The organism is Paenibacillus sp. FSL R5-0908, from assembly GCF_038006245.1.
Classification (GTDB): Bacteria; Bacillota; Bacilli; order Paenibacillales; family Paenibacillaceae; genus Paenibacillus_AQ; species Paenibacillus_AQ odorifer.
In genome coordinates this window covers 6,227,333-6,285,003 of the sequence record NZ_JBBOUV010000001.1, presented here as the reverse complement: position 1 = coordinate 6,285,003, position 57,671 = coordinate 6,227,333, and the positions used below count along the sequence as shown (strand labels likewise).

The window sequence follows — 57,671 nt, the reverse complement described above, 5'->3', positions numbered from 1 at the left end:
ACACCAACACCAACACCAACCACTGACCCTTGGACACTGGTGTGGGGGGATGAGTTTGATGATGGAGAGATTGATGCTACAAAGTGGACCTATGACCTTGGAGATGGTTCGCAATACAACAATCCAGGTTGGGGAAACAATGAGAAGCAGTGGTATACCAACGATGAGAAGAATGTAAAGGAACAGGACGGTAACCTGATCATAACTGCACACAAAGAAGAAAAAGCTGGCAAGCAATATACTTCTACGCGGATTAAGACTAAAGGGTTGTTTAGTAAGAAATATGGAAAATTTGAAATTCGGGCCAAAGCACCTACTGGAAAAGGGTACTGGCCAGCGATCTGGATGCTGCCGGAGAACGATGTGTACGGGACTTGGGCTGCTTCCGGTGAGCTTGATATTATGGAAGGCTGGGGCAGTCGTCCAAACACGGTAGCGGGGACGATTCATTACGGCGGTATGGCGCCGAACAATATATACTCCGGCAAAGAGTATGTATTTCCGGACAACGCTACGATTGAACAGTTCCATACGTACTCTATTGAGTGGGAGCCGGGCGAAATTCGCTGGTATGTGGATGGTGAATTATATTCGACCAAAAATGACTGGTATAGCATCAGCAATGGGCAGCCTGCCAATAATGTATATCCAGCGCCGTTTAATCAGAAGTTCCACTTGCTGATGAATCTGGCCGTAGGCGGTAACTTTGATGGTGATCCGACTAGCGAAACCGTATTTCCAAAATCGATGGAGATCGATTACGTTAGAGTCTATGAGCTGACAGGTCGTGAGTACCGCGAGCCTATTCCAGTTACACTGGAGAAGGAAGCCTATCCGGAAGGCTCCAAGCTTGCACTGGCAGACGGCAACATGGTCTATAACAACAATTATTCGGAGCAGGTGCCGGGGGATGACGGGATGGGAATCCCGAATACCGCACATTGGGTACTTTATAAAGAAGCAGGGGCTGAAGCTACGGTTTCTACCGTTCCTATTGGGGAGCGCAATTATGTGAAGGTAGATATCAGCAGTGGCGGCGGGAATTTTTATTCGATTCAACCCCAAGCTATCGTATCTGTAGCTAAAGGCAGGTTCTATAAACTCAGCTTCGATGCCAAAACCGATATGTTCCGCAGTATGAGCGTCCGGTTAACAGGTGGAGAATCTCGTGGATTTGCAGCGTATTCTCCATCGCTTAAGGTAGATCTAACTTCAGCGATGACCCATTACGAGACGATGTTTCAGATGAAGGAAAACTCAGATATTGCTGCACGCGTCGAGTTCAACGTGGGTACCAATACTTCACCGGTATGGTTTGGTAATGTCAGATTAGAAGAGATTGAGAATATTCAATTCCCGCATGATAGTGTGAAGGAACCGCTGGCCAACGGTAATCATCTGTACAATGGTACTTTCGATATTGGGGAACCCAATCGGATGAGTTATTGGCATACGGAAGCAACTGGTGGTGCCATGGTAGAATCAAGCGTTAATGACAATGGCCAGTTAAAGCTGCAGATTGGCGGCAGTGAAAATGGTGAGGTTCGGTTACTTCAGAAGGGAATTCAGCTCATTCAAGGGCAGGACTATGAGGTTACGTTCAATGCTTCAGTCTCCTCTGCACGCACAGGAACGGTTCAACTACTAGGGAAAGACGGCAGTGTACAGGCAGAACAACCGGTTAACTTAAGCGAAGGTGAGCAAAAAATTAAAGCTACCTTTATCAATCTTGCAGGTGCAACCGATCATGAAGGACAATTCGTATTACTGTTAAACGGTGCTGCGGATACAGTCATTCTGGATAATTTCCAGATGCTGCGTACTAGCTTCTATTTTGATCCATCGCTAATATACTACCCGCTCTTGAATGGTGAATTTAACTTTGGGTTTAGCGCCTGGGACCGCCTGTTGACAGAGCAGGGTGGTCAGAGCAGCGCTACGGTTGCAGATGGAGCAGCGAAATTTAGCATTACGAATACCGGCAGTCAGGCGTATTCTGTAATGTTGTTTCAGAACAACTTGAAAGCTGCTGCTGGAATGGATTATGTGGTTGAATTTGACGCCAGTTCAACCGTAATCCGCAAAATCGGGGTGAACGTAGAAAATGGTACGTATCAGGCCTCGTTCAGCAATATTGTGGAGGTAACGCCGGAGACGAATCATTACAGATTCGAATTCCGGCAAGGCAGCAAGGATACATTGTCTCTTAAATTCCTGCTTGGGAAGGTTGAGGGGATTAGTATTCCTCAAAACCATGATATTATCATTGACAATGTGAAATTTGAGATCAAAAATGCACCGGCCAAACCGCAGGAGCTGCTAAGCGACAGCAGCAATAACAGAGTTTCACAGCCGATTGAGCTTACTTTTATCGACAATGCAAATTGGCGGAATCAAATCATGGCGGTAAAGGTTAACGGTACAACACTTAATGCAGAGCAGTACACTATTGAACCGGGGAAAATCACAATTGAAGCAGCAGTATTTCCGGCAGAAGGAAGTTATACCATTACTGTTGAGGCTGAACATTATGTTACTGCAACTGTCGCGCAGACTATTCTAGCTAATGATAACAATCTAGTCATCAATGGTTCGTTTGGCAGCGATAAGACGGGCTGGACTACATGGTCCGGAGAAGGTGGCGTCTCCGCGTTTAATGTGAAGGATGGCGCAGCTGAAATCCTGATTACGTCGGCCGGATGGGAAGTGTGGCATACACAATTTTTCCAAGAGGGTATTCCACTGGAGGGCGGAAAAACGTATGAGGTGAGCTTCAAAGCGAAATCAACGGTTCCGCGCCAAATTGTGTTAGAATACTCCAATACTTCAGCTGCTTCTGTGCAAGCTAAGTTTGATATTCATGCGGATTGGGCTACCTATACAGCACAATTTACGGTGTCGAACAGCAACCCGCTGAAGCTTAATTATCTGATCGGCAAAACGCTGGGCGCTGATCCTGCGGCTAACAGTACGCCACATACGATTTCTTTTGACGATATTGTGGTCAGGGAGGTACAAGGGGGTCCACCAGTAATACCGCCAAGCGGTACGCTGGATAATGGAACCTTCGATGTAGATGCAACGGGCTGGAGCCAGTATTTTGACGGAATCGGATCTGCTTCTGTTCAAGAGGGGGAATTTGCTATCAACTTAACAGGTACCGGGCAAGCCCCTTATAGCGCACAGGTGGATTACGAAAATCTCAAGCTCGTTCAGGGAAAAACGTACACCTTGAAGTTTAAAGCTCGTTCTACAGTAAACCGCAATATTCAGGTAGCTGTGGAGCATAAGGGCGGGGATTACACCAAATATATGGAAGCTGAGCTTGTTGCCTTGACCCAGAATGTGGACGAATACAGCTACACTTTTACCATGAATGGGGCAACAGACGCTGGTGTTCATCTGGTGTTTTTGCTAGGACTTGTAGATGGGAATAGTACGGAGACGAATAGTGAAATTAGCGCGGGCAGTACAATTTATTTGGATGATGTAAGCTTGATCGAAGGGTAAACGAAAAAAACGGCAGTGTTTTCCTTTTACAGGAGCACTGTCGTTTTTTTTGTGTTTTTTGTGGGTTGGATTTAAGTTTCTTTCGGGATAAATTCAAAAATTTTGCCACTCTCAAAAGATTCTATTAGTTTCAGCAACCAGCGGTAGTAGTTAATGGATTCAGTTATTTTTTCTTCATCTGTATTTAAGAGCTGCATAAGTTTACTATCGTCACTATACTCTTTTTTCATATCGTTAATTTCTGCAAGTGATTTCGCTAGTGAGATCATATTACCTTCGACGGCTTTTCTCCATTTAATAGAGAAGTAATCACTGAAGTTCTGATGCCAGTCAGGCACAGTGGTGAATAAGTCTTTGCGCGTCCCTCTCCCCCATACTTTGTCGATCATTTTCAGATCTAGAAGGGTACGGACTCCCGTACTCATGGACGTTTTACTCATTCCCATTGTTTTGCTGAGTTCATCCAGTGTCACTGGACCTTGATTGAAGTACATATAACCGTATAAATGTCCAATAGACAAGGTAATGCCATACAGATCCATGTTTTTGCCGATAGAATCGATCACACGTTCACGGGCTTTACTAATCTTCTCTATTTGTTCGGGCGTAAGCCCTTCTAAATCGTTCATGATGTCCCTCCTGAGGAATAGGTCGATAGACTGCAACCTTATACAATGTATTGTAATCAAATCCCCCTCCATAAGTAAAGAATTCATGAAGAAAGGAATTTGGCGTAAAACAGAGTATTCCATACATAAAGTTCGTAAAGTTAAAACTGTACACTAAATTTTATCCGTATATGGTGTTTGCATGAATTTTCAATAGTCCGGTAAACTACTATAAGTGAACTAAACCCGGATAACATTTCGGGAGAAGGAGGACGGCATGGCTATTATAGAGGTGAAACAACTAACCAAAGTATTCGGTCATGATGCGGGACGCGCGATTCCTTTATTAGAGCAAGGGATGTCGAAGGAAAAAATTGCTCAGGAATTGAAGTTGACAGTCGGAGTCAACAAAGCCGAATTCAGCATTGAAGAAGGAGAAATATTCGTCATTATGGGTTTGTCCGGCAGCGGTAAGTCGACGCTGGTTCGTTTGTTGAACCGCTTGATTGAGCCTACAGGGGGGCAAGTTCTTTTTAAAGGGAAAGATGTTGTGAAAATGAATCCGGAGCAGCTGCGCCAATTCAGACGCAAGAACATCGGCATGGTGTTTCAGAAGTTCGCATTATTTCCACATCGAAGCGTACTGGAGAATGCAGCATACGGGCTTGAAGTTCAGGGCGTAGATAAAAAGAAAAGAACTGAACTGGCAACGGAAGCCTTGCATCTGGTAGGTCTGAAAGGTTGGGAGAATCATCGTCCTGATCAACTCAGTGGAGGGATGCAGCAGCGTGTTGGACTGGCACGGGGCCTTGCCAACGACCCGGATATCCTGCTTATGGATGAGGCATTTAGTGCACTGGATCCGCTTATTCGTAAAGACATGCAGCAAGAGCTGCTGGAATTACAGGCCAGAGTGAAGAAGACCATCGTGTTTATCACTCATGATCTAGACGAAGCTTTGCGGATTGGAGATCGGATCGCACTGATGAAGGACGGAGTCATTGTGCAAATTGGTACACCGGAAGAAATCCTCATCCAACCTGCCAATAAATATGTAGAGCGATTCGTGGAGGATGTGGACTTGTCCAAGGTGTTGACTGCAGCTCATGTAATGCGTCAGCCGGAAACAGTCAGACCTGAACGCGGGCCGCGGGTAGCGCTTCAATTAATGCGTGACAGTGGTATATTCAGTCTGTATGTAGTGGACAAGGAAAATAAGCTTCTGGGTGTTATTACAGCTGAGGATGCCCTTAAGGCACTGAATGATAATAAATCTATTCTGGAAGTAACGCGGAGAGAAATCCCACGTGTACAACCTGAAACGCTACTCAATGATTTCTTTGAATTAATATCTGAGACACATTTGCCTGTAGCCGTCGTAGATGAAGCGGATAAATTGAAGGGTATTGTGATTAAAGGAGCCGTTCTTTCCGCACTCGCCGGCAACGCGGTACCGGAAGGAGGATTATAATGGACATTCCTAAACTGCCTTTGGGAAAGGCACTCGAGTGGTTGGAAAATTGGCTGACGACTTATTGTGGGCCCCTGTTTGACTTCATCCATTCGATTATCGGTGGTATGGTGGCTGGCATTGAAAATGCACTTACCTTCCTGCCAGCATTAGTACTTATCGTGCTTATTGCAGCTTTGTCTTATTGGATCGGTAAATGGCGCATGGCACTATTTGCGGTCATTGGGCTGCTTCTGATTGATAATCTTGGATTATGGGGACCTTCTATGCAGTCCTTGGCCCTTGTTCTAACCGCTTCGATATTGGCTGTAGTAATTGGTGTGCCGATTGGTATTTTATGTGCGCAGAGAAATACCGTTAGAAATATAGTTACGCCTATTTTGGACTTTATGCAGACGATGCCGGCTTTTGTATATTTATTGCCAGCGGTATCCTTTTTCTCACTGGGCGTAGTTCCAGGGGTTATTGCTTCGATTATTTTTGCAATTCCGCCAACGATTCGCTTGACCAATCTCGGAATTCGTCAGGTTTCGGAGGAACTGGTGGAGGCAGCAGATGCTTTCGGATCGACACCTACTCAGAAATTAGTTAAATTGCAGCTTCCAATCGCTTTACCAACAATTATGGCAGGTGTGAACCAGACAATTATGTTGTCACTGTCAATGGTTGTTATCTCATCGATGATTGGTGCACAGGGCGTGGGTGCCTATGTATACCGTGCGGTATCACAGGCTAAGACAGGAGACGGATTCGAAGCAGGGATTGCGATCGTTATTATTGCCATTCTGCTGGACCGTTTGACACAGAACGCACTAAAACCAAAACAAAGATAGGAGTTTTAAATAAATGAAGAAGAAAAATATAGGGGTATTCCTGTTAGTTATTATGATGATTGCTGTTATTGCTGGATGTTCTTCATCAAGTAAAGAGAAGGTAAAATTAGCATATGTAGCATGGGATTCGGAAATTGCGAGTACTTATGTAGTAAAGGAAGTACTTGAAACTAAGCTTGGAGCTACCGTTGAAATGCTGCAGGTAGATGCTGGTCCAATGTGGGCTGGGGTTGCAGACGGTAGTGCGGATGGAATGGTTGCGGCTTGGCTGCCAAGCACCCATGCGGCTTATTTAGAGAAGTACGGTGCAAAAATTGAAGATTTGGGTGCAAATCTAAACGGAACTAAGGTTGGCTTGGCTGTTCCGGCCTATATGGATATTAACTCTATTGAAGACTTGAAGAACAGTGATATGGCAGCAAAGCTGAACAATCGCATTATCGGCATTGAGCCAGGTGCCGGCATTATGACAACCACAGAAAAGGCTATCGCTGAATATGATCTTAGCGATTACACACTTCTTGAAAGCTCATCCGCAGCGATGGCTCAGGAACTGCAAAAGGCTTATGACAATAACGAGCCAATCGTTGTTACAGGTTGGACACCACACTGGATGTTCGCCAATATGGATCTGAAATATCTGGAAGATCCAAAAGGGGTTTACGGTGCGGATGAACAGATCCACACGATGGTTCGCCAAGGTCTGAAAGATGACATGCCGAATGTCTACAAATTCCTGGATCAATTCGAATGGACAGCAGAAGATATGGCCAAAGTAATGATCGAGGTTCAGGGTGGGAAGTCACCAGAAGAAGCCGCTAAAACTTGGGTGGAGAGCAATCCGGATAAAGTGAATGCTTGGGTTGCAGGTATAGAATTGTAAGTAGATTAAAAACTGTGTTATGATGTGAAGAATAAATGGAAACAAAAATGTAACTTGTACGCTAACTACTGTTCTTTACACATTACACTTCATAAGCAAGCTCATTCAATAAAACACCCCGTAAGGGGTGTTTTTCTTGGGAATATAAGCAAAGTATTACAAGCTCTTCGTGTACCCTGCTTATATTTCAATAAGAATGGATACCTAGTTTACACACTTAGACTTATGCTTTGTCAAAGTAAATCAGGAGGCAGCTGCTGCAAGGAGTCAAGAGAGGAGACTGCTTCATGACAGAGACCATAAATACCTGGATTGATTGGCTGCTGCAAACGCTGGGCCTTAGCGGGCCATCTATTTTATTCGTGACCATCCCGCTCGCACTTTTGCAGAGTATATTAGGATTTTTTCCATTCGTAATTTTGATCGTGCTGCATGTCTCTGTTTTTAACGTAATTGGAGGCATGCTGATCAGTTGGCTGGCCTGCAATCTGGGCGGAATACTGATGTATTTTCTCATTCGGCGATATCTGTATAACTGGTTTGACCGAAAATGGAGAAGCAAACTGAAGCGCTATGATAAATGGCAACGTTACTTGGATCGATATGGGATTTGGACACTGGTGCTATTGCGTACGATCCCGATTATTCCGAATAATGTAATCAATTTCATGTCTGCTGTTTCACCGATTAAAGCCTCATCTTTTATATGGGGAACCGTACTTGGTAATTTGTCTTATATATGGTTATTCGGTACGATCGGATCCACCTTAATTGTTCCGCGTGAAGAATGGAATGGTTATCTTACCTGGTATGCGGTGTTTATAGCTATTCTCATTGGCATCTTTATTCGGCGTCATTGGGACCATTTGCAGGAGGATAAGCGGAGCAGAATGCACTAATATCATCTTCCCAGTTCATGATCTAAAGGATGAAGAACGTTACTTCAGGCGCAGTTTGCCGGAGGGAACGTTCTTCTTTTTTGTCCTCTTAGCGAATACCTTAAATTAAGTGGAGGTGGCTTGACCTCTGCGTAAGGCGGGAGGGACTATTGCAATGGGCAGATTGAAAAAATGGGGGAACCGAAGGCTGAGAATACCTGATCTAGGCCATTTTCGGCTGCCAAAAATAAATGGGGACACGAATCGGAGATTCTCAGCGAGAAGCTCCGCATTCAAGTCAAAACCCAGCCGGGCAGCGGTTAGGCCGCAGCGTACGCGTTTTGAAGCCAAACGTAGCAAAGGCCGCTTTAGGTTATCCAGCCGGCCAGAGAGTAAGGTTACGGTTGCAGGCGGAAGAACACATAAACCAAGAAGCCGACGCAAATTTTGGCTGATAGCATCCTTAGTAATACTTGTGCTGGTGCTGCAATCCTTGCGCTATGTGGAGCTGCATATGAAGCCGCCCATCCTGCATTTAGCACAAATACGTGTGAAGCAAATCGCTACGGAATCGATTAATAAGGCGATTACCTCTCAGGTTGCGAACGGAGGGAATGCGGAAGAGCTAATTGATTGGAAGACGGATAAGAACGGGAAAATATCAGGGTTCATGCTCAACTACGCGGAGCATATGCGTATTACTTCGCAAGCGGCACAGGTCATTCAGTCTACGCTGCAGGAATTGCATAATCGAACAGAATATATTCCGCTGGGGCAAGCGCTGGGCAGTCCCCTTATTGCTTCTTATGGACCCGATATTCCGATCAAGATTGAACCACAAGGTGCAGTTAAGGTTGAACTAAGCACCCGCCAGCAAAACGCTGGGATCAATATGATTCTGGTCGAGGTATACATTCATATTGTGACAGAGGTTGCAGTCGTCATTCCTTTTGATATGGAGCCGCAGGTAGTGGATACAGAAATTCCTGTGTCTTATCTGATGGTTGTTGGAGACGTACCTATGTATTATTACGATAATCAAGGTCAACCTGTGGGGGCGAACGGCAGCAGTGCTCCGGGAATTGCCATTCCTGCTCCAGCTGTAGGCGGGGATAAGAGTGGAGTAGTGGATCAGAGCAAGGATAGCTCCAGTAACAGTCAGAAAGATAACAGCTCGTCTCCAGCGGCAACCGATCCCGCGAGTACGGGTGCAGATCATACAGAAGAAGACAAAGGCGCGGGCGGAGGAAATTAAGGGGATATCACGCTTCAGCGCTCATAGACTATAGGTAGAACAGCTTTAATAAATGGAGCGTGAATCCTAATGTCGCAAGAATCTCTGAATGTGGAACGCTTGGCGGGAAGGTATGGGTTCTTGGAGCGCACGGGACTACTTCCACTGCCAAGTAAAGATGGGCTTACCCTTGTAGTTGAGCTAAGCCGCCTGGAATGTGCCGCAGCTTGCTTACCCTTGCTGCTGCTCCATTCTGGAGAGTCTGTGCGCATTATTGCTGTGGCGATGACTCCTGATTTTCCTATGGAAACTTTAGCGGGACAGTTCTCACACGAGCAGTCGATTCTATTTTTTCCGTATGAAAAGGAGGAATACATGCCTAACCAGGCTTTGGCACAGATCGAAACTAGTTTCGCGGTTTTGCTTGAAGATTCGATCATGGTATCGCCTGGCTGGCTAAATGAGCTATTGTGGGTTCCTTTTGATGACGCTGCAGTTAAGGTGGTGGCCCCTCGTTCTTCAACTGAAAGAGGGGAAGGGAAGAAACGTCTTCACTTCGGCACCTATGATGAGTTTGCTGCTCATGTAAGCTACAGTCTTGGCCGGCATCAAGGAGAATGGAGAGAGATGGATGTGCTAACGGGTTCTTGCCTCCTGTTCTCTAAAGAGCTGCTTCAGCGTATTGGAGGGTTGGACACCTCCCTTCAAGCGCGGCCTTTTATGATTGCCGATTGGTGTCTTCGAGCGCGGCAGTCTGGAGCTAAGCTGGCGCTAAGTGATGCTGTGTATGTTCATGCTATACATTCACTTGATAGAGGCCAGAGAAGGTTGAACGGACCAACACTGGCGGATGGCTGGCGGGCGTACAGTACAAAATGGGCACTGGAAGATGTCTTAGAAGCCGAAGAACATCTTGTACCGCAGAAGGGATTCTTACAATTAACACAACCTGTTATTCCACTCGGTAAGGCAACCTTGGCAACGCCATTAGTGACGGCGATTGTTTATTGTGAAGAGGATGGGAATGGGGACCCTCTTCCGCAGGAATGGGCAGCTACACAGGAGCAGCAGAGCTACAAGAATATTCGCTGGATCTGGATCAAGGACAGCTGGATGAACACAGCTTCCGGCTTGCCAGTAAATGAACAGGATGTAGTGATTACAGTTCGTGGTCAAGAAGCTTGGCTGCGGGCTTTGAAGAATGCATCTGCATTATTTGAAAGTGAGATAACTGTGTATTTATCAGACTCTATCAGATATGAGAAATATTACGTTGAACGGGTAGTGAAGGCGATCACCCAAGGTTCCGCGGATCTGATCGTTAGTTTATCTACGGATATGGACGAAGAGGTGGGGCGGTTGCTTAAGGGGGACCCTTCGGGAATTGTTTTTCCATTAGAGCGAGTCGCTCATAAAGGCGGGAATGTGCCTGGAGTGATTACCTGTAAGGCGTCTACTTCGTACCAATTGCAGCTTTACCCTGAAGCTTCACTAACTATAGGTTATGTGGGGGATTTGTCCGAACCGCAGGGGAAGAAAGCAGATAGCAGCAGGGGCAAGGAGGCGCAGTCATGAAATATTTAATTCTGAGCAGAGGCTCCTGGGAGGAATACGAATATAAAAGACTGTTGGATCTTTTGCCTGAGCGGGAAGAGGTCTGTTTTGCCGGAAGAATGACTCTTGAGCAGCAGACTAACAGCCAGATCAAGCCGGTAATGATCGCGGATATTCATACTCTCAAGGCAAGGGAGTACACACTTCTGGTCTCCTCTCCTTATTGGCTGCCCGAGGTTCTTTCTTTGCAAGCGGGATATATAGTGGCTTTGTTAGAGCGCTGTCCGGAAGAAGAAAATAAGGTCTTATGGGATAAATACAGCGGCTTGCTTGGAGCAAAGGCTGATCTAGTAGGGACCCGGTCAGAACGGATCTATCTGGAGCAGAGCTTGTGCAGGGAGAATGTTATTTATCTCGACGGGGATCAGCAGGAATCCTATGGAGTTGTATGTCCGCGTGAGCGGATTTATTTTCTGACAGATTATGAGGTGTTGTGGAGTAAGGCGATTGAGAACTTATGGCAAGAGGAGCCCCTCCTAGCTACGGACTGGTTTAGGATTCAACTCCAGCTTAGGGCGGATTATTATACCTCAATGTGCGCCAAGCTGCCCAACCAGCCTGTTGTACATTATTTGGCAGCATCTTATTTGTATTTGCTTGGGGACTCCAGAGCGAATCGATATCTGGCGCAATCCTTTGAGTTAATGGTGCTGTATGAATATTTGGATTGTCTTATTTCACACTTCCGTTTTTTTTCTGCAATAGAAGCCAAGACAGGGAATCTGGAAACGGCAGTCCGCCAATTTGCGATTACAGCATTTACCGCAGAGGAGAAGCAAGCATTAGAAAGGATGGAGAGCTGGCTCCATTCCGGTCAGGATGAATTGGTTCGCGCGGAGTTGTTCCACCGGAATGAGGATGAGGCAGCGGCGGTGAGAATTTTAAGCCCGCTAACTTCTTCCGAGGCAAAAGCGTTGCTGCTGCAAAATTATGTGCGGACTTTTCAATGGGAAAAGGCAATAGAGCTGCAACATGAGCAAGAAAATGTGGATGAAGCCATGGAAGGCACCATACACTTGCTGTATGGCAGGCGGCACGAGGCCATCCGCAGTTTTTTAAATGCAGGAGGGCAAGACAATCAGGCATGGCCACTTTTGTCAGAGATGGCAGATCTCGAAGAGGCTGTAAGACGATTGAGAAGGAGAGTGGAGGATGAGTAGTCATAGAGGGCCACTCCGCAAAACATCAGGCAACCGTCTGACCGCTATAATGCAGGTTAGGAACGAAGCCGGAAGGTATTTAGAGCAGGTGCTGGAGGAATTAAGTGAGTTCGTGGATGATATTGTGATCGTAGATGATGGTAGTACAGATAATACGGCTCAATTATGTCTCTCTTTTGCCAAAGTTAAGAAGCTTGTAACCCTGCAAAGCTCTTTGTTTAACCGTGAATGGGAGCTCCGGCAAACATTGTGGGAGCTGGCAGTATCTACGAATCCGGATTGGCTGCTGTCTGTGGACGCCGATGAGTTCTATGAAGAGTCTGCTAAACGGGAGATGAGGCGACTCATCGATCAGGATGTGTATGACTGGGTATCCTTCCGATTATTTGATTTTTGGGGTGGTACCACACATTACCGCGAAGATGAGCATTGGAATATCCACACGAAGCATACCCGTACACTAGTCCGCTATTTGCCGAACTTTCATTATTTTTTTCCGAAAATGGATCATCATGTGCCAAGACTTCCGCTCTCTTATTCGGTATTGCCGGGTTTTCTTACCGAGCTGCGTGTGAAACATTATGGTTGGGCGATATCCCCCGAAGAGCTTCGGCGAAAATACTCACGTTACCTGGAGCTTGATCCAGAGGGGCGCTGGGGTAGTCTGGAACAGTACGAATCTATCCTTGATGAGCAGCCCCATCTGGTAGAATGGCAAGAAGAGCATTGAAATCTGCATTTGCCCTGCCAACCGGCTAAGTCCGGCTGGCAGATCTCAGAAGCAGCGCATGAGGAATATGAGCTGATGGTATCCCTTGCGGATATACTTCTGCTGCGAGCTGCAGCTTGTAATAAGCGAGGCTCACGGCTGCGGTAGCCCCCCCGACTCTACGCAAAGCGGCTTCATCCTCCACAGGAAGGATGGGCATCTCTCCGCAGGAGTAGGCTATCGCAGCGTATAATTGCCACTCGGTACAGTCTGCAGGTGTATGATATTGAGGGGGCTTGCTGACATAAATAGAGCACCATTGTTTTTTTATGGAGGTGGGGGCTTCGAGTAAACCGTAAAGTAAAGGCTGCGGCAGACTGGACCATTGGAAGGAGGAACCTTGCGAATGCCGATAAAGTGCTAATAAACTATTCCAAGCACCAGTCTGAAGCAGCAATTGTGCTGCATAGTTGAGATCCGAAAGATCAGCTTTAAGGCTATAATTCCCCGCTAAAATATGATGGATCGATAAAATCCCCGGTCTGTAAGGCAATAGACAGACAAGCCAGCGCATGGCAGACTCAGTATCTCCAATACGGCAAGAGAAAGCCCACAGGTAGCCAAGTACAAAGGATCGGTTGGAAAGATGGGAAGGGTCATGAAGCAGCTGTTCAAGCGGTGCGAGTGTCTGAAGATGTTCCGGTTGATTGTTTATCTCCAGAATCGCCAGCAATGCAGCCTGAACGGATGAGGGTAACTGGCTGGCTGTAGAAAGCTCAGCTTGCCATTCCGGATCGCGGGCATTGAGCGCTGCGGGCAGAAGATAACTCAAAGTATCAGGAGATAGAGAGTGCAGATGATTGTGGGTCAATGCTCGTAGCTGTGCCTTCTCTCCAGATAGAAGGCTTAGTGGGACGAGTTCTTTCCACGCCTCGCTATAATCAGGCTTATGTTGTACGGCAGCCTCGTAATGTCTCCACGCATCCGGATATTGGTATAACTTCTCACAGACTCTCCCGGCTAGTAGTTCTGTCCGATACGTTCCACTGCCTGAGGAAGAAGGGTATTTATGTGCTGTATTTCCGCTCTGAAGTGCCTTCTCCAAGAAGTGCTTGGCTGAGCTGAGCTTCTCTTGTTCCAGTAACAGGAGGGCATAGCTTTCTAATAAATCCGTGAAATCGGGAAAAAGATCGCTCCCCGTACGAAAAACTTCCTCGGCTTCCTGCTTTCGGCCACATAGTTGTAAGGCGTACGCCGTCTTAAGGTAAATATCTGAGACATAACCGGAAGGGGCTGGAGCATCGGTGAGCAGCGGAAGGAGGATCTCTGCCGCTTCTTTATATTGTCCCTGCTGATAATACTCTGCCCCTAACGCGTAACGAAGAAAAAGATGGTTCGGTTGAAGCCGCAGACCCCTGTTGATGAGTGCTAAATTGCGGTTATATTTATTTTTACGCATCAGTTCATCTTCTAAATATCCGTAGTGGAAAATACGCAAATCTGCATAAGCGATCTCCCCCGCTGGAAGCTCCCAAATGCTGCTGGCAATCTCCTCATGAATACTTCCACGAAAAATAATTCTTGTATCATTTTTGAATAATCGACAGACATGATCTGTAACAAAATCCGCTTCAGGTATTTCACCGACATAGTGGATAATGGGCAGCCAATACCCATGAATATACTCGGCACCAAGCAAAGGCTGGAGCAGATTCTCACTCCAATGATCCACAGCCTCATCGGCATCCAGTACCAGAACCCAAGCGGAAGTTGCATACTCTAGGCTTATATTACGAGCTTTGGCAAAATCATTTTCCCAAGGAATGTCGATAATCTTTGCACCGAACCTCTGAGCGATTTCTTTACTGTTATCCTCTGATCCTGTATCCGCAATGATAATCTCAGACACTAGCCCGCACACAGAGGATAAGCATTTCTCCAGATGGTTTGCCTCGTTCTTAATGATCATGCAAAGTGTAATATCCGGTGTGGTCATAGGAATACGTCCTTCCTAATCTGAAACTCTGGGCAGTGGAAGTGCGAGCCGCACTCTTTTAGCCGCTGGAGAATAGGGGGGTGAAGAAGAAAGGGAGGCAAGCAGACGATCCGCCAACAAAAGCTCCGAACACCCTGGGTGATAGGCTGGGTTGAATAACGAGTCATTAGATGAAGGCTGCCCTGTAGTCTTCATCAGCTGTTTTGCTGCCTCATCACATCCCTCAATCCGCAATAAATCTAAGAGAAGTCCGCTTTTAGCAGCTGTGTATTCGGGTAGATGAGCGTGAAGCCAGCCCGAAATTTCATTTTCGCGCTCAGCACATTTTAAGGCTCGGATCAGTCGGGTTATGATGGGCGTTGGCTCGGGATGAAGCTGAGCAGCTTTGGTATAACAGGCACAGGCTTCGGTCTCATCGCCTATTTCTTCGCATAACTGTCCCAGCAAATAAAATGTCAAATAAGATCCGAATCCAGCCTCGGTATGGTAACCGGAAGGAGCTTCTCCAATGACTAAGGCTTGCAGCAACGCTGTTTTGGCCTCAGCTAGGGCCCCCATTTGAAACAACAGCACACCTTTGAGATGAGCCAAGTCAGGATAATCCGGATGTAAGGTTATCCCTAAGTCGCAAGCTTCCAGCGCCGCGTTGAAATCTTTTAATTCTGCCAGGCAGCGGATTTGATATTTGTGCAGCAGATGAACGTAACTTGTGTCGGGCGGAGCTTCGTTAAGTGATCTTTTAATATGTTCTAGAGCCGGTTGATATTCACTAAGCCGCATATATTCAACAGCCATATTGAAATGGTGGAAGGGGTCATTGGGATTTAACTTTAGCTGTTCCTTGAGCAGCTCTACATTTCGTTTGATCTTATCTTTTTTTGCTACTACGCCGTCTGCATAACCATAATGATGGATGACTACGGTGCTTAAATGCATAGCTGCTTTGGGTGTAGCTTTTACGATCGTTTCTGCAATCTGTTCGTGGATGATGCCGCTGAAACGGTACTGCGGGCGGTTACGGAATAGCCGGATAATCGGATTAACAGTAATGGTCTGTGAAGCTGCGGTTAAACCTTTATGATTATGAATGCGCAGAAAAAAAGCTTCATACTCCAAATGCTCCGCACACAGCAACAGCTCCCCCTTACTTTTCGCATCCAGTTCCTCGTCTCCATCCAGAATGAGAATCCATTGTCCGTGGGCTTGCTGAAGACCCGCGTTGCGGGCAGCGGCAAAATCGCCATTCCAAGGATGGTGAACAACTTTAGCTCCAAAGCTTAGAGCAATTTGTAGCGTCGAGTCAGTAGAGCCAGTATCGACTACAATGATCTCATCGGCGACACCACGTACGCTTTTTAAACATTGGCTTAAGCTATCTGCTTCGTTCTTAACGATCATGCATAGAGAAATCAGAGGTTGTTGGCTTGGCATGTTCATTTGGCTGTCCTCCCCTCGCGCTGGCGGAAGCTCCATTGTGTGTGCCACGGTGTACGATTTAGTAAAAAGATGGATTTATGGATGGCACCAATATCCGTTTGCAGTGGACCATGGACGTTAGCCGCATCCAAGCTGTTCAGTGCCTCCTCCATGCTATGCTTCGCTTGCTGAAGGTAACAGAGTGCTAAACCTACTCGGGCAGCCTCATGCTCAGGCATTTGCTCCAGCGCTTGTTGAAACCATTCACTGGCTTCCGTGTAATGCCCCTTGTCAAAGACCATCTCACCTATATAAAAAAGAACCTTCGCATCAGCCGCTTGATCGCTAACTAACCTTATAAAATGCTCGCCTGCCTCATTCCTATTCCCTTCTTTATATAATGCTGCGGCTAATTCAGACCGAAAGGTAGGGAACAGCTTTACCAAAGCGTCGCTTAACGCGGGCTGGTGTAGTTTTACTGATTGTTCGATCAAATCTGAAATGAATGAGGAATGTAATGTTAATGAATCTACCTCTGCTTCAACGGGATCTACCTTTTGTTGCTGGTGGCACTTCTGAATGTATTTCAGTCCGAAACGAAGTTCGTCTGGTACATAGGTTAGCAGGTCATTGTGGAATTCTCCAAAAAGCGACCAAGAGCAAATAGCCCAGAGGGTCGCCCACTTTTTCAGATATTCTAAATCATGGTTATCTTGCGAAGCTAAGGAGGTCGTTTGTCTTATGGCTGTATAGGCGTCCTCCAGCTTGCCGGTGATGAGAAGTGAAGAGATCATCCAATTTGCCGTCTCTAATTCCAAGGGAAAAGTGTCTCGGGATAAGTTAGTGATGGTCTCATTAGCATTTATCTCAAATAAGCTGTCAATGATCGCAGCTCGATGGGCAGCATTAGTTGGGGGGACGAGTTGTATCAGCAAGCTGGCAATCTCCTCATCGGGTACAGCTAAGCGTTGAAAAGCGGAAGCTATTCCCTGCAAGGCAGGCCTATATAAAGAGTGGTGTTGAAGCGCACGGTGGTAGAATCTCGCAGCGTCCTCCTGATGCTCAAGCCGCTCTGAGATTAAGCCTAGGCGATAAAGTGGGCGGAAGGTGTTCATCCCTTGCTCAGATACATATTTTTGACTAACCTGATCTCCAGAAATGGATGCTGCACGCTGATAAGCTTGAAAAGCACGTTCTAACAAACCTTGACTCTCCAAAGATTGGCCTAATAAAAAATGCAGGTCAGGGTAATCCTCATAACGCTCCAATTCAGGCAACAGCAAGGGATCTATGATATTGGTTTTTCCTTGAGTCAGATAAATTTTACAGAGATCTCTAATCATCGTAGGACGGTAGGAAGCTTCAAGTGGCACATGGTGAAGGGTCTGGCGAAGTAATGTCTCTGCTTCCTGAAGACGGCCGTCCTGACAGCAGGTGACTGCTAAATTATAGGAGTGAAAAGGATCTTCCGGTTGTTCGGCTAAAGCGAGTCGCAGGAGCTGCTCATTGCGTTTGATTTTATTTTTTCGGGCCATGATTTCCGGCAAATATCCGAAATGTTCAATCTCAATATCACTATGCTCAATCGCCGAGATGTTATGTGATTTAAGGATTGCAGCGTCAATTCCTTCATGAATTCTTCCGCTATATCGGTAACCCAGTCCATTTCGGAATAAACGAACCGCACTGTGCTTTACCTTATCTTCAGGCCGAACGCCAAGCCAATTATCAATGTGTACTGTAAAAGCCTGAGCTTGCGTGTTTTGCAGGAGGCTGCGGAGTTCCGGAAGTGGAGTTTGCAGGCGTTCATCGGCATCAAGGACTAGAATCCAATCGGTATCCGCCTGATCGAGACCTTCGTTACGTGCTGCTGCAAAGTTTTCTGTCCATTCCCGTTGGAATACTCTAGCCCCGTGCGCTTGGGAAATAGCTATGGATTCGTCAGTAGAGCCTGTATCTATGACCACAATCTCGTCAACACCTGCTACGCTTGTGAGACAGTGGGGCAGAAGATCAGCTTCATTGTTAACGATGAGGTGGACGCCAAGCGTAATATTGTTCACGTTGTTTCCTCCTTGTTACATATGTAGAAGTAGAAATCAGCTTTTGCTATCAAAAGAAAAAGCACATGGATATCCATGCACTCTTTCGTTACAACATATGATGGGCATCTGCATTACGTTCCCTGTGCGTTGAAACTTACATTGATTGTTGAGGCGGCTCCTGCATTCGTTGATTGATAGGATAAGCGTGTATATTTCAGGAATCTGGCCGGAACTATGACATCGATAGAACCTGCTGCTAAAGGATTATCTCCTGTGGTATCGACGAAATAGTTTGTTCCGTCAGCACTGATTTCTACTCGTGTGTTGACTGGGTTAGCTCCAGTATTATTGATGAAAAAGGAATAGGTCCCCAATACGCTCGTAGTTACTGCTGGCAGTGGAGTATAGGCATTAGCAGTTGCAATACCCGTCGTCGTCTGTTCGATAAAGCTGCGTTGTGAAATAGAGGTCACACTACTGAGCGTACCAGCGGTAATGGTGGCTCCGAGCACGCTGGTAATGGTCCCGTTTAAGAGATTGGTGACCGTACCTGCTGAGGACAGAGTACCCGCAGTGATTGTGGCTCCAAGCACGCTGGTAATGGTCCCGTTTAAGAGATTGGTTACTGTACCTGCGGAGGACAGAGTACCGGCTGTGATCGTGGCTCCGAGCACGCTGGTAATGGTCCCGTTTAAGAGATTGGTTACTGTACCTGCGGAGGACAAAGTACCAGCGGTGATTGTGGCTCCAAGCACGCTGGTAATGGTCCCGTTAAGGATATTGGTGACCGTTCCTGCTGAGGACAAAGTACCCGCGGTAATAGTTGCGCCTAGTACACTAGTAATGGTACCAGCCGTAATCGTAGCTCCGAGCACGCTAGTAATCGTGCCTTCGAGAATGTTAGAAATGGTACCTGCGGAAGACAAAGTACCAGCTGTGATGGTAGCTCCAAGTACGCTAGTAATAGTCCCGTTAAGAATGTTGGTAACCGTACCTGCTGAGGACAAAGTACCCGCAGTGATGGTAGCCCCGAGCACGTTAGTAATGGTACCTTCGAGAATGTTAGAAATGGTACCTGCGGAAGACAAGGTACCAGCTGTGATGGTAGCTCCAAGTACGCTAGTAATGGTCCCGTTAAGAATGTTGGTAACCGTACCTGCGGAGGACAAAGTACCCGCAGTGATCGTGGCTCCAAGTACGCTAGTAATGGTCCCGTTAAGAATGTTGGTAACCGTACCTGCGGAGGACAAAGTACCCGCAGTGATGGTAGCTCCAAGTACGCTAGTAATGGTCCCGTTAAGAATGTTGGTAACCGTACCTGCGGAGGACAAAGTACCCGCAGTGATGGTAGCTCCGAGTATATTGGAAATCGTACCATCTAGGATAATTGTCGTTAGATTTCCGCCTGGATCTGTAGTGAGCGGATGATCAATCAGCGAGGCATCCCGGCCAAAAATAAGTGTTCGTAGATTATCGGGATTAGCTTGAAAAGAGCTGTAGTTAGGCAAAGTTCCTCGTCCCTCTCTTATAAAATTGTTAATTCATACCTATAGACTGGGCTTGGACGTATACATCAATTTTGCCTAAACCCGTTGACTGTTGTGTGGAGGCGGATATCCGAGTCCACTTTAAAAATCTGCTTGGCACTAGCACCTTCATTTCTTTTGCAGCCACGATCTCTTCTGAATCTATAAAAGAATCAAGACTGTTCGGACTAATCTCTAAGCGGACGCTAACAGGGTGGTCTCCTTGGTTCATAACTGCGTAAGAGATCATCGTTTTAGTTCCGCTTTTTTGCCAAGGCAGAGGTGAAATGGAGCTGGACACGGGGAATCCGATAAATTGATGCTCGGAAAATAAAGGACTGATCGTGACCTTACGGCGGTTTCTTCGACCATTTGGAGGTGGAAATGGTTGCGGATTTCTAGAGCGATTCCCCTGTTTTTTTGAGTGTTTTATTTTGCTGCGCTTTTTTAGTTCCAGACCGTTATGGATTTCATTCACCTCCTACGGGTTTTCTGGAACCCTATCCATAAAAGGACCCTAACCGTCGTTTGAGCCCTGAGCATCAATAAACCGCAGTCCAATAAGCCGCGAACCGTTAGGGACAATCCTTAGCCATTCGAATGGTGATAATAATATATGGTGAAAAATAAGAGGTGATTGGGCGGTAAAAGCAAAAATACGCACATTCCCAAACAACCTGCTACTTAGAGCGGCATAAAATAAGATAAGCTCAAGTACGGGGAGGATAGCGCATGCCAAACGATTCAGTATTTAATCAGAGTAGCCAGCCACTCTTTACAGAACAAGTCAACACGTATGTTGCACCTGGTATAGATTCAGCTCCGGAGGGAGGAGCGGCTAAGGCGGGGCTATTGTTTGGAATCCCTTTTACTTCTACGGTAACGACTGCTGCACCGTTAGTTGTTCAGATTAGTAATCCGGCAGGCAGCGGACGTACATTGTATGTATCCCGTGTTGCAGCCAGCTCGGCAACAGCTGCGGTTACTTTATCTCTACTTCGGAATGCTACGGTCACCGGGACCACCGTTACACCGATAAATTTTAATTTTGGAAGTGCGTTAACCAGTGTGATGACGGCCAGAACCTCTACTACTGCTCCTACAGGCAGTCCTGCCACTCTAGTATCTTTATTACTGGCAGCGGGCCCTGTCATTGTTGATTTTACTGGACAAATCGTTGTTCCTCCTGGAAATTCCATAACCACGTCCATCACGATTGCATCGGGAACTTCAGCGGCGACAGCTTCTATTAGCTGGTGGGAATATTAGAATGGGAGGGGATAACTATGCCTAATCAATATGTGTTTAACGACAATGATCAACCTCTTTATGTGGATATGGTCAACACCTTCCAATCTCCGGATATCAGTGCGCCACCTGAAATAAGTGCTTCACAGGCTGCAGTTTTGTATTCTACCAACACATCCGCGTCTAGTTTGGTCGTACTTAGTCTTATTTCAGCAATTACTTCTATTCGGATTAGTAATGCTGCTGGTAGCGGGAAAACCGTATATATATCTCGTATTAGCGGTAGTATCGGCGGATCTTCTCTGCTATCGGCTATGTCTGGAAGCTTTACAATTGTAAAAGGAGGGACGTTAACCTCTCCTGCAACCTTGACACCAACCAATAATAATCTCGGAAGCGCGGCTACAAGTGCGATGACTGTTCAGTCTTCAACAGCGGCAATTAGCGGGGGGACGACGCTTTACAATTATCAATTAGCCCCAGGCGCTTTCTCACAGAACTTTACGGGCAGCATCATCGTTCCGCCGGGGACTGCTATTTGTGCTAACGTAACTTCATCTAGCTCGGCGGTAGGTTTAACGATTACCTCAGCACTCGGTCTTCTTTGGTGGGAACAATAGAGTTTATATTTTTTTGAACCTATAACGGTGGTAGACCTTGACATCATTTGGTTAAGGTTTTACATAGAAGGTTGGAATGAATAGAAAATAAAGGGGATTGGCATTATACAATAAAGTTGGAATTCAGTTTGGAATGTGAAAAGAGGGACAATTATGGAAAGTTGTTTATTTATTCATGGCTTTACCGGAGGTGAGCATGAAATCTCTCCCTTGTCCCAGTTTATGGAGCAGCATAATTATCGCTCCAGAACATTTACCCTGAAGGGGCACGGGGGCAGCAGGAATGATTTACTGCATTCGGATCGACATGATTGGCAGCAAAGTGCTGAGGATGAATTAACAGAGCTGTTAAAGACAAATGACGGCGTTCATCTGATCGGTTTTTCAACCGGTGCTCTTATTGCATCACATCTTTCAGTGCGCTATAAACCTTGGATTAAATCTCTCACTTTGTTGTCTACCCCTGTGTTTCCGCTGAATCCTGTAGAAATTATTAAGACCCTTGCGAGCTTTTCCATGCTAAAAACTTATATTAGTAAATTCAGTTCAACGCCTCCAAAAGCAACTCGTGAGTTCCAGCGATTGGTTCGTGAAAGCTTTTCTGTCTATCCGCATATTGAGACTCCAACTCTGATCGTGCAAGGGAAAAGAGATCATCTAGTGAAGACTAGAAGCGCTGATTACCTACGGCATCATATGATCAAGGCGACCCAAAAACAGGTGCTGATGGTCGACAACAGTGGCCATATGGTGTGCCATTGTGCCGAGAAGGACCGAATTATGAATGAAGTCCTGCAGTTTATTCAGACGGCGGGACGCTGAACTCAAACCGTAAATAATCAACCCCAGGAGCTTCCTAAATAGGAGCTCTTTTTTTGTTGTTGCCTTACAATTTTAAGGCTTGACAACGCATTCAGTATCATGGTAATTTTTAGTAGGGAAACCGGTTTCCCTAAAATTCGTTTGTTTCTATGCCAAAAACATCGCTGGAAAGGTCGTTGTTAATCCAAGAGGTAGGTTTTAGTGTGTTATGAATACGCTTTAATAAGAGAGGGAGATGCACGCGATGAAACGTAAGTTATGGTACGTGCCCGTTTTGATTACATCTATTCTTCTTTCTACTGTGATTAATTTATTCGTCTTAGCGCCACAGGCAGATGCGGCCAGCATCGGTACGATTAACGAGAATGATACCATTTATCAGATTATGGTTGACCGGTTTAATGACGGGGACTCTTCCAACAATGCTACGGGAGCGGCAATTCGCTATGGCGAGAACTCTGAAGAAGATTTCCGTTATATGAAAGGCGGAGATTGGCAAGGGGTGATCGACAAGCTGTCTTATATTAAAAATATGGGCTACACCGCGATCTGGATTTCCCCAGTGGCGGAGCCGCAAATGACGAATCGGGAGAACAACGGCAGTGGTAAAAACACGGCGTATCACGGGTACAACGTTAAGGACCCTAACGCAGCCAATCCCTACTTTGGTACAAAGGAGAAGCTGAAGGAGTTAGTGGATTCCGCACATGCGGTTGGCATCAAGGTGGTTATCGACGTTGTGCCAAACCATATCGGGGATTATATGCTGGGTACCCAAGCCTACTATGATATTCCTAGTCTGCAGCCAGCAGCTCCTTTCAATAACCCGGCTTGGTATCACCATAATGGAGATATCAACTGGTCTTTGGCAGACGGAAGATACGATCAATGGGCACAGGATTACTTAGAAAATCATGATCTAGGCGGACTGGATGACATAGACTTCGATGTCCCTGCTGCTAAAAAAGCCGTATTTGATTCGATTAAAGGCTGGTTTGACTATACAGGAGCAGATGGTGCACGTGTAGACGCGGCCAAGCTGATGAAGCCGACTGATATTGGTGAATTGCAAAATTATCTGGGGGTTAATACCTTCGGCGAGAATTTTGACGGCAATGCTGAATTTGTCTCGCGCTGGGTCGGCAACAACAAGGAGTGGGGCATGCTTGATTTCCCAATGTTCTTCTCCGTTCTAAATAGCTTCGCATATGGGCAGTCTTTTGATTCGAATATTAAAAGCACCTTGGCACAGGATTCCTACTACAACGGAAATGCCAATCACATGGTTACCTTTATCGACAATCATGACCGCAATCGTTTTCTCACAGAAGCTGGAGGAAGCGTAGATAAGCTGCAGAACGCTTTGAGTTTTATTTTTACAGTGCGTGGAACACCCGTTGTCTTCCAAGGTACGGAACAGAACAAAGGCAATGGTAATGGGCAGATTATGACGGGAGGCATCGCCGATACCTGGAACCGCTGGTCCATGGTGAAACGGGATGCAAACGGCAATGTAATAGAGAATTATTTTAATGAGAATGCCAGCACCTACAAGCACGTAGCCAAACTTAATGAGATTCGGAAAAATAATCCGGCACTCCGTACAGGCACGCAACGTGAAATGTGGTCTGCACAGAACTTATATGCTTTTTCACGTCGTATCGACACTGGAACTAATCTGGGGCAGGAAGTTATCTCCGTATTCAGTAATAAATCCAGCGGCTCGCAGACCGTTACCATTCCACTGCGTGCAGAGAGCAGCTTGGCAGTAGGGACGGTTCTTTATAACCAGTTGAACACTTCGGATACGGTAACCGTACAATCGGGTGGAGCAACTGGCAAGCAAATCACTGTAACCGTGGGTGCGAATGCAGCCAAAATCTATGCAAAACAACAGCTTCCTACAGATACAGTTGCTCCAACTGTACCAACTAACGTGACCGCAACCGTTCAAAATGCCTCCAGTGCTTTAGTAAGCTGGACCGCTTCCACCGATAATGTAGGTGTGACCGGATATGAAATTTATCGCAACGGTGTCAAAGTGGGTACATCCGCAACTACTTCATATACGGATAACGGATTATCTGCCAGTACTACGTATGACTATACGGTAAAAGCAATGGATGCAGCAGGCAATCTATCCCTCCTTAGCGCGATTGCTTCAGTGACAACACCAGCGGGGAACAGTGTCACTATTTACTATAAGCAGGGCTATACCTCGCCTTATATTCATTATCGTCCTGCAGGAGGAACTTGGACGACATCACCGGGTGTGGCGATACCTGTCTCTGATGTAGCAGGCTACAATAAAATAACGATTAATATTGGCTCAGCCAGCCAGCTTGAAGCTTGCTTTAACAATGGCAGCGGCACTTGGGACAGTAACGGGGGCAGCAACTATTTATTTAGTGCCGGCACTTGGACTTATACACCAACTGGCAATATTCAATCGGGTGGACCAGTGACGCCGACACCAACGGTAACGCCGACCCCAACACCAACCGTAACGCCAACACCAACACCGACGGTAACGCCAACACCAACACCGACGGTAACGCCAACACCGACAGTAACACCGACGCCAACGGTAACGCCAACACCAACACCGACGGTAACGCCGACACCGACCGTAACGCCAACACCAACGGCAACGCCTGTCGGCAGCACGGCAACGATCTATTATAAGAATGCGGCTTATAGCAACTCGTATATCCATTATAAGCTCGATGGTTCAACGGTCTGGACGACGTCTCCAGGCGAGCAGCTTCAAGCTTCCGCTTTTACAGGATATAAGGCGGTTACGATTCAGTTGGACACGGCAGCTGGGCTGACCGCAGCCTTTAATAATGGCAGTGGCACATGGGATAACAATGGAGGCAATAACTATCATTTTGCTGCGGGCACCTGGAGTATGGTGAATGGCAACATCACCGCAGGAGAACCACAAGCAGATAGTGTTACATTCCGAGTAACTGTTCCTGCGTCTACTCCTGTGAGTGGTCCCGTTTATCTCTCTGGTTCCTTCAATAGCTGGAATGCGGCAGATCCGAACTACCAACTGACGAAGGGCAGTGATGGTATTTACTCCATCACACTAAGTCTACCGGCGGGAACAGCAATTCAATACAAAGTTACACGAGGCGCTTGGACTAATGTGGAGGTGAATTCGAATGGATCGGATCTTTCCAATCGAACCCTTACGCCATCAGGCGGTGCACAAACCGTAAATCTGACGGTTCAGCGCTGGAAGGATCTATAAGCTTCATAATATCTATTGCTTAAACACACCAAGGAGCGGCTCCCGTATGGGGCCGCTCCTTGGTAAGCAGTATGAAGCTTTTTAATTGCAGAAAGTACAATTAGACTTTCTGTTTGAAGCTGGAAGAAAGGTTTAACTGTATTTTGTGCAGTAGAATTCAGGAAAAAGACTGTTTTTTGCCGATTTCACGAGTTTTGACTGCACAAAGTGCAATTAAATCGAATGTTCCCCATCTTATAAGGATTTCTATTGCACAAAATGCAATTAAATCCGATGTAGCCATTTTAGCTACTCAAATTCGATCAAGCTAAAGCAGTTACTCCAGACAATCAAGCCGAATGGAATGCAGCGCAACCAAGCTGCCCACCTCTTCACTAAGTTCCCGCCGGGAACTGGGATCTCATAGTTGACTCACGAGGAATGAGTTCTGGCTCGAGAAGCAAATGCCTAGAGGGGATGTTGTTATTACGAATGCGTTGCATCAGCAGCTCGCCTGAAGATACCCCTAGCTGGAACGTGTCGATATTCAGCGAGGTTAGAGGAGGCGTAGTATAACGGGACAGAGGATATTCATCAAAAGCGGCGATGCCGAGCTGTGATGGAACATGAATATCCAGTGATTTTGCAGCTTGAAGCACCCCGAAGGCAACATAGCTGTTCATGCATACTACGGAGTCTGGTCGATCTTCGCTCTGTAGAAGCTCAAGTGCAGCATGATAGCTCTCATGTTCATCAGCCTTACAATTGATAATCCATTGCTGCTGATCTGCAAGATCTGCTTGCTGCAATGCTTGCAAATATCCACTCAGGCGATGAGTATAAATCTTTTCCTGCTGCTGCCCGCCTATGAAGGCTATTTTGGAATACCCCTGCTTTATTAAATGTGAGGTCAGCATGCTGCCGCCTGCTTCATTATCGAAATCGACCCAGCTTCCGGGAGTCATAATTTCGCCGATGGAGATGTAGGGAAACTCTAAGCGGTTCAGTTCTTCGCAAAGCTCTTCCGTAAGTACGGAGTTATTCGCTATGATTCCGTCGACACGTTTGCTGAATACAAGTCTATTTAGAAAATGTCCTTCCGGACTACTATGCTGCACATTGGAAATAGTCAGCTCGTATTTTAAAGGCGCAATTACACTTTCTATTCCACCGATAATGTTGTAGAAAAACTGGTTTAGAAATTCACTTTCCTTGGACATATCGACCAGGAGACCAATATTACAGCTGCTTTGTCTGGCTAATCCAGTCGCGATACTGCTTGGTGTATAGTTCATCTGCTTCATAATTTCGCGAACCTTGTGTTTCGTTTCCTGTGATATTTTTGGGGAATCGTTTAATACTTTGGATACGGTAGATTTAGCCACATTGGCTGCTTTGGCAATATCAGAAATGGTTACTTTCATTGGCTTCCCCTCATAATCCGGAACGGTATTTGTAACCATAATAACACAAATTTAGCAGTCTCTCTAATCACAAAGAGTCTCATAGATTTAACGATAAAAGCATAAAAAGGAGTTTAGAAGTTATGCCTCATACATGGTTTTTATATCATACAAGTGAAGATCCGTTTGCCTATCCTGTGGGTACGGGCATCTTGAAGCTCAGACTGTTCACGCAAGCTGGACAGCAATTATCCTGTACCGTCATCTACTCAGACCGTTATGATTCCCCGGGGCATGAAGTTCCTTTGCAGATGGAGCGGATTGGGTCGGCAGGTGTTTATGAGATACATGAAGCGGTCATTGAGACCCCCACTAAAAAATGCAGATATCTGTTCCATGTAGCTAATCCTGTGGGTGAATATGTCTGGTATGGAGAGAGAGGGGCGTCGGAGAACCGGGAACGTGCGGGTTCTTTTCAATATGCATATCTCCATCATTCTGAGGCGTTGAAGTTACCTTCATGGAGCATGGATGCAGTAACCTATCAAATCTATCCCAGCAGTTATAACGAAGGGACCTTACAAGGCATCTCTGACAAAATGCCCTACCTGCAACAGTTAGGAGTAAACGTTGTTTATATGACGCCTGTATTTGAGTCTCCTTCAGAGCATAAATATAATACCTCCGATTACTATAAGGTTGATCCAGTATTTGGGGATACGGATGGATTGAAGGCGCTGGTCAGCCAGGCGCACAGGCATGGAATCAAAGTGATTTTAGATGCTGTGTTTAATCATTCGGGAGACCGCTTTTTCGCGTTTAAAGATGTGTTGGCAAAAGGAGAGGAATCTCCGTATAAAGATTGGTTCTTCATTCATTCCTTTCCGGTTACGCAGACCCCTGTACCCAATTATGAAACGTTTGCCAAAGCTGAAGCGCATATGCCAAAGCTGAACATGGACAATCCGGATACGGCGGATTACATGATTGAGGTTGCGAAGTATTGGGTGCGCGAGACAGCGATTGACGGCTGGCGTCTGGATGTGGCGAATGAAGTTAATCCGCGTTTTTGGTCCCGGTTTCGGCAAGAGCTCAAATCTGAATATCCTGAAATCCTGCTGATCGGTGAGATTATGCATGCTTCTGGGCCATGGCTTAGAGGGGATCAGTTCGATGGAGGAATGAATTATGTGCTTCGTGATGCAGTGTTAGAATTTTTTGCGGAACAATCGACGGGGCCGGTTCGCTTTATGGAGCAATTGCTCCATCAGGAGGCGTTGTATAATGACCAGGCGAATTCGGCTATGTTTCAGTTGCTTGGCAGCCATGATACCCTGCGGTTTCTTACGGCATGTAAAGAAGCTGGGCGTGGTTGGGACCGCGTGAGTACCGCTGCTGAACGTATGATGCTGGCTGTTTTTTTCCAGATGACCTATATCGGCATTCCAATGATCTATTACGGGGATGAGGTTGGGATGGAAGGGGCGACGGACCCCCACTGTAGAAAAGCTATGGTATGGCAAGAACAAGCACAGAATGCAGTGATGCATAAGTGGTATCAACAGTTGATTTCTCTGAGAAAAAGCCATGAGGTTCTGCGCAAAGGCACCTTTCGTCCTTGGTTTACTGATGAAGTTCGTAATGTGCTTGGTTACATACGAGGTGTGGAGCACGAGAAGATAGGGCTGATTATCAATAATTCTCCAAATCCTATCCAACTAGAGCTTAGCCCATTTCGAGCTGATAAGAACGAATTAACTGATTTATTGTCTGGAGCAATCTTAAAAAATAATAATAAGCTTACGGTCAGCATTGAACCTTTCGGCTGTTTGATGTTGTATTAAAAAAGAAAAGGCCCCTCTCTAAGGAAAGGGACCTTATTCTAATTTACAGCACTTTTTTTGCTTCTTTTGTTCTTTAAGTCTCTATATTCCTGATTCTCCCACTGCTTAAGCAACGGATAGGGGTCAAAAGCCCATTCGGTAATTCCGCGATCGCGGTAAATGCCAAAATGTAGATGTGGAGGGAATTTTCCTTGTGTTCCTGGATTGCCGTAACCCGAGCTGCCTACCCAGCCAATAATCTCACCGGGGGTGACTATATCTCCGCGAGAAATGGTTTTGTTATATCCAGATAGATGAGCGTAATAATGGTAACGGTTCTCGATATCGCGAATCCCGATTCTCCAGCCGCCGTACCGGTTCCAGCCTTTTGTCTCCACTAAGCCAAAACAGGTGCTTCGGACGGGCACTCCTTGAGGTGCAAATAAATCTGTTCCTTCATGGATACGTGCACCGCCCCAGCTTCTTCCAGTGCCCCAAGTGCTACGATAAGAATAAAGGTTACTTAGGGGAAGCGGGAAGGCATTGCCGGATAGGTCCAGCCGTCCAAAATGTTCATATAACTTCGCGAACTGGGTAATGCGCTGCGAAGCGCGGCCATTGTGATAATACTCCCAGACCCCGATACTGAAATCACTAGCGGATTGTCCATACTTCAATAAGTGTCTAGCCATACTATACAGAACGTCCGCATCATTCTCTGGATCAGCTATGCCGTCTCCTGAGCCATCACTGCCAAAACCATCAAAGAAGCTAATGGAGTTTGGGGAAGTATCCCCCTGATCCGGATTGAGTGGACCAGCCCATACCGGTGCCGGGATCTTTATGGCTGTAAGGCGCGTCGAGACAGGCTGCCCTGAAGCTCCCTTTTTGGCGAGCGTGCGTTCATATTGATCAATGGCTGCGAACCTAAACCAAGGGATACCAGTAGCTGCACTCATTTGCTCGTAAATCTGTCTACGGCCAGACCATTGCGCTTCTTTGCTAGCACTAGCGGGATCCCCGCTGCTCATCACCGGTTGGATTGTAGGCCGCGCTACAGCTGCTGAAACAGGAAGGTTTAAACCACCCCAGAGGATAGCGGCCGCGGACAGGCATAACAGGGTTCTCCGGTCTTTAATATTCCTAAATAGGGCTAGCAAGATAACAGCCTCCTTTGTCCGGGCATTAAATTGAATGTAGTCACTTCGGAAGAAGCTTTTTTATAGATTGGTGCAAAATGCTACTTTTTATCCGTTCTTGTCTAAAGGTACCAGAAAAATCTCGCTGGAAACTCCAGATGATGCACCCTGCATATTTCACAAAAACAGGCAATTGTAAATCGCACATGTTATAATATGAGGCAGCAACTTTCATCTGCAGCATCACATTCAGGAGGAAGCGGGGTTTATCATTTTGTCTAATAAAACAGCAAAGCAACCTAAACCGGATTGGATTAAGATTAAGCTGACTACCGGTGACAATTATCAGGAAATCAAAAGCATGATGCGTTCCAAAACTTTACATACCGTATGTGAAGAAGCCAGGTGTCCGAATATTTATGAATGCTGGGCAAACCGTACGGCTACCTTCATGATTTTAGGTGATATTTGTACACGCGCATGCCGTTTTTGTGCAGTGAATACAGGGATGCCTACAGAACTGGACCTGCAGGAGCCTGAACGTGTAGCTGAAGCTGCAGAGAAAATGAATCTTCGTCACTGTGTGGTGACTAGTGTGGCCCGCGATGATCTTGCGGATGGTGGCGCTCAGATTTTTGCTGAGACGGTAGCGGCGATTCGTAAGCGCCTTCCGTTATGTAGTGTTGAAGTGCTTATTCCAGACTTTTTAGGAGACCGGAATAGTCTTGAGATTGTCATGAACAGTAATCCAGACATTCTTAATCATAATATTGAGACCGTGGAACGGATGTCAGATCGTGTACGGGCTAAAGCGAAGTACGCTCGTTCCTTGGAATTGCTGCGCAGAGCCAAGGAAATGAAACCCAATATTCCAACCAAATCGAGTATCATGCTTGGTGTCGGTGAAGAGTGGAACGAGATTTTACAAGCAATGGATGATTTGCGAGCCGTAAATTGTGATATATTGACTTTAGGACAATATTTGCAACCCACTCCAAAACATTTAAATGTGGAGAAATATTATCCACCGGAGGAATTTGCACTGTTGAAGGAAGAGGGAATGAAGCGTGGCTTCAGCCATGTGGAATCAGGCCCGCTAGTTCGCAGCTCTTATCATGCGCATGAGCAGGTGAAGTCTGCAGCTCAAGCTCGCGAGGAGCGTGCGGTTTCTTCTAGCTAATTATTGCTTTTCTGTGGTTTAATTCACGGAGAATGTTAGTAAGAGGAGGAAGAAGCAACAGCGTTCTGATATCTCTGCTTTTAGGTTACCCATAAAAACGTTGATTTGCGTCATCGGAGGGGAATATTGGTGCTGTAGAAGCGGTTCTAGAACAGCGACCGAAAGCCCAATATTCCACATAGATGGCGGCATAATCAACGCCACGATACCCAAAGAAAGGCAGGCGACAAAAGGTTTGATCGTAATAGGCGGAAAAGGCTATGAACTTATGTTGGATCATAAGGATGGTTGGAATCCGGAGGCGTTTCGCGGGAGATATAGCGAGGTGCTGGAAAGATACGACTATATTATCGGTGACTGGGGTTACAGTCAGTTACGTTTGAAAGGTTTTTACCGGGACAACCATCCTAAGGTGAATCGGGATACAGCGATTTCGGGTATGGTTGATTATATTAATGAATACTGCAATTTTGGCTGCGCTTATTTTGTGCTGCATAAATTGAAAGAAGTACCCCAGGAAGGCATGTTCAAGGATATTTTAATCAAAGAAATACCAGAGCCGAGCGATGAAGAGGCCTTGGAGCAAGAATCGGAAGCTAGTGATGAAGCGGCTGCAGATAAAGAGTTCTCTGTTAAAGAAACATCCTCTAAGCAAGGCTCGAATCACTCATTGGCATTTAAAGAGATGACTTCTTCTAAGGACAATATGGCGAAGGATAGACCTGTGAGAGAACATCAGAGCCGAAATCACCGGGGCAAGGATTCACAGGGCAAGAAATCCAAAAAGGATTTCCAAGGCAGACCGCCACAAGGTCAGTCTCAGAAACCCCAAAACACACCAAAACCTCAAAGCGCTCAGAACAATCAAAACAACCAGAACAATCAAAGCGCTCAGAACAATCAAAACAATCAAAACAATCAAAACATAGAAAATTCACAACCTTAATGATGAGAGCTGAACCATAAGTAGAGTCCTTCTACGAATGAGCCAGCTTTTTTTCTTATAAAAAATAGCAGAGCAGCGTTTCTTCCGTTACTTGGAGATCGCAGCTCAGTGTTGTGGTGTTGCTCAGTGTTGTGGTGTTGCTGTGTGCGCTCAGTAATGCTGTGCTGCTCAGTGTTCTGCTACTGTAGGTTGCTCTGCTAATCTGTGCTGTTAATCGTTGGCTACTTGACGCAGCAGTTTCATCATCTCCTGAGGCTTAAGGACCCAGATGCCGTTATTTGCGAATTTTCAGCCTTTTGAGCGGGGTTTCGGACTCCAATGGTGCTATTCGTTAGAAAGAGGCATAATTAGGGTGTTTTTCATACCTATAGCGACTATGGAGTCCGATAGCACCACAAATATGGATTAATTTTGCGTTTAGGGTCATCCATGTCCGATAGGTGCTACAGATGTTTCGTAGGTACAAATATTATCAAACTAAACAAAGAACAGGAGTTGTCCCAACGGCCATTTCATGGCTTATGTGACAACTCCTGTTTTTACTCATTGTTGCTTGATTCAGCAGCTTAATGATTAGTGAGATTAAGGATCTATTTTACAGATAATTTCAATTGTTTCTGTGTTGCATTGTAACTCCATACAAGCGCTGGGAACTTCTTCTTAAAGGCATTTAATTCAATGAAGGTCTCGCCGTTCTGAGAAAGCGCCTCTTTGGAGGACAACGTAAAGCCGGTCGCTTTACCTGCCCCGTTCGTTACGATGACTTTTTTGTTCTTGGCATCCCATGTGATGTCGCCTTCGATCAGTGCACCTAGTACGAGCGAAGAAGCATAAGTCTTATCTCCTTGCTTTATTAGACCCACATTACCAGCAAAGGCAACCCCGTTGACGTTCAAGATATGATGATCACCGGAAATCTCAATGCTTTTCATTCCTGCAATCTGAAGAGCGGTAATCAGTTGTGCAGTTTTGCCTTTAACCTCAATATCCGGTGCAAGCCCGATGTGATTAAAGTCTTCTTTATTTGGAGTTAGGTATTTCTGCGTAGTCAGCTTCAGCATGTCTCCATTAGACATTGGAAGCAGGCTCTGAATACGTGCTTTACCGAAAGAACGAGTGCCTACGACGGTAGCGAGCTTATTGTCACGTAATGCGCCAGTAAGCGCCTCAGAGGCGCTGGCAGTATACTCATTCGTTAGAATAACGACGGGTACGCCTATTTTGCTGCCGCTGGTAATCGTTACTGGAGTAAGTGCTCCGGTTTGATCAGAGGTATACATCATAATGCCTTTATCCATAAAATTGGAGGTAATGTTGTATGCCGAATCCATATAGCCGCCTAAGTTGTCACGCAAATCAAGCACCATCGATTTCATACCTGCTGCGCGCATCTTTTTCAGCATAGCGGCAAATTCTTCATCGGAATTCTGTGTGAAACCGCTCAGTGTGATGTAGGCTATTTTCTGTCCAACAATAGTTCCGGTAACAGAAGTAGAGCTAATTTCATTCCGGGTTACACGAAATGATTTAGTCACTCCATTCCGGAGGACCTGCAGAGTGACCTTGGTGCCTGCGGCTCCGCTTAACTCGTCACCTTCAGTCTCTTCAACGGGGATTCCGTTAATTTTGACTATCGTATCGCCGCGTTTCAGACCTGCTTGTTCTGCAGGCGAACCGGGTGTTATGTCTTCGATGTAAAGTTCTGTTGCAGTATATTGCAATCTAACACCGATACCAACGTATTCCAGATCAACATCATGTTCAAATTGTGCCGCTTCCTCGGTATTGAAGTATTGGCTATAGGGATCATCCAAGGTGTTCACCATGCCGTCAATGGCTCCACGAATCAAGGTATCCTTATCTACACCGGAGAGGTTATAGTTCTCCAGAATATTCATGACTTCATTGATAAGATCACGGTTATCTGTAGATGCCTGAGCGGCATCGGCAGCAGAAACCACTGGAGCAAAGGTTAGGGATAAAGCCAGACAGCTGCCTAAAAGTGCACTTATTACTTTATTGGATTTCATGGAATCATACGCCCTTTTTATATAATTTATAAGATAAGAAAGTATACACTGCACGAATTAACTTTCTGTGACGTATGGTTATTAGGATTTCACGAGTTTATAGTAAACGCTGTAGGTGTTATCAGTAGTCCATACCCCGCTATCTGACTTGGATAAAATGAAGATCGTGCCTTGCTCAAAAGTTTCCTCTTCACTGGCATCCTTCTCTTTGCTTTCTACATAAATAGCTGCTTCTTTCGCGCTAAAATAGTAGATATTCGACACGCTTGGAGTATAAGTGACGTCATATGAAGTAAAGAAATCTTCCAGATCTTCCTTAAGGGAGGTATCATATTCTTCTCCGTATGAAGTCATGGTGGAAAGAACAGCGGCCGAATTTTGTTCATTCATAGCTTGATAATATTTGGTGATATTCCCTTTGATGGCATCCGCATCATTTTGAGGAATGTTAGCTGCTGTTTTTAGAGCTTGTTCACGAGTCAGCAGTATCACGGAGCTTTGGGATTCCACAGATGATATTTTCCAGCTTCCATTTTTGCGGACAAGTGTATACATGTATTCGTCCTCTGTATCTGGCGTATAGGCTCCACCTGTCCGGCGAGAGCTTTCCAGTGTATAGACAGTAGCGTCATTGCCTGAAATATCAATGATTTCCAAACTCTCAATAGTATTTTTTATGTCAAAAATCTCAAAGGAGGCATTAAGATCCGCCACTGACTCCGCATTTGAGGATTCTGAATCCATAAGGGAATAGAAGCTAATCGCTTTTTCTTCATTGAAATACTTATTTGACAAACGGATTAATGCTGTAATCGCTGCTTCGTCCTTATCTTTGGATACTGGGGTGGTAATTTGCACGCTTCTGCTGGTTGAATTCCAGACGGCTGTGCCTCCGGTTGCCTCTGCGATAAAACGTAAAGGAATGTATGTAGTGCCAGCTGAGGAGACTGGTGCGGTGGTCAGTTTTTTCACGGTTCCGTTAACGGTTGCGCGGTTGCTGCCAATTTTTAGGCTGATCGCCAGATTTGAACTTTTACCTGTTACTGTTCCAGTCTTGGCATCCCAAAGCACCTGCAGTCCAAGCTTTTCGAAGATGACCCGGAAAGGGACAAGTACAGAATTGTTCGCTAAGTATGGGGTTCCTGCGGTAAAGGAAACCTTACTGCCGTTGATATAAACATCAATCGGTTTTGAAGCAGCAAAAGCCGGGACCGCCAGTATCAGGGCCAGAAGACTTATGCTCAAGAGGGATAATAATTTTTTCAACAGTACTCTCTCCTTTTATGTAACTCTTTGTAAAATAGCCTCATTATACCATTTGATTTCTCTCTATGTCTATCAATTGGTGTTAGTTTTGTCACACCAAAAAGAGCCGGAGATATTGAAATCTCCAGCTTTTTGATCCCCTGATCTCAGACTAAGAAAGCTTCACGGACACGGTTCCAGAACGGAAACGGACGATACCTTGCGAAGCTGACTTTTTTGTCTGAAACTTGACAGCGTACTGAAATCAGGTCATCAACAGGAATGTTGTTATGATCTACGGTGAGCAGCAAACGCTGGTCTTTACATGAAAAAATGTCACAATGATGATGCTTCGGCAGTAGTAGCGGCGAGCCCATTGTCCGGAATACACGGTTGTTAATAGACGCGATTTCGGCAATCTGCAGCGCTTCTATTGAAGGGTGAACCATAGCGCCCCCAAGACTTTTGTTATAAGCGGTGCTGCCAGAGGGAGTTGAAATGCAAAGTCCATCGCCCCGGAACATTTCGAAGGTGACATCATTGATGTCGATTTGGATCATTATAGTTCCATCCACGCCTTTAAGGGTAAATTCGTTGAGGGCAATGTGAGACGAAGATCCCGATTTTTTGTGAATCTCCAGCTCTATTAATGGATATTTCACAATGCGCGGTTTCTGCGGCTCAGAATCACCGGTTCCGCACATATAATCGATTAAGGTGGGCAGCTCTTCTGCTTGCCAGTCCGCATAGAAGCCGAGGTGTCCTGTGTGCACACCTACAAAGGCTAAGTTGGGAATCTGATCGATAAAGGTATGAAAAGCGTGCAGCATTGTGCCGTCTCCACCTATCGAGATGACGATTTCCGGAGACTCGGCATCCAGTTGCAAATCCCGCTCCGCCGCCAGCTTGTGAAATTGCTCGGCAAGTTTGATTGACAGCTCATCACCGCGGTCCAGAACATAATATCTCAAGATGTACAAGCTCCTTTATATAATTCCGTCATACACCGATCATAATCAATCTTGCCCCGGAACACAATATGTAATCAACTTCGGCGCATCAATCGGAGCATTGCCATAAAGGCAGGGATAAGCAGTGACACTAGAAGAGCAGCAGCCAGTATAAGACTCAGTAGAGCTAGGCTGGCAGTGACACCTGAGGCTGAAGGTGTAAAGGCAGTGGAGGCTGGCAGTGAGACCCAGGCAGAAGACAATCCTGATCCCATCACAGGCTTCCATAGCAGCACCACGAGACCTGCTGCGAGTACGGCATGTATCAGTCTCGCAGTTAAGAACGGCAGATAACGCAGCCCGGTACCGTTCAAAATACTTGCGACTTGGGCATGTACAGATAATCCGCCCCAAGAGAGAATAAAGGCAGCTGCTGCGACCTTGAATTGAAGGGGGATGGAAGAAGCGGCTTCACCAGCAGAACGGGCACCTATGGTGACCTCAAACAATCCGCTGATCAAGGCCTGAGCTAATTCGGGAGGCCCTCCAACAAGGGAGACGAGAGATCCGGCCAGGCTAAATAGTGAGGGCAGGATTCCGGCACGGGCAAGCAGCTCCATTAGCACGTTGAAGAATACAACCAGACCCCCTACGACAATAATAAGCTGTAGCGAGGATTGGATCGCTCCTTTTAACAGCTCCCCGAAGCTCCGTCCATCCTTGCGCCGGGCTTCGGACATCGCAAGGAGTGCGGCATGTATTCTGCCGAATCCTTGTTTTGCTGGAGCAGAGGGGGCGTCAGAACTACTTTTTTCTGGGTCTTGGGTGGGAGTCTTTTGTTCCTTGCGTCCATGAAATGACATTAGGAGACCAACCATTAAGCCACTTCCGTAGTGGGCCAGTGCCAATATTAGCCCCAAAGAAGCATCGCGAAAAAACCCAACGGATACCGCCCCTAGTAGAAAAATAGGATCGGAGGAGGTTGTAAATGCTACAAGGCGTTCACCTTCGATTCTGCTAATCAGCTTCTGCTCCCGCAGCTTAGCGGTTAATTTGGCTCCGACGGGATATCCTGATACATATCCCATGGCCGCGACAAAACCACCGCTGCCTGGTATACCGAAGAGGGGACGCATCAGTGGATCAAGTAAAGCGCCGAAGAGATGGACAATGCCTAAGCCTAGCATGATTTCAGAAATGACGAAGAAGGGAAACAGTGAAGGGAAGAGCACGTCCCACCAGATGGCCAGGCCACGTAAAGCTGCGGCAAGAGATGCTTCAGGATGAAGTAACATAAGCAGCATACAACCAGCCAATATGAATCCCAGCAGCGGGCCGCCAATCTTTTTAAAAGTCATAATTAACGCCTCCTGGTCTATGGTTAGATGTATGCAAAAAGAGGGACAAACAGCACAAAAAAATGGAGAAAGCGGTTACAATTATCTGTGCTTTTTCGCAGGAATTATGATATTATGTAATAAATAAATGCACCCTCTGTTACACGATTAAATGGGATGGAGTGATGGCGATGAGCGTTATAGCCGGAGTTCTCGTTTGTGCTTTTGTATATGTAATCCGGGTCTCTCTCGTCCCTCCTGGTGATGAGGAATTTAGGACCTACTAACCTTACTCTTCAGGCGCTGAACTATAGTTTAGCGTCTTTTTTCTGTAGTTTAGAGAGCACTTTCGACGGATATCCGTGTTATGCTTATCTTTGGTATAATAAAATAAGTAACGTTTCATTAATATGGAAGAAGGCTGGTAACCTCAATGAATCCAAATGAGAGTATATATGACAATCTAGGGGGGGCTGAAGCACTACATCGGTTGGTGGAAGTGTTCTATGCCAAGGTACAGCTTCATCCGCAGCTGGGACCCTTGTTCCCTGAAGATATTACTCCAGTTCTGGAGAAGCAATATCAATTCCTGACACAGTTTTTTGGCGGGGGTCCACTTTATTCGGAATTACATGGACATCCCATGATGAGAGCAAGGCATATGCATATTCCTATTACTCCAGAACGTGCTGAGGAGTGGTTACAATGTATGAAAGAGGCACTGGTGGAGACTGGAGTCGAAGAACCACTGCGTTCATTCGTGCTTAGCCGCCTTGCAGGTCCTGCACATCATTTTGTTAACATGCCCCAGGAATAACAAGGGACAGGTTGATCCTGAAAGGAATGAGAGTACTTGACAGAGTTAATACCCCTATATTCTATTAAGGTCAAGTGTTGCAACTGTGAAAATGAATTTTCAACCTCGCGGGTACGTCCCAGTCTAAAAACGGCTATTCGACGTGATGCTGATTTCTGCGCGTATTATAAAAATGAGAATCCGGATTATTATGTTGTACGAGTCTGCCCCAATTGCGGATTTGCCTCCACAGAAAATTCGGCTGACAAGCTGACGGAACGTCAGCGCAAGGCATTTAATGAACAGGTAGGGAAACGCTGGAAGAGCCGGGACTTTGGAGAGAAACGAGACTGGGAAACTGCGCTCGAGACCTATAAACTGGCGCTTTTATGTGCTCAGAGTATTAACGATAAAGATCGGATTATCGCAAGTCTGCTGCATCATATTGCTTGGCTCTACCGCTATCAAGGGGAGACTGAGCAGGAGAAGCGTTTTTTACGCTATTCTTTGGACGAGTATGTTAAGGTCTATGAAATAGATGGCATTGCCGGCAATGATGCCCGGCTCATGTACCTGATCGGCGAACTTAATCGGCGGATCGGGGAATACTCAGTGGCTGTAATGTGGTTCTCCCGTCTGATTAATGATCAGAAGATCATGGATGCGGCGATGATTCGGGCGGCACGTGAGCAGTGGGTTATTTTACGGGAGCAAATGCGTGCTGAGGCTCTAGATGTTGAAGTTGATATCGAAGGCTTGTCTTCAAGTTCATAACGTTTGCGAACAACAAAAAGCGCAGAAGAGAATTAAATTCTCCTCTGCGCTTTGTAGAAAGAAAATGTTAGAATTTGCTTATCTGACAGCTCGATCGAACAAAAGGTAGTCGCCGTCATTATCTATAACTGTAGGACTGGCGCTGCAGCAGGGGAAGACGAGCAGTTTTTTCTTGCCGTCACGAACGATTTGTAATTCTTTTGGCTTCATAGGCAGAAGCACATTCTCTGAGTTACAGAATGGACAGTATTGCACATACATATCGCCTAGAATGATGTCATAAGGCCAGGTATGACTAAATGGAATCATTGTGAGTCCTTCCCAGAAGGAGTCTCTTCATTTTCGCCCTCAGTTTGTGGGGGATTTTGTTTTTTGGATAGCTCCGCTATTTTTTGTAGTAAAATATGTTGGGGCATATGCATCAAGTGTTCCAAAGGAACGCCTAGTTGCTTGGATAACGTAATGGCTGTTTCCGGTGAAATTTGTAGTGGCTTCATATGGATGCCCTCCTAAAGTTTATCGGCTATAAATGTTCAGATATCGTTATTCACTTTACCATGGTGTTAAGACAATTACAAAGAAAGTCAAATGAAAGCAAAGGAATGGTGAGTACACATGAAACAACCTTTATCACTGACTTGGGAACTCGATACTATTTTTCCGGGGGGTTCTTCGTCTGCAGAGTTAGAAGGGTTCTTGAGCAAGCTTGAAAAAGATATTTTATCCTTGCAAGGCTTTGTGAAGGATGCTGTGGCACCAACGGATGTTGCGTCTACAAAAGCATTGGATGAGGTTATAGCATTGCTTCAGAGCTGTTCAGGAAGACTTGTGGAGGTCACTTCCTTCGCAGACTGTCTAGGCGCTCAGAATCAGATGGACAAGGGAGCGGTAAGACTGGCGGCCAAAGTGACAAGCATGCGCGCCGGATTCGAAGGGATCAGCTCGCAATTTAGCAATGTACTTCGTCAGACTACGGACAAGGTTTGGGCAGAGTGGATGGCGCGTCCAGAGATAGCTCCTTTAACGTTCGTACTGAGCGAGAGCCGTGATTTGGCCCGTGAGAAGATGAGCCCTGAGCTGGAAAGCTTAGCGTTGGAATTAGCTGTTGACGGGTATCATGGATGGAGCGGGCATTATGATACAATTGTGAGCTCGATCAAGATCCCATTTGAGGATGAAGAGGGAACAAAGCTGCTATCTGCAGGTCAAGCTTTTAATAAGCTGGATGATCCAGATCCAAAAGTGCGTCAAGCGATGTTCCATAAATGGGAAGAGGCTTGGACTGAAGCGGCAGATAATTGCGCGGATACCTTAAATCACTTAGCAGGCTTCCGCCTGAAGCTCTATAAGGGCAGAGGCTGGGACGATGTTCTGAAAGATCCGCTCAGCATCAATCGTATGACACAGAACACCTTAAATACGATGTGGGACGTAATTACGAATAGCAAACCTGTGCTCGTGTCCTACCTTCAGCGTAAAGCCAAGCTACTGGGGCTGGATTCTCTCTCATGGGTCGATGTCGAAGCTCCTGTAGGCAAATCTTCCGGCAAGATCCCTTATGATCAAGCTGCGAAGGATATCGTCACACAGTTCCGTAAATTTAGTCCTAAGATGGCTGAGTTTGCAGAGCATGCCTTTGATAATAACTGGATCGAGGTTGAGGATCGTAATGGCAAACGTCCTGGTGGATTCTGTACTTCCTTCCCTGAGAGTAAAGAATCACGGATATTCATGACTTACAGCGGCACACCTTCCAATGTTTCAACATTGGCCCATGAGCTGGGACATGCTTATCATTCCTACCTGCTTGATGATCAACCTGTATTTAATCAGAATTATGCAATGAACGTTGCAGAGACCGCTTCAACCTTTGCAGAAGTGATTGTATCTGATGCTCAGGTTAAAGCTGCGGGCAATGCAGAGGAGAAGCTGGCACTGCTTGAAACGAAGATACAGAACAGTGTGGCATTCTTTATGAACATTCACGCTCGATTCTTGTTCGAGACTCGCTTTTATGAAAAACGTAAGGAAGGTCTTGTAAATGCTGAGGAACTGTCTGCTCTGATGGTGGAAGCACAGAAAGAAGCTTTCTGTGGTGTGCTTTCTGAATACCACCCTCATTTCTGGGCGTCGAAGCTGCATTTCTATATCACAGATGTACCTTTCTATAATTTCCCGTACACCGTTGGTTATATGTTTAGTACAGGCTTATATCGTCTGGCATTACAAGAGGGAGCTTCCTTTGCAGACAAATATGATAGCTTGTTGCAGGATACCGGCGTGATGACATTGGAGGATTTGGTGCTCAAACATTTGGGTGTGGATCTGACAAAGCCGGATTTCTGGCAAGGAGCTACAGATCTGATCGTGGCTGATATTAACGAGTTCTTGCAGATGACAGAGCATTTAGCGTGAAATGTCTAAAATAAGACAAATTTCAGGACGCAAAAAATAAGGCAATTTCAGTGTGAACACGCAAAGACCCCGGTTAAGGGGTCTTTTTTTAATGGTTAAATGTCGAAATCCCCCGGTTTATAAAAATTAATATACGAATGATCCATGAATTTTGCGCATTACTAGGGATAATAACCCAATTTTGTAGAATAATGTTGTTGGACGTATGTAAGGGGTCTATAATGAGCCTTGAGCCTTATAAAAGGCTTGCAAGGAAGACTAATGAGCTCAGCTCAAAAAGCTTAAGTAAGCGCTTACTAAGCCGATTTTGTACGAAGTAAACTCGAAGTAGCTAAGCTCACAAAACTTTTAGGAGGAAAGATATGCTTAAGACAGAACAGCTATCATTAGCAAGACAAATGGATTTGGTGTTTAGGGAACTGCAAGAGGAATTGTCAGGACTATCTTCCGGTACGGTATTTGTGCAAATACGCAATAATACCATTGGCAAATTCGGCATACGTCACCATCCTTTAGCCGGTCGGGGGGGTGGATTCACAGAAGTGAAGGAAGGAATAACGGAGAGCCAGCAGTCTTCTTTTCGTCTAATGGCACTGGAGAGTCTGAAATACAAACGCCGTTGGACTCATGGTGAGATCAGCTATGAGTTCGCTATAAGACAGGGCAAGCTAATTGTAGATGCTACGCTGGAGTCTAATTATAATATGGCGAATCTGATGATTCGATCTCCCCGTAATGCTTACGCCGAGAGTGCTGATCAATTTTTAAGTTAAACGTTTTACATAAAAATTGCTTGCAGCTGGGACTATAGGCTATAAATTAGAAAAACCCCCCACAACTTCTAGAAGAAGTGTGAGAGGTTTGAAAGCTAGTCGGCAATAGGCTTTTTAAGACCTTCGCCGGATAAAACACTTAAGATAACGATGTTACTGACGACCGGACAGTTGTTGTTCTGCCAGTTGTACTAGACGTTTAGTGATGTAACCTCCCAAAGAACCAGTTTCGCGGGAAGTGTAGTTCCCGTAATAACCGTCAGCTGGGATCGTTACTCCAAGCTCTTGTGCTGCTTCATATTTCAATTGTTGCAACGCTGCATTTGCTTGAGGAACTACAAGGTTATTGGAACGGCTGCTACGACCTTGACCTGCTTGACCCATGTGTGTCACCTCCTTCGCCCGTTGTGAAGATAGTATGAGCGCTAAGAGGCTAATTCATGCATGCTATCGAAAGGTTTTAAGGATGGTAATTATTAGTCGATTAAAAGTAAGGGTAGAAAGCCCAAATAACTAAGCTCGCACAAAAAATCGGCCTTCTCTTACGTAAACGCAAGGGAAGACCGATATAATGTATATCTGCTTTAATTCTCGGGATAGATCATTTCCAGCATAGTGGAAAGCTCAAGACTTTGACCTGGTTCTACCTTCAGCAAGCCCGTGAAGGAAGGGTCATCGGAAACGTTAGGAGCATCCGGAAGCCAGGTGTAAGGTTCGATGCACAGAAATTGATCGGCCGGCCCTTTGGTATACAGGACCCAGTGGCGGAAATGATTCTCGTCAGCTGTATAACGAAGACCATAACCATCATCGCGTAATAACAATGCTTCTACGGGCTGCTTGTCACCAATACGCAGAGCAGTATCAAAATTAGTTCCCTGGAGGTTGATTCCAGAATTTAGAGAATCTAGATCACCAAGTGGAATTAGATTGCCACTAGGGAGCAATTCATCGTTTAGTTCATAAATGCTGTTTACGGGCAGCTTGAGATTCCAGCGTTCAGGTTCTCCATCGATCATAAACCAGGTGTGATAACCGATCCCAAAGGGAATACGATGATCGCCGAGATTTGTAACCTTTAAAGTCTGGCTGAGCCGGGAATCCTGAAGCCTGAATGTCATTTCGAATTTGAGTGGAATGGGAAATTGCTCCATCCAGTGCGGATCATCTTCAGTAAGGAATTCAGTAGTGACTGCACAACCGTCCTCGTCTTCTTCAATATCGCTGACACACCAGGATTGAGTCCGGTGTAGGCCATGGATATGATTGTCACCTGCGGTATTCTGGTCAAATTGATAACTTGTACCCTCGAATTGAAATTTTCCTTTACGAATTCTTCCGGGTGGAATTAAGAGCGGGATGCCAAAATGGTAAGGTTTTTGCATAAAGAAAGCTTGATCGCTTTCATCAGGCCGCCGCAGAATTTCCCGTTGTTCCTTTACATCAAACAATGAAATCACGTTGTTTCCTAGTCGCGGCAAAAGCGTGACTTCCAGTTCGCGGCTGTGCAAAATATAAGTATCATAACCGCCCCACTGCCCTTTGGTCACCTGTTTCATGAGATATGCTCCTTTATCGTAACTGTAATCGAATAGAACATGGATAACCTTATCATAACAGATTTATGCGGAAGTGGTTAAGTGATTTGACAACTTCTCTTTATGGTTCTATGATGAAGGCATTAAATTATGATGAGAATGTGATGACGGGGACAAGTAGACAGGAAATGCACCTTCAGAAAGCCGGTGGTTGATGCGAACCGGTAGGACACTCCTGATGAATGGACCCCTGAGCGCCGCGCTTGAACGGGAGCAAGATGCCCTAGTAGACCGGCCGGATCTTCCCCGTTAACGGAAGACTAAGGCTGTTTCCTTTTGACTATACAAAGGTTAAGCAGCGAATAAGGGTGGCACCACGGTCTCACGTCCCTTGCGGATGAGGCTTTTTTTGCGTTCTCGGAAATCGGAAATTACATCTAACGGAGGTCTATATTATGTTGAAAAAAGTAATGTCAGGCATACAGCCGAGCGGTTCTCTAACTTTGGGTAACTATATTGGAGCACTGAAAAATTTTGTGAAGCTGCAAGACGATCATCAATGTTTCTTTATGGTTGTCGATATGCATGCGATCACCGTTGCTCAAGATCCTGCGGCACTGCGTGAGCAGTCTGAAGCTGTAGCTGCACTCTTTATCGCGGCAGGAATTGATCCTGTGCGTTCGAATGTATATATGCAGTCCCATGTGCCTCAGCATGCGGAATTGGGCTGGATCATGACTACGCTAACGGCAATGGGCGAGCTTGAGCGTATGACACAGTTCAAAGATAAATCATCAGGTAAGGATTCGGTTGGCGCGGGCCTATTCGTATATCCTTCTTTAATGGCAGCAGATATTCTTGTTTATAATGCGGATCTTGTGCCAGTAGGTGAAGATCAGAAGCAGCACTTGGAGTTGACACGTGATTTAGCTGGCCGTTTCAATAACCGTTTTGGCGAATTCTTTACGATTCCTGAACCGTATATCCCTGAAGTGGGCGCACGCATTATGTCTCTGGATGATGGCACTAAAAAAATGAGCAAGAGCAGCCCGAATGCAGGCAGCTATATTGCCTTGTTGGATTCGCCGGATGTGATCCGTAAAAAAATCAGCCGCGCAACGACTGATTCTGGACGTGAAGTGATCTTTGATCCGGCTAACAAGCCAGAGATTAGTAACTTGATGAGTATTTACTCGGAATGTTCTGGAATGTCCCTTCAGCAAATTGCCGATCGTTATGAGGGACAAATGTATGGTGGCTTTAAGAAGGATCTTGGGGAAGTGGTTGTATCCACACTTGAGCCTTTGCAACAAAGATATCATGAAATTCGCAGTTCAGGTGCGATCACTGATATTCTTGCCGAAGGTGCTGAACGTGCGCGTATTGTTGCAGCTGAGACATTGAATGGCGTAAAAGAGCGAATGGGCTTTCTGCCAGCTCGTTAATCTAATCAGAGCTTAAGCTTTCCTGTTTGCGTCTAATTCTGGCTTTGAGGATAAATCCCCAGCCAATATTCAATACGCAGAGAAAACCAAGCAGAAGTGCCAGCCAGAAGCTATAGCTGATCGCGATTGAAGCGGCAGTGAGAATAAGAATAGAAGAACAAGCGAACCAAAGTGAGAGTCCTTTACTCATTAAGAGCCTTCCTTTCCGTGTCTGCTAAAATGAATCCCGGAGTATTATAAAATACTCCGGGATTTTTTGTGATTATAGAATAGATCTCTCAGTAAGTCTACAGTTTCATCGTAAAGAACCAGGGTCGATGGAAAATCGTTTGTCGAGCTTATCACTGCTAAGCCAGCCTACATAAGTATTTAAAGGTTTATATTGGTTATCCATAACTAATACAGCCACAAAAGGGTATTGTTTGCGGTGTAAATAACGAACGTCTCCCCAGCGCACCATATATCCTGAAGGAAGCTCCTCCACTTCGGCAACCGCATAAGAGGTGAAATATAGAAAGGACTGAATATCTGGGTGCGACTTGGATATTTCCACAGCCGGATGATTCGAGCAGACCGCATGTTTGAACCATTCCAGACGGTTGTTCAGTAGCTGCCCAACGTCATAGCTGCCGTCTTTTTTCACTTTAACTACGTTCCAGCGTTTAAGTGAAATTGTAGGGATTACAATATAACGTTCGCCAGCATTATGGTGTATATCTTTAAGCTTGATGTTTCGTGTAAGGCGGGCATGAACAATCGTTCTCCAAATATAATAAAGAATGGTACAGGCGTAAAGCGTAATAAATAAAGGTTTGGGCGGCACAATCCCAGTGATCCAGAGTAGAATAGCTGCGATATGGCTGCCAAAAATAAATGGATCGAAAATGTGGATGATATTCCAGGCAATCCATTTCTCGGTAAATGGACGGGCGGCCTGGGTTCCATAGGTGTTAAACAGATCAGAGAAGACATGCACACCTACGCCTATGAAACCCCAGAGTGCAACATGGCTTAAAGCCGCCAAATCAGTAAATCCAAACAGAGGCCCTAAGACTAGGGCAATCAGAGCGGGCCACAAAATTAGAAAAGGTAAGGAGTGTGTGATTCCCCGGTGATTACGAATATATATTGCATTGTCCTTTAGTCTTAATGCGGTATCGGCATCAGGAGCCTGTGAGCCTAAAATCGTAGCCAGCATAACGGCCCCGGCCAGTTTAGGGTCAGAAGCAACGACAGGATCTACGAATGAAAGTCCGGCTAGCCCTATGCCCATAACTAAATGTGTAGCGGTGTCCATTGGTCAGTTCTCCTTTGTTGTTCGGAAGTACATTATTAATAATTACCCAAATACAGCTTAGGTTATTAACGGGCTGAAAATAAATATTGTCACGTAATTGTCAAATTCATGAACATACTGTGCCATGACTGTCAAAGTCTCCTCGGGTTTGATATGATAAAGTTAACAGCGAAGTCTATTTAGTGCTTCGGCTAGAACGTTAGAAGTTCGTTTAGAAGGAGGATCATTTGGTGTGGATAATCATATAACATTTCAAGCTTCTTCCGATTCTGCAGCTATGTCTGCAAAATCTCCACCGGAAGGTGCAAGTTGGCGTGATTTCATTACCGTAACAAAACCCGGTATTATCCGATCTAACCTCATCGCTGCCTTTGCAGGATATTGGCTGGCTTCAGGTTGGGATGTTCAATACGGCAGATTAGTTCTGACTCTGCTCGGTACAATGCTGGTTATGGCTTCGGCCTGTGTTTTTAATAACTATTTCGACCGTGACCTGGACATGAAGATGGAAAGAACGCGCGATCGGGGGCTTCCTACAGGACGACTGAAACCCAAAACCGTATTGCTGTATGCTATTGGGCTTGGAATTGCGGGCTTGATTGTGCTGTTTGCTTTTTCCGGAGTTTTAGCCGGTCTGTTCGGGATTGTAGGGATGTTCGTTTACGTTGTAGTATACACCCTTTGGTTGAAACGGACATCAACATGGAGCACTTCAGTAGGTGCGATCTCTGGAGCTATGCCACCGGTAATTGGCTACGTTGCAGTTACGGGAACAGTTGATCTAGGGGCTTGGTTGATGTTTGCGATGTTGTTTCTGTGGCAACCTCCCCATTTCTGGGCGCTCGGGATTAGACGTAAAGAAGAATATAGAGCCGCTGGATTTCCGCTGCTGCCTGTAGTCAAAGGAACACGTCGTACGAAGTTTCAAATGATTCCTTATGTAGCACTGTTGCTGCCTATTCCAGTGTTAATGTACGCCTACGACTATGCGGGTATTTTTTATCTGGTGATTTCAACAGCGCTGTCCCTGGCCTGGTTAATCATAACCTTGATGGGCTTTGCAGCAAAAGATGACGAAGTCTGGGCGAAGAAGAACTTCCTCTTCTCCATTAACTACCTAACGGTAAGTTTGATCGTACTTGTATTGAATACGATTCACGGTTAAGAAGAGGGAGGGTATTATTGTCCGTGCAGACCTTTAAGCGTTATAAATGGACCTGGATTCTACTATTGCTTGCTTTGGTAATGGCTGGTTATCTGGCAGTTAATTCTTTGAATTTAGGAAAAGAAAAACTGCCAGTAATCGGAGAAGTGCAGGACTTTTCACTTGAAAATGTGGATGGAGACCAGATTACTCTGGCTGATACACAAGGTAAGGCACGGCTGGTATACTTTTTTTTCACGCAATGTCCGGATGTATGTCCTATAACTACGTTCCTGTTATCTCAGACGCAGAAAATTCTGGTCGACGATGGCAGCTTTGGAAAAGATACGGCGTTCGTCTCCATTTCTTTTGATCCAGAGAATGATACGCGCGAAGCCATTAAAGGCTTTGCGGACCGTTTCCAGGCAGATTATAAGGGTTGGTACTTCTTACGGGGGGATCAGGAAGTGATTCGTAAGCTGGCAACTGATTCTTTTAAAGTACTAATTGCAGGGAATAGTAAAGAAAATTTCGTACATGCCAATCGCATAGCCTTGGTTGATCGGGACAATCGTCTCCGTGCATTGTATGACGCAGGGGATACGGATAACATAACGCCTGAATTTCTTGCCGATAGGCTGAATGAATTGGCTCGTGAATAGCATAACCGCATAACAGAAACGCCTTTTTCGAATCCCATTTATGAAGGGGATAACGAAAAAGGCGTTTTTAATTTCTTAGGTAATATATCGCGAATCAAAAAGGAATGGGTTCAGGGTAAATGATGAACTCTTCCAGACCCGCTTTTTCAAGCTGATTAATATTGTATTCATCTGGAGTGCCTTCCACTCCGGCATAACCTCGGCGCGTATAGATGTGACCAGCATCGGGAAAGGCATCGCGGAGAATCCCGCGTATTTTTTTGCCTGAACTGTCGTTATCCATATAAAGATATACTTCTCCATCTCCTACTTTTTGTCGCAGGGACTCGAGTTTGAGCGTATTTAATGTACCAAAGGTACAGAGGATTTCGACTTCCGGTACCAGCACGCGTCGTAATCTGCTGCGATCGTTTTTGCCTTCGACAATAATCGTAATGGACATTTGCTGACAATCACCTCCGGAAATGAAGCCTGAACTTACAGACTCATTATAGTTTACCGAAGGAGGAGCAGTCTTAACAACTGTTTCTACAGGAAAATCTTCATTCCCCGGGAAATGTCGTAAAAACAATAAATCATGCGGCCCGCCCATTCCATTTGGAAGAGTAGGAGGACAGCTTGGTTGAATTTTTTGGCGGAAGCAGTAATAGTGCAACCATCAGCAATAGAAAGGCAATGAAATAAGGCGAAACAACGGCTCTTAATTGTCCTGCGGCCACAGGCCCTGCGAATGCGCCTAGTGACATGGCTATCGACTGCATGGAGAAGGTGCGTCCCATACGTCCTGGTCCACCTAGACTAATAAAGAGCGATGCCATTGCAGGAAATAATATTCCTTTGGCTGCACCCAGCATAAAGAGAATAACGGAAGCGGGAATGCTGTGAAGTGAGGCGAGCGCAAAAAAACAAAGGGCCATTCCTAACAAGGCCACGGCTATTCTTCCTCCTGGGGAAAAGCGGTTCAGGAAGAATAAACTGAGTGTTACCAAAGCTCCTAAGCTAAGGAGCGATAAAAGAATGCCTGTGGAAACAATGCTATTACTTCCGGTCTGAGATAGAGGAAGCTCAAAGAATAGAACCCCTTGTGAACAAGAAACGAAAAAAGGCAGCAGATAATAACGTTTGGAAACTGGATTGGCATCGGATATAGGGAGCGAAGGAAGATCCTGTTTTTTTAAAGGAGGTGCTGCAGAGTTTACAGGGCGTACTAAACGCCGGGCAGGCGCCGGTACACTGAAAAAAGCCATGATGCCTGTAGCGATAAGCAGCCATCCCAATGTGGTGAAGGTGCCGGAATAGCCAGCTTTAGCTACGATAAAGGCCCCCGCTGCTGGGGATACCACTGAAGCTAAGGTATGAACGATACCATGTCCGGACATATATTTCCCCTGCTCAGTAGCATCAGATGATAATGAAGCCAGCAAGGTCATGCACGCCGGAGAGAGAAAGGCGAGCGCGAACCCGCTTGCTGCTCGTAGCATCAGCAAATGCCACGGAAGCTGAGCGTGAGCCTGCAGCAATAGAATGGCTCCCGCACTAACAAGGCTAAAGACGATGTAGCGGCGGCTGCCATTACGATCGACGAGTACGCCTGCGAGCAAATTGCCAGGAAGATGGGTCAACGAATACATGCCCATCATCCAGCCAATAAAGGCGGGTCCCGCACCAAGAGAGATGGCAAAGGGCGTTAGAATAGGATACTGTGCATGTAAATCAAAAAACGCCAGAAAAAGAAACAGGTACAGCCACAGCGCAGTTTTCACAGGAAACACCTCCGAGAGCCACCTACAATAAAGGTTAATGCAGGAAGGCGTATTATAAGAAGATCAAATTTAAGCAACTACTTGTACTTTACGTGGGACAGAGAGGGCTTATACCGCATTTTTAATTCCTATAAGCAGGTATACCTTTCTCTGGCTGTGGAACCATGAATTATGATGGGCATTCATGTATAATAATTAATATTGGCGTCATGTCTGTGGAGGAGATAATCCTTAGGACGAAACTAGGTGATAGGGGTGTTGTGAGGTTGATGGATCCAGAGGTGTGGTCACAGTTTATTAGAGAGAATTGGTTAGTTATTGTTATTGCGCTTGTTCTGTTGTTCGCGGTTGTTAATTTGGTCAAAACGATGTTGAAATGGGCGATTGTCATTATTATCGTTGTAGGTCTATTCATCTATAGTGGTGTGACAATGGACCAAATTGGTAACGCTGTGAATAAGGTGGCAGATGGAACGGTAAGTACGCTGAAGAAGGAAGCACAAGAGGTTATGCTTAAAGAGGCGCAGGATGCGAAGTACACTTCAAATGGTGACGGAACATTTACGATCACAACTCCGAATATTGAAGTGAAAGGTACGACTGGCGAAGATAAGGTAGAGGTTACTTTCCGCGGAGTTAGTCTTGGGAAGTGGAGTATTACTGATACCACACAAACATTTATCGAGGAAGCTCGGAAACATCAATAAACGGCCTCAGTTTAAATCATTATCAAAAACAAGCAAGCGGGCGACTGAAAGGGGAGATTGGATATGATAAACGGTTGGTTGACTAGTCTGAGTGATGCAAATATCATCTCCATCGCCCTCCTGCTGGTAGTAGTCTTTTCACTATTGCAAGGCTGGAGCAGAGGGTTCTCAAGTGCTACCGGAAGATTATTCGGTCTGTTGGGAACAGGACTGTTTACAATAGCTTCTTTGGTGCTGGCCATTCCTGCTGCGGCTTATCTCAACCCTCATGTTCAGACTTGGGCAGCAGGAATAAGTCTGCCTGATAAACAGCTGACCCAGTGGCAGCAAATTTATTATACGGCTGTGTCTGTGCTGGCGGAATCGCCGCTGGTGCGGTTTCTATTGTTGTTATTGCTCTCTTATATCTTAATTCGCATGCTTCTGGGATTGTTGTCTATGCTGCTCCCGTTCCACCAGCTACGGCGCACCAAGACATTTAAGGACAGAAAGATTACGCAAGTAAGCCGTATGGGTGGAGCTATCATAGGATTAATTATAGGCTTGACTCGTGGTTTAATTATTGTGCTCGCTCTTTTCATTTGTGTTGGCCTAAATCCAGAAAGTCAATTTAGCCGTTATGTGGAATCTTCTCCGATCTACAGTCAAAGCGCTGCCGCTGTATTTGAACCCTTTGTTGGGGAGACCGTGCAGAAAAAGCTGCCTATTCTGACGAAGACCGTTGCAGCTGAGATGAATGATATCCTGCGCAGAAAATATGAAGTTATCGATCATGATATCCCACAAGATATTGTGGGTGCGGCTGAAGATATTATTGGACAAGCGCAAGGAGACGAGAAGAAAGCCAGATTACTGTATGAATGGGTAGGAACAAGAGTAACTTATGATTACGCCAAAGCGGAAAATTATGAAAAGAATAGAATTTGGCATGAACAGACCCCACAGGATACCTTCGACACACGCATAGGGGTATGTATTGATTATGCCCGTCTTTACGCTGTAATGGCCCGCTCCCAAGGATTGCAGGTGCGCGTTGTAACGGGTCAAGGCTATGATGGTAGAGGCGGGTATGGCGCACATGCCTGGAATGAAGTTTATATAAGTGACCGGCAAGCTTGGATTCCACTGGATCCCACTTGGGCGAGTAGTGGAGATTGGTTTAATCCGAAGGATTTTGACGATACGCATATTAGGGAGAACGCACTCTGAGTGAGGGCGCCGCACTCCTTCCGTGTGGTACAATAAACTCATACCAACCGCTCTAACACAAATGCGAGTGCAATGCTCACAATCAGCTTCTTAGAAATCACCTTCATTATAAGAGCAATGTCGCTGGCTAAGGCAAATCAGACATTATTTTTATATAGAAGGGAAGAAAGCTGGTGAGCTTTGGGAAGCAGCTCCCGCCTGCGGACGGGAAATCTTCGAAATATTCTGTAGGTCTGAGATTGAATCTGTTTTTCTTTGGCACTTTTTTTATTTTTTGTATCATTATTGTGCGTCTTGCAGGTTTGCAGTTTACTGAGGGAGCTTTGCTGACAGAAGAAGAGATCAAACGGGATACGAAGTTTGTTCCGCTGGCAGCCATGCGAGGGATTATTTTTGCTGCCGGGGGTGAGCAGATAGCCTATTCTACACCTGTTGAGTCGCTCTATCTTACCCTAAATAAGGAATATACAGCTAAAACTACTGATAAAGTAACGGGTGAAACCTCACTAACGGAAAAAGCGAAAAATAAGTCCAATGACCTTGCAGCAAGATTAGTAGCGGAGTTTGAGAAATATGGAAGTGCAGATGCCCCTAAGTTAACGCAGCAGGACGTGCTGGATTTACTTGATCTGGACTTTAAAAAGTACCTAGGTTATGTACCGCGTCGTATAAAAGCAGGGCTAACTTCAGAAGAAATAGCTTATTTCATGGAACATAAGGATGAATATCCAGGTATTACCATTGTGGAAGAAAGTGTACGCCACTACGATAAAGATACGGTAGCTGTGCAGACGGTGGGTTTTGGCAAACCTTTTAAATCAACCGAAGACATAGCGATGTACAAAAATATTCGTAGTGCAATGAAAGACAATTCTTCACCGGGACTTATGTATAAAACGGAAGAATATGTGGGGTTTGATGGTCTGGAAATGCAGTATCAACGCGAACTGCGCGGAGAAAATGGTTATCAGGTCATTTCGGTCACTCCTCAAAATATGGCGGAGAAGGTAGAACAGACCGTTCCCCCTGTAAAAGGCAATAACATTTGGATGACTATTAATAAGAATGTTCAGATGAAGACTGAACAGGCCATATTAGATCAGATTAAATGGCTGCACACCAATGCTGTTCAAGGCGAAACTCATCCAGATGCTTTAACAGGTTATGCAGTAGCAATGGAAGTAGAGACTGGTAATATTGTCGCTATGGCGAGTATGCCGGATTACGATTCGAATGTATGGACAAAGGACTCGTTGCCTACATCCGTCTGGAATAAAATTATGAACAATCATCTGAATGGTACAATTACCTCGAATTCTTCCGGGAGATCGGGTCATGATTTTAGCTCTCTTGTATTCATGGGATCGACCATCAAACCGTTAAGTGTATTAATTGGTCTAAATGAAGGGTTTTTTAGCACCTCGAGCACCTATCCAGATGTGGGGATTACCTATTTCGGTAAGGATGATAAATCATCGGTTAGAAATTCATCAGGTCACGTCTATGGAAAACTGTATCCGGCTGATGCTATCAAGCAATCCTCTAACGTATTTATGGTGGATATGGTCGGAAAGCAACTTTATAAGAAGTACCTGGGAGATAAAGGCGTAGAGGTCTGGGACCAATATATGAAAAAGTTCGGACTGGGTGTGTCAACACAAAGTGGTCTTCCCGGTGAATCACCAGGTCAGATTAACTATACAGATTTCAAGGCTGCAGGGAGCTCGCAGGCCGCGCTCGTCTACGCATCTTTTGGCCAGCAAGGCAGTTATACTACATTACAGCTTGCCCAGTATGCTACTACACTTGCAAATGAAGGTGTGCGAATTAAACCACAGCTTATAAGTAAGATTACGGATGCGCAAGGTAAGGTGGTTAAGGAATTTAAAAAAGAAGTGCTTAATAAAGTAACCTTTGATAAATCGTTCTGGAGAGAAATCAAACAGGGAATGAGCAGTAAAGTTAGTGCTTTTGACGATTTTCCTTATGATTTTGCCCGTAAGACAGGAACCTCTGAAAAAACGGACAGAAAAAATATAAACCGTGATAACGGGGTTTTTATTGCCTTTGCTCCACGTGAGAATCCGAAGCTGGCTGTAGCGGTTGTGATTCCGGAGGGCGGCTTTGGCTCCAATAGTGCAGCTCCGGTTGCCCGTAAGATTTTTGATGCTTATGATTGGGAATATGGGCTGGATGGGGTTCCAAAGAAGAATATTCCACCTGTGGCAGATCCCGTTCAAGAACAATAAGCTTAAATTAGAGAAAAAGGAGAGACAAACTGTGAGTTTTTTCCGTAAGCAGGCCTCACCTCCTGACGAGACCAGCAGCAAAAGTTCCATCGGCCTGCGACTCAACGTGTTTTTCTTTAGCACGTTCGTTATATTTTGCGTAATCATCATCCGACTAGCTGTTCTGCAATTCGTGGAAGGTCCAACTTTAACTGAGGTAGAGACGAGTAGAGATACTAAAAATGTACCGTTAGCTTCCATGAGAGGGGTTATATACGCTGCAGGCGGTGAGAAGCTAGCTTATTCCACACCTGTTCAATCGCTGTATATCACACTCAATAAAGAGTATACGGCTAAGGAAACAGATAAAGTCACCGGTAAAACAACGCTGACTCCAGAGGCTAAGGCCAAGTCTGATGCCTTGGCAGCCAAGCTGGTAGCTGATTTCAATAAATATGGTGATCCAAATGCAGAGAAGATGACGGAGAAAGATGTAATTGATGCACTGGATTTATATTTTCGTAAATCACTTGGCTTTATGGCACGGCGAATTAAGGCTGACCTGACTACTGAAGAAGTAGCTTATTTCATGGAACATAAAGGAGAATATCCGGGGCTTGAGATTGTCGAGGAGAGCATTCGTCATTACGATAAAGATACGGTTGCTGTACAGACGATTGGTTATATCAAACCCTTCAAATCCGCGAACAGTCTTAATATTTATAAAAACATTCTAAGTGCTATGAAAAACAATCCGGAGCCAGGGCTAACGTATAAGGATGATGAATTTGTTGGATTCGATGGGCTGGAGCTGAAATATCAGCGTGAGCTTCGCGGGCAAAATGGATATCAGGAAATTTCCGTCAATCCACAGAATATGGCGGAGAAAATTGAGCGTGTCGTTCCGCCTGTCAAAGGAAATGACATCTGGACAACGATTAATAAGAATGTTCAGATGAAGACAGAACAGGCGATAACAGATCAGCTCAAATGGTTGCACTCTAATACCGTACAAGGCAGAACGCATCCGAATGCTTTAACGGGATATGCAGTAGCAATGGAAGTGGATACTGGTAATATTGTCGCTATGGCGAGTATGCCTGACTATGATACGAATGTTTGGACATCAGGTTCTTTGTCTTCAGATGTCTGGAACAGTATTATGGATAATTATCAGAACGGTACGATCACTCCTATTTCTTCGGGAACCTCAGGGAACGGACTAAGATCTGTACTGCTTCTAGGTTCAACGATTAAACCTTTAAGTGTACTCGTGGGTCTGAATGAAGGGTTGTTTTCAACTTCTTCTTATTATCAGGATAAAGGTTTTGCGACTTTTGGTAAGTCTGGGCATGAAACGAAGGTAAGAAACTCTTCTAACCACGTATATGGTTCTTTGGATCCTGCTAGAGCCATTGAGAAATCCTCGAATGCATTTATGGTCGATATGGTCGGTAAAAGATTGTATGACAAATATAAAAGCAAGGGGATAGACATCTGGGATGTCTATATGAAAGAGTTCGGCCTTGGTGTATCTACGGGAATTGACCTGCCTAATGAATTCTTGGGTCAAAGAAACTATACCAATATAGAAGCTGCTGGTAGTGCGCAGTCCGCACTGGTCTATGCCTCTTTCGGACAACAAGGAAGTTATACAGTAATGCAGCTTGCACAGTATGTTACTACACTTGCTAATGAAGGACAGCGGATTAAACCTCAACTGGTTAGCAAGATTACTGACGCAGATGGAAATATAATCAAAGAGTTTAAACGTGAGGTGCTTGATGAAGTAACAAACTTCGATAAGTCCTACTGGAATGAAATTAAGCAGGGGATGCGAAGTGAAGTTAGTGCTTTTTCTGATTTCCCTTATGACTTTGCACGTAAGACGGGAACCTCTCAGCAAGTAGCTAAGGGTGAAATTCGCGATAATGGGGTATTTATTGCATATGCTCCACGTAATAATCCTAAGTTGGCTGTGGCGGTTGTAATCCCTGAAGGTGGCTTTGGTTCACAAAGTGCGGCACCAGTCGCACGTAAAATATTTGATGCCTATGATTGGGAATATGGGCTTGATGGAGTTCCAAAGAAAAGTCTCCAGTCTGGCAATAATACTAATGATAATGCGAAGGAGGGAGAGACTACAGGTACCGAGTAACTCTGACCCTATGGCTAAGATTTAAAAAAATAAACAGCCTCTCAATAGAGAGCATACAAGAATGGAGGGGTGGCAAATGATTGCCAAATACCGCCTGCTTGCATTGGATATGGATGGAACCCTACTGAATGATGAACAGATAATTACACCCACAACGGTGGAATGGATTCAAAAGGCGGTCAACGCAGGCGTTCATGTCTGTCTCTCGACAGGCCGAGCATTTGTAAGTGCCTTACCCTATGCAGAGCAGCTAGGTTTAGAGACACCGATGATCACTGTGAACGGCAGTGAGGTGTGGAGAGCGCCACATGAAATATACCGGAGATCACTAATGGATCCCAAGCTGGTACAAGAAATGTATGATCTTGCAAAAGCAGATGACATCTGGTTCTGGGCTTATTCTCTGGACGAAGTTCTTAAACAGGATAACTGGGATGGGGATGTTACGGGTAGAGAATGGCTTAAGTTCGGTTATCACACTGAAGATGATGAGCTTCGTCATAAGCTGTTGCTTCGTCTTCAAGATATGGGTGGACTGGAGATTACGAACTCTTCTCCGCACAATCTGGAGATTAATCCTCTAGGCGTGAATAAGGCAGCAGGAATAAAGGAAGTCTGCAAGCTGCTGGGAATAGAAATGTCGCAAGTTGTAGCTGTGGGCGACAGCCTTAACGATCTGGCGGCGATCCAGCAGGCTGGGCTTGGCGTTGCCATGGGCAATGCGCAAAAGACGGTTAAACAAGAGGCTGATGTTGTGGTTGCGACCAATAATCAAGACGGGATTGCTGAGGTCATCCAAAAGTATATCTTTACCGAAGCTGCAGCCTCTGTAGGCAGCAAATAATAAAAGCAGTACTGCGAAGTGAATCCATGGAGCATTATGCTAGTAGGAGGTTAA

Annotated in this window: 48 protein-coding genes and 1 other annotated feature (1 of these 49 cut by a window edge); of the genes, 28 read left to right on the top strand and 20 right to left on the bottom strand. The window is 45.5% G+C overall.

Annotated elements, in window-relative coordinates; translation table 11 throughout:
* Window positions 1-3,510, top strand: partial view of a carbohydrate binding domain-containing protein gene (locus MKZ09_RS28470; RefSeq protein WP_341041585.1) — the 3' portion only. 1,788 nt of this gene lie to the left of the window's left edge; the window shows 3,510 of its 5,298 coding nt (coding positions 1,789-5,298); its start codon lies beyond the left edge, outside the window; its stop codon occupies window positions 3,508-3,510.
* A 71-nt stretch (window positions 3,511-3,581) separates the two neighbouring features.
* On the opposite strand, the gene MKZ09_RS28465 is transcribed toward MKZ09_RS28470, so the two are convergent.
* Window positions 3,582-4,139, bottom strand: coding sequence for a GbsR/MarR family transcriptional regulator (locus MKZ09_RS28465; RefSeq protein WP_036685364.1), 558 nt, complete (start codon window positions 4,137-4,139; stop codon window positions 3,582-3,584).
* 256 nt (window positions 4,140-4,395) lie between these two features.
* Between MKZ09_RS28465 and MKZ09_RS28460 the strand changes: the two genes are divergently transcribed.
* The 8 genes from MKZ09_RS28460 to MKZ09_RS28425 all read left to right on the top strand — a co-directional run bounded on the left by MKZ09_RS28460 (window position 4,396) and on the right by MKZ09_RS28425 (window position 12,921).
* On the top strand, window positions 4,396-5,589 hold the full coding sequence (locus MKZ09_RS28460) for a quaternary amine ABC transporter ATP-binding protein (RefSeq protein ID WP_036685362.1): 1,194 nt from the start codon (window positions 4,396-4,398) through the stop codon (window positions 5,587-5,589).
* Window positions 5,589-6,422 carry an ABC transporter permease gene (locus MKZ09_RS28455; RefSeq protein WP_076099393.1) on the top strand — a complete coding sequence of 278 codons (834 nt, stop codon included), beginning with the start codon at window positions 5,589-5,591 and terminating at the stop codon, window positions 6,420-6,422. The genes MKZ09_RS28460 and MKZ09_RS28455 overlap by 1 nt, the downstream gene beginning before the upstream one ends.
* Before the next feature lie 13 nt (window positions 6,423-6,435).
* Window positions 6,436-7,305, top strand: a complete 870-nt coding sequence (locus MKZ09_RS28450) for a glycine betaine ABC transporter substrate-binding protein (protein WP_038573223.1) — start codon at window positions 6,436-6,438, stop codon at window positions 7,303-7,305.
* Window positions 7,306-7,592: 287 nt separating this feature from the next.
* The gene (locus MKZ09_RS28445) at window positions 7,593-8,204 is read left to right on the top strand and encodes a TVP38/TMEM64 family protein (RefSeq protein WP_076099392.1); all 612 of its coding nucleotides are present in this window, start codon (window positions 7,593-7,595) and stop codon (window positions 8,202-8,204) included.
* A gap of 154 nt (window positions 8,205-8,358) precedes the next feature.
* Window positions 8,359-9,438: a sporulation protein YunB gene (gene yunB, locus MKZ09_RS28440; protein WP_076134156.1), complete on the top strand. Its 1,080-nt coding sequence runs from the start codon at window positions 8,359-8,361 to the stop codon at window positions 9,436-9,438.
* Between the two features lie 69 nt (window positions 9,439-9,507).
* The gene (locus MKZ09_RS28435) at window positions 9,508-10,992 is read left to right on the top strand and encodes a hypothetical protein (protein ID WP_076134157.1); all 1,485 of its coding nucleotides are present in this window, start codon (window positions 9,508-9,510) and stop codon (window positions 10,990-10,992) included.
* Complete coding sequence (locus MKZ09_RS28430) at window positions 10,989-12,191, top strand: hypothetical protein (protein ID WP_076134158.1); 1,203 nt, start codon at window positions 10,989-10,991, stop codon at window positions 12,189-12,191. The genes MKZ09_RS28435 and MKZ09_RS28430 overlap by 4 nt, the downstream gene beginning before the upstream one ends.
* Complete coding sequence (locus tag MKZ09_RS28425) at window positions 12,184-12,921, top strand: glycosyltransferase (RefSeq protein ID WP_076105323.1); 738 nt, start codon at window positions 12,184-12,186, stop codon at window positions 12,919-12,921. Before MKZ09_RS28430 ends, MKZ09_RS28425 begins: the two co-directional genes overlap by 8 nt.
* Window positions 12,922-12,946: 25 nt before the next feature.
* Here MKZ09_RS28425 and MKZ09_RS28420 read toward each other — a convergent pair whose 3' ends face one another.
* The 5 genes from MKZ09_RS28420 to MKZ09_RS28400 all read right to left on the bottom strand — a co-directional run bounded on the left by MKZ09_RS28420 (window position 12,947) and on the right by MKZ09_RS28400 (window position 20,361).
* Window positions 12,947-14,896, bottom strand: coding sequence for a tetratricopeptide repeat-containing glycosyltransferase family 2 protein (locus MKZ09_RS28420; RefSeq protein ID WP_076206410.1), 1,950 nt, complete (start codon window positions 14,894-14,896; stop codon window positions 12,947-12,949).
* 15 nt (window positions 14,897-14,911) lie between these two features.
* On the bottom strand, window positions 14,912-16,333 hold the full coding sequence (locus tag MKZ09_RS28415; protein WP_076206407.1) for a tetratricopeptide repeat-containing glycosyltransferase family 2 protein: 1,422 nt from the start codon (window positions 16,331-16,333) through the stop codon (window positions 14,912-14,914).
* On the bottom strand, window positions 16,330-18,375 hold the full coding sequence (locus MKZ09_RS28410) for a glycosyltransferase (RefSeq protein ID WP_076206404.1): 2,046 nt from the start codon (window positions 18,373-18,375) through the stop codon (window positions 16,330-16,332). The genes MKZ09_RS28415 and MKZ09_RS28410 overlap by 4 nt, the downstream gene beginning before the upstream one ends.
* A 113-nt stretch (window positions 18,376-18,488) precedes the next feature.
* Complete coding sequence (locus tag MKZ09_RS28405) at window positions 18,489-19,865, bottom strand: DUF6385 domain-containing protein (protein WP_341041583.1); 1,377 nt, start codon at window positions 19,863-19,865, stop codon at window positions 18,489-18,491.
* A gap of 28 nt (window positions 19,866-19,893) precedes the next feature.
* Window positions 19,894-20,361 carry a DUF6385 domain-containing protein gene (locus MKZ09_RS28400; RefSeq protein ID WP_111505501.1) on the bottom strand — a complete coding sequence of 156 codons (468 nt, stop codon included), beginning with the start codon at window positions 20,359-20,361 and terminating at the stop codon, window positions 19,894-19,896.
* Between the two features lie 254 nt (window positions 20,362-20,615).
* Between MKZ09_RS28400 and MKZ09_RS28395 the strand changes: the two genes are divergently transcribed.
* From MKZ09_RS28395 to MKZ09_RS28380, 4 genes are all read left to right on the top strand, one after another.
* Window positions 20,616-21,152 carry a hypothetical protein gene (locus MKZ09_RS28395; protein WP_076134163.1) on the top strand — a complete coding sequence of 179 codons (537 nt, stop codon included), beginning with the start codon at window positions 20,616-20,618 and terminating at the stop codon, window positions 21,150-21,152.
* Between the two features lie 17 nt (window positions 21,153-21,169).
* Window positions 21,170-21,751 carry a hypothetical protein gene (locus tag MKZ09_RS28390; RefSeq protein ID WP_076134165.1) on the top strand — a complete coding sequence of 194 codons (582 nt, stop codon included), beginning with the start codon at window positions 21,170-21,172 and terminating at the stop codon, window positions 21,749-21,751.
* Window positions 21,752-21,904: 153 nt separating this feature from the next.
* Window positions 21,905-22,573 (top strand): alpha/beta hydrolase, encoded by a 669-nt coding sequence (locus tag MKZ09_RS28385; RefSeq protein ID WP_076134166.1) that lies wholly within the window; start codon window positions 21,905-21,907, stop codon window positions 22,571-22,573.
* Window positions 22,574-22,817: 244 nt separating this feature from the next.
* Window positions 22,818-25,832 (top strand): carbohydrate binding domain-containing protein, encoded by a 3,015-nt coding sequence (locus MKZ09_RS28380; RefSeq protein ID WP_076206402.1) that lies wholly within the window; start codon window positions 22,818-22,820, stop codon window positions 25,830-25,832.
* A gap of 374 nt (window positions 25,833-26,206) precedes the next feature.
* On the opposite strand, the gene MKZ09_RS28375 is transcribed toward MKZ09_RS28380, so the two are convergent.
* Window positions 26,207-27,235 (bottom strand): LacI family DNA-binding transcriptional regulator, encoded by a 1,029-nt coding sequence (locus MKZ09_RS28375; RefSeq protein WP_076128009.1) that lies wholly within the window; start codon window positions 27,233-27,235, stop codon window positions 26,207-26,209.
* 122 nt (window positions 27,236-27,357) lie between these two features.
* Here MKZ09_RS28375 and MKZ09_RS28370 point away from each other — a divergent pair, with 122 nt between their 5' ends.
* Window positions 27,358-29,058, top strand: coding sequence for a glycoside hydrolase family 13 protein (locus MKZ09_RS28370; RefSeq protein WP_076134170.1), 1,701 nt, complete (start codon window positions 27,358-27,360; stop codon window positions 29,056-29,058).
* 38 nt (window positions 29,059-29,096) lie between these two features.
* Here MKZ09_RS28370 and MKZ09_RS28365 read toward each other — a convergent pair whose 3' ends face one another.
* Window positions 29,097-30,197: a M23 family metallopeptidase gene (locus MKZ09_RS28365; RefSeq protein WP_076134171.1), complete on the bottom strand. Its 1,101-nt coding sequence runs from the start codon at window positions 30,195-30,197 to the stop codon at window positions 29,097-29,099.
* A gap of 253 nt (window positions 30,198-30,450) precedes the next feature.
* On the opposite strand from MKZ09_RS28365, the gene lipA reads away from it, so the two are divergent.
* The gene (gene lipA, locus MKZ09_RS28360) at window positions 30,451-31,356 is read left to right on the top strand and encodes a lipoyl synthase (RefSeq protein WP_076134172.1); all 906 of its coding nucleotides are present in this window, start codon (window positions 30,451-30,453) and stop codon (window positions 31,354-31,356) included.
* Window positions 31,357-31,591: 235 nt separating this feature from the next.
* Window positions 31,592-32,302, top strand: coding sequence for a YutD family protein (locus tag MKZ09_RS28355; RefSeq protein ID WP_081394314.1), 711 nt, complete (start codon window positions 31,592-31,594; stop codon window positions 32,300-32,302).
* A 590-nt stretch (window positions 32,303-32,892) separates the two neighbouring features.
* On the opposite strand, the gene MKZ09_RS28350 is transcribed toward MKZ09_RS28355, so the two are convergent.
* The 4 genes from MKZ09_RS28350 to ylbJ all read right to left on the bottom strand — a co-directional run bounded on the left by MKZ09_RS28350 (window position 32,893) and on the right by ylbJ (window position 37,885).
* Window positions 32,893-34,332 carry a S41 family peptidase gene (locus MKZ09_RS28350; RefSeq protein WP_076134173.1) on the bottom strand — a complete coding sequence of 480 codons (1,440 nt, stop codon included), beginning with the start codon at window positions 34,330-34,332 and terminating at the stop codon, window positions 32,893-32,895.
* An 81-nt stretch (window positions 34,333-34,413) separates the two neighbouring features.
* Entirely contained in the window at window positions 34,414-35,598 is a 1,185-nt protein-coding gene (locus tag MKZ09_RS28345; RefSeq protein WP_076134174.1) for a copper amine oxidase N-terminal domain-containing protein, read from the bottom strand.
* Window positions 35,599-35,744: 146 nt separating this feature from the next.
* Window positions 35,745-36,548, bottom strand: a complete 804-nt coding sequence (locus MKZ09_RS28340) for an NAD kinase (protein WP_036685317.1) — start codon at window positions 36,546-36,548, stop codon at window positions 35,745-35,747.
* 74 nt (window positions 36,549-36,622) lie between these two features.
* Complete coding sequence (gene ylbJ, locus MKZ09_RS28335; protein ID WP_076134175.1) at window positions 36,623-37,885, bottom strand: sporulation integral membrane protein YlbJ; 1,263 nt, start codon at window positions 37,883-37,885, stop codon at window positions 36,623-36,625.
* Window positions 37,886-38,297: 412 nt separating this feature from the next.
* Between ylbJ and MKZ09_RS28330 the strand changes: the two genes are divergently transcribed.
* Complete coding sequence (locus tag MKZ09_RS28330; protein ID WP_076134176.1) at window positions 38,298-38,681, top strand: globin domain-containing protein; 384 nt, start codon at window positions 38,298-38,300, stop codon at window positions 38,679-38,681.
* Between the two features lie 36 nt (window positions 38,682-38,717).
* Window positions 38,718-39,434: a DUF2225 domain-containing protein gene (locus MKZ09_RS28325; protein WP_076134177.1), complete on the top strand. Its 717-nt coding sequence runs from the start codon at window positions 38,718-38,720 to the stop codon at window positions 39,432-39,434.
* A gap of 78 nt (window positions 39,435-39,512) precedes the next feature.
* On the opposite strand, the gene MKZ09_RS28320 is transcribed toward MKZ09_RS28325, so the two are convergent.
* Both MKZ09_RS28320 and MKZ09_RS28315 read right to left on the bottom strand, forming a co-directional pair.
* Complete coding sequence (locus tag MKZ09_RS28320; RefSeq protein WP_036685307.1) at window positions 39,513-39,743, bottom strand: hypothetical protein; 231 nt, start codon at window positions 39,741-39,743, stop codon at window positions 39,513-39,515.
* Window positions 39,740-39,931: a YycC family protein gene (locus tag MKZ09_RS28315; protein ID WP_076105309.1), complete on the bottom strand. Its 192-nt coding sequence runs from the start codon at window positions 39,929-39,931 to the stop codon at window positions 39,740-39,742. Before MKZ09_RS28315 ends, MKZ09_RS28320 begins: the two co-directional genes overlap by 4 nt.
* 118 nt (window positions 39,932-40,049) lie before the next feature.
* On the opposite strand from MKZ09_RS28315, the gene MKZ09_RS28310 reads away from it, so the two are divergent.
* Both MKZ09_RS28310 and MKZ09_RS28305 read left to right on the top strand, forming a co-directional pair.
* The gene (locus tag MKZ09_RS28310) at window positions 40,050-41,849 is read left to right on the top strand and encodes a M3 family oligoendopeptidase (RefSeq protein WP_076134178.1); all 1,800 of its coding nucleotides are present in this window, start codon (window positions 40,050-40,052) and stop codon (window positions 41,847-41,849) included.
* A 362-nt stretch (window positions 41,850-42,211) separates the two neighbouring features.
* Window positions 42,212-42,622, top strand: coding sequence for a hypothetical protein (locus MKZ09_RS28305; RefSeq protein WP_036685297.1), 411 nt, complete (start codon window positions 42,212-42,214; stop codon window positions 42,620-42,622).
* Window positions 42,623-42,775: 153 nt separating this feature from the next.
* On the opposite strand, the gene MKZ09_RS28300 is transcribed toward MKZ09_RS28305, so the two are convergent.
* Window positions 42,776-43,006 (bottom strand): alpha/beta-type small acid-soluble spore protein, encoded by a 231-nt coding sequence (locus MKZ09_RS28300; protein WP_036685295.1) that lies wholly within the window; start codon window positions 43,004-43,006, stop codon window positions 42,776-42,778.
* Window positions 43,007-43,206: 200 nt separating this feature from the next.
* Window positions 43,207-44,181, bottom strand: a complete 975-nt coding sequence (locus MKZ09_RS28295) for an aldose 1-epimerase (protein ID WP_036685293.1) — start codon at window positions 44,179-44,181, stop codon at window positions 43,207-43,209.
* Window positions 44,182-44,315: 134 nt separating this feature from the next.
* Window positions 44,316-44,555 (top strand) — a binding site (T-box leader).
* Window positions 44,556-44,618: 63 nt separating this feature from the next.
* On the opposite strand from MKZ09_RS28295, the gene trpS reads away from it, so the two are divergent.
* On the top strand, window positions 44,619-45,605 hold the full coding sequence (trpS, locus tag MKZ09_RS28290; RefSeq protein WP_036685592.1) for a tryptophan--tRNA ligase: 987 nt from the start codon (window positions 44,619-44,621) through the stop codon (window positions 45,603-45,605).
* Between the two features lies 1 nt (window position 45,606).
* On the opposite strand, the gene MKZ09_RS28285 is transcribed toward trpS, so the two are convergent.
* Both MKZ09_RS28285 and MKZ09_RS28280 read right to left on the bottom strand, forming a co-directional pair.
* Complete coding sequence (locus MKZ09_RS28285; RefSeq protein ID WP_076134180.1) at window positions 45,607-45,795, bottom strand: hypothetical protein; 189 nt, start codon at window positions 45,793-45,795, stop codon at window positions 45,607-45,609.
* 105 nt (window positions 45,796-45,900) lie between these two features.
* On the bottom strand, window positions 45,901-46,902 hold the full coding sequence (locus MKZ09_RS28280) for a metal-dependent hydrolase (RefSeq protein ID WP_036685288.1): 1,002 nt from the start codon (window positions 46,900-46,902) through the stop codon (window positions 45,901-45,903).
* Window positions 46,903-47,134: 232 nt separating this feature from the next.
* Here MKZ09_RS28280 and cyoE point away from each other — a divergent pair, with 232 nt between their 5' ends.
* Window positions 47,135-48,067, top strand: coding sequence for a heme o synthase (gene cyoE, locus MKZ09_RS28275; RefSeq protein WP_036685285.1), 933 nt, complete (start codon window positions 47,135-47,137; stop codon window positions 48,065-48,067).
* Between the two features lie 23 nt (window positions 48,068-48,090).
* Window positions 48,091-48,708: an SCO family protein gene (locus MKZ09_RS28270; RefSeq protein ID WP_111506403.1), complete on the top strand. Its 618-nt coding sequence runs from the start codon at window positions 48,091-48,093 to the stop codon at window positions 48,706-48,708.
* A 94-nt stretch (window positions 48,709-48,802) separates the two neighbouring features.
* Here the strand turns inward: MKZ09_RS28270 and MKZ09_RS28265 are convergent, their stop codons facing one another.
* Together MKZ09_RS28265 and MKZ09_RS28260 are read right to left on the bottom strand one after the other, a co-directional pair.
* Window positions 48,803-49,150: a DNA primase gene (locus MKZ09_RS28265; protein ID WP_036685586.1), complete on the bottom strand. Its 348-nt coding sequence runs from the start codon at window positions 49,148-49,150 to the stop codon at window positions 48,803-48,805.
* Window positions 49,151-49,283: 133 nt separating this feature from the next.
* Window positions 49,284-50,471 carry an MFS transporter gene (locus tag MKZ09_RS28260; protein WP_076134260.1) on the bottom strand — a complete coding sequence of 396 codons (1,188 nt, stop codon included), beginning with the start codon at window positions 50,469-50,471 and terminating at the stop codon, window positions 49,284-49,286.
* 269 nt (window positions 50,472-50,740) lie between these two features.
* Here MKZ09_RS28260 and MKZ09_RS28255 point away from each other — a divergent pair, with 269 nt between their 5' ends.
* The 5 genes from MKZ09_RS28255 (at window position 50,741) to MKZ09_RS28235 (ending at window position 57,617) form a co-directional block, all read left to right on the top strand.
* Complete coding sequence (locus tag MKZ09_RS28255; protein ID WP_036685280.1) at window positions 50,741-51,178, top strand: hypothetical protein; 438 nt, start codon at window positions 50,741-50,743, stop codon at window positions 51,176-51,178.
* 63 nt (window positions 51,179-51,241) lie between these two features.
* Entirely contained in the window at window positions 51,242-52,387 is a 1,146-nt protein-coding gene (locus MKZ09_RS28250) for a transglutaminase domain-containing protein (RefSeq protein ID WP_076134181.1), read from the top strand.
* 170 nt (window positions 52,388-52,557) lie between these two features.
* Window positions 52,558-54,636, top strand: a complete 2,079-nt coding sequence (locus tag MKZ09_RS28245) for a peptidoglycan D,D-transpeptidase FtsI family protein (protein WP_076206400.1) — start codon at window positions 52,558-52,560, stop codon at window positions 54,634-54,636.
* Between the two features lie 31 nt (window positions 54,637-54,667).
* Entirely contained in the window at window positions 54,668-56,773 is a 2,106-nt protein-coding gene (locus MKZ09_RS28240; RefSeq protein ID WP_076206397.1) for a peptidoglycan D,D-transpeptidase FtsI family protein, read from the top strand.
* Between the two features lie 76 nt (window positions 56,774-56,849).
* Window positions 56,850-57,617: a Cof-type HAD-IIB family hydrolase gene (locus MKZ09_RS28235; protein WP_036685270.1), complete on the top strand. Its 768-nt coding sequence runs from the start codon at window positions 56,850-56,852 to the stop codon at window positions 57,615-57,617.
* Window positions 57,618-57,671: the final 54 nt, after the last annotated feature.

What these genes read in the sequence shown, in the direction of transcription:
- MKZ09_RS28455 (WP_076099393.1), top strand. Translation starts at nt 5,589, where the DNA reads ATGGACATTCCTAAACTGCCTTTGGGAAAGGCACTCGAGTGGTTGGAA.
- MKZ09_RS28315 (WP_076105309.1), bottom strand. Translation starts at nt 39,931, where the DNA reads ATGAAGCCACTACAAATTTCACCGGAAACAGCCATTACGTTATCCAAG.
- MKZ09_RS28380 (WP_076206402.1), top strand. Translation starts at nt 22,818, where the DNA reads ATGAAACGTAAGTTATGGTACGTGCCCGTTTTGATTACATCTATTCTT.
- MKZ09_RS28450 (WP_038573223.1), top strand. Translation starts at nt 6,436, where the DNA reads ATGAAGAAGAAAAATATAGGGGTATTCCTGTTAGTTATTATGATGATT.
- MKZ09_RS28390 (WP_076134165.1), top strand. Translation starts at nt 21,170, where the DNA reads ATGCCTAATCAATATGTGTTTAACGACAATGATCAACCTCTTTATGTG.
- MKZ09_RS28285 (WP_076134180.1), bottom strand. Translation starts at nt 45,795, where the DNA reads ATGAGTAAAGGACTCTCACTTTGGTTCGCTTGTTCTTCTATTCTTATT.
- MKZ09_RS28385 (WP_076134166.1), top strand. Translation starts at nt 21,905, where the DNA reads ATGGAAAGTTGTTTATTTATTCATGGCTTTACCGGAGGTGAGCATGAA.
- MKZ09_RS28295 (WP_036685293.1), bottom strand. Translation starts at nt 44,181, where the DNA reads ATGAAACAGGTGACCAAAGGGCAGTGGGGCGGTTATGATACTTATATT.
- MKZ09_RS28375 (WP_076128009.1), bottom strand. Translation starts at nt 27,235, where the DNA reads ATGAAAGTAACCATTTCTGATATTGCCAAAGCAGCCAATGTGGCTAAA.
- MKZ09_RS28415 (WP_076206407.1), bottom strand. Translation starts at nt 16,333, where the DNA reads ATGAACATGCCAAGCCAACAACCTCTGATTTCTCTATGCATGATCGTT.
- MKZ09_RS28460 (WP_036685362.1), top strand. Translation starts at nt 4,396, where the DNA reads ATGGCTATTATAGAGGTGAAACAACTAACCAAAGTATTCGGTCATGAT.
- MKZ09_RS28370 (WP_076134170.1), top strand. Translation starts at nt 27,358, where the DNA reads ATGCCTCATACATGGTTTTTATATCATACAAGTGAAGATCCGTTTGCC.
- MKZ09_RS28425 (WP_076105323.1), top strand. Translation starts at nt 12,184, where the DNA reads ATGAGTAGTCATAGAGGGCCACTCCGCAAAACATCAGGCAACCGTCTG.
- ylbJ (WP_076134175.1), bottom strand. Translation starts at nt 37,885, where the DNA reads ATGACTTTTAAAAAGATTGGCGGCCCGCTGCTGGGATTCATATTGGCT.
- MKZ09_RS28465 (WP_036685364.1), bottom strand. Translation starts at nt 4,139, where the DNA reads ATGAACGATTTAGAAGGGCTTACGCCCGAACAAATAGAGAAGATTAGT.
- MKZ09_RS28235 (WP_036685270.1), top strand. Translation starts at nt 56,850, where the DNA reads ATGATTGCCAAATACCGCCTGCTTGCATTGGATATGGATGGAACCCTA.
- MKZ09_RS28430 (WP_076134158.1), top strand. Translation starts at nt 10,989, where the DNA reads ATGAAATATTTAATTCTGAGCAGAGGCTCCTGGGAGGAATACGAATAT.
- MKZ09_RS28280 (WP_036685288.1), bottom strand. Translation starts at nt 46,902, where the DNA reads ATGGACACCGCTACACATTTAGTTATGGGCATAGGGCTAGCCGGACTT.
- yunB (WP_076134156.1), top strand. Translation starts at nt 8,359, where the DNA reads ATGGGCAGATTGAAAAAATGGGGGAACCGAAGGCTGAGAATACCTGAT.
- MKZ09_RS28300 (WP_036685295.1), bottom strand. Translation starts at nt 43,006, where the DNA reads ATGGGTCAAGCAGGTCAAGGTCGTAGCAGCCGTTCCAATAACCTTGTA.
- MKZ09_RS28255 (WP_036685280.1), top strand. Translation starts at nt 50,741, where the DNA reads ATGGATCCAGAGGTGTGGTCACAGTTTATTAGAGAGAATTGGTTAGTT.
- MKZ09_RS28350 (WP_076134173.1), bottom strand. Translation starts at nt 34,332, where the DNA reads ATGAAATCCAATAAAGTAATAAGTGCACTTTTAGGCAGCTGTCTGGCT.
- MKZ09_RS28265 (WP_036685586.1), bottom strand. Translation starts at nt 49,150, where the DNA reads ATGTCCATTACGATTATTGTCGAAGGCAAAAACGATCGCAGCAGATTA.
- MKZ09_RS28250 (WP_076134181.1), top strand. Translation starts at nt 51,242, where the DNA reads ATGATAAACGGTTGGTTGACTAGTCTGAGTGATGCAAATATCATCTCC.
- MKZ09_RS28330 (WP_076134176.1), top strand. Translation starts at nt 38,298, where the DNA reads ATGAATCCAAATGAGAGTATATATGACAATCTAGGGGGGGCTGAAGCA.
- MKZ09_RS28320 (WP_036685307.1), bottom strand. Translation starts at nt 39,743, where the DNA reads ATGATTCCATTTAGTCATACCTGGCCTTATGACATCATTCTAGGCGAT.
- MKZ09_RS28305 (WP_036685297.1), top strand. Translation starts at nt 42,212, where the DNA reads ATGCTTAAGACAGAACAGCTATCATTAGCAAGACAAATGGATTTGGTG.
- MKZ09_RS28395 (WP_076134163.1), top strand. Translation starts at nt 20,616, where the DNA reads ATGCCAAACGATTCAGTATTTAATCAGAGTAGCCAGCCACTCTTTACA.
- MKZ09_RS28445 (WP_076099392.1), top strand. Translation starts at nt 7,593, where the DNA reads ATGACAGAGACCATAAATACCTGGATTGATTGGCTGCTGCAAACGCTG.
- MKZ09_RS28310 (WP_076134178.1), top strand. Translation starts at nt 40,050, where the DNA reads ATGAAACAACCTTTATCACTGACTTGGGAACTCGATACTATTTTTCCG.
- MKZ09_RS28420 (WP_076206410.1), bottom strand. Translation starts at nt 14,896, where the DNA reads ATGACCACACCGGATATTACACTTTGCATGATCATTAAGAACGAGGCA.
- MKZ09_RS28435 (WP_076134157.1), top strand. Translation starts at nt 9,508, where the DNA reads ATGTCGCAAGAATCTCTGAATGTGGAACGCTTGGCGGGAAGGTATGGG.